The following is a 57,139-nucleotide window of genomic DNA, read 5'->3' as shown; positions in this document are numbered from 1 at the left end:
AAGGTCCTGTGCTTCGTGACGCCCGCCGCGAAGTTCAAGACGCGATACCTCACGCTCGGCTTCGAGCAGGTTGCCAACCTGGACGACGGCTCGATGTGGCCGACGTCGTACGCCATCACCGAGCTGACGCCCGCGATCGAGAAGCAGGTGGCCGAGCTGGTGCGCCGCGCCGTCTCCTGACCTCCCACCCCGCGGGGTGTCTCAGTGGCACACCTTCGCCTCGTGGTCCGCATGCCCGCCCGGCTCCAGCTGGAAGGTGCAGTGCTCCACGTCGAAGTGGTCACCGAGGCACCCCTGCAGATCGTGCAGCAGCTTCTCGTGGCCGATCGAGTCCAGCATCTCCGCGCTGACCACGACATGCGCCGAGAGCACCGGCATGCCCGAGGTGATCGTCCACGCGTGCAGATCGTGCACGTCCTCGACGCCCGGCAGCGCCAGTATGTGCGAGCGCACTTCTTCCATGTCGACGCCCTTGGGCGCCGACTCCAGGAGGACGTTCAGGGTCTCGCGAAGGAGTTTGACCGTGCGGGGCACGATCATCAGGCCGATCACGATCGACGCGATCGGGTCGGCGGCCGTCCAGCCGGTCAGCAGGATGATCAGCGCGGAGACGATCACCGTGGCCGAGCCGAGCGCGTCCGCGAGGACCTCCAGGAAGGCCCCGCGTACGTTCAGGCTCTCCTTCTGTCCCCGCATCAGCAGCGACATCGAGATCAGGTTCGCCACCAGGCCGATCACACCGAAGATGATCGCCAGACCGCCGTCGGTGTCGGCGGGGGTGAAGAAGCGCTCGACCGCTTCGTACAGCACGAAGCCGCCGACCCCGAGCAGCAGCAGACAGTTGGCGAGCGCCGCCAGGATCTCCGCGCGGGCGTAGCCGAAGGTGCGGTTCACGCTCGCCGGGCGGTTGGCGAAGTGGATCGCGAGCAGGGCCATCCCGAGCCCGAGGGCGTCGGTCGCCATATGGGCCGCGTCGGCGACCAGAGCGAGCGAGTTCGCGGCGATGCCACCGATGATCTGGACGACCATGATGCCGAGCGTGATGCACAGCGCGATGCGCAGCCGCCCCATATGCGCGGCGGATACCGTGCCACCCGAATTGGTGCCTGTGTGCCCGTGGTCGTGCCCGGCTCCCATCGGCCCTCCCTCGCAAAAGTCTTCGTCACACGCAGGTGCGGCGCAGCCCTCGCAGCGGGCCGGCGATCACAGTGAACTACGGGTGGGGGGTATCTGGCAACGCTGCACTGAACACCGTTGTCATGTGCCCTGACCTGCGCAAACGCTCCGCAGGTCAGAGGCTTGCGACGCCCGGGACCCGGCCCCGCCGCGGACGACGCGGTTTGTGAGTTGCGGGCCGGATAAAGGAAGATGAACGCGGTGGCGGTGCAGCTGCAGTCCACCATGATCACGTCGTGAACGGGCGGTGAACGCCCGCTTCCATTCATCCGATAACCTCAGCCGACGTGCCGCCCGGGCCGCCGGTCCGGTGGTCCCCACCTGCACGCCGTCCGGCGCCGAGCGCCGGCCCCCCAAGGAGTGAGTCCGTCTGTCGACCGCCATTCTCACCGGCTCGCCGGTACCCGGCTCGTCGCTCGAAGGCGATCTGCGGGCCCTGGGTTTCGACGTGCGGGTCGCGTCCACGCCGGCGGACACCGCCGCGCTGCTGGCCGCCGCACCGGCCGATGAGCGGGTCGCGCTCGTCGACGCGGGCTTCGTCGGCCATCGGCACGCGCTGCGCCTCGGCCTGACCGACCCCCGCTTCCGTGCCTCGGCCGTGCCCGGCGCGGTCGCCGCGCTCCCCGAAGCCCTGCCCGCCCTGGCTCGCGCGGTACAGCAGGCCGCGGCGGGAGCGGGCGGTGACACCGTCGTACGCGTGGACGCGCTCGCGGACCGGGTGGCCGCCGCCCTCGAAGCGGACGGCACCGAAGTGCACCGCCCCGAGCTCGGCACTCTCGTCGCCGCGGTCCCCGGTGACCCGCAGGCACGCAACGAGGCCCGGCAGGCCGTCGACGCCGTCGACGAGGAGGCCGTCCGCCTCCGTACCGCCGTGAAATCCCGCGACGGCTTCTTCACCACCCACTTCATCAGCCCGTACTCGCGCTACATCGCCCGCTGGTGCGCCCGCCGGGGACTCACCCCGAACCAGGTCACCACGGCCTCGCTGATCACCGCGCTGATCGCGGCCGGCTGCGCCGCGACGGGTGAGCGCTGGGGCTTCGTCGCGGCCGGTGTGCTGCTGATCTTCTCGTTCGTCCTGGACTGCACCGACGGGCAGCTCGCGCGCTACTCGCTGCAGTACTCGACGATGGGCGCCTGCCTCGACGCCACCTTCGACCGTGCCAAGGAGTCCGCCTACTCCGCGGGCCTCGCGCCCGGAGCCGCCCGGGGCGGCGACGACGTATGGGCCCTGGCGCTCGGCGCGATGATCCTGCAGATCTGCCGGCACGTCGTCGACTTCTCGTTCAACGAGGCCAACCACGACGCCACCGCCAACACCAGTCCCACCGCCGCGCTCTCCGACAAGCTCGACAGCGTCGGCTGGACGGTGTGGCTGCGGCGGATGATCGTGCTGCCGATCGGTGAGCGATGGGCGCTCATAGCGATCCTGACCGCGCTGGCCACTCCGCGGATCACGTTCGTGGTGCTGCTGATCGGCTGCGCCTTCGCGGCCCTCTATACGACGGCCGGCCGCGTGCTGCGGTCGCTCACGCGCAAGGCGCAGCGCACGGACCGGGCCGCCCGGGCGCTGGTGGACCTCGCGGACAACGGCCCCTTGGCCACGTACCTCGGTGGTGATCTGCCCGGCCGCGGTCGCAAGCTCGGCGGCTTCTTCGCCCCGGTGATCGCCGCGCTCGCTGTGACGCTGGTCCTCACCGCCGCCGCTTCCGGGTACGGCGACTGGGCTCTCATCAGCGCCGCCGCCATGTACGGAATCCTCAGCGGGCTCGCCGTCAGCAGCCCCCTCAAGGGCCCGCTCGACTGGCTGGTCCCCCCGCTGTTCCGCGTCGGCGAGTACGTGACCGTGCTCATCCTCGCGGCCCATGCGGACGTGAACGGAGCCCTTCCCGCGGCTTTCGGCCTGGTGGCCGCGGTCGCCTACCATCACTACGACACGGTGTACCGCATCCGCGGCGGCACCGGCGCGCCCCCGACCTGGCTCGTGCGGGCGATCGGCGGGCAAGAGGGAAGGACGCTCGTCGTCGCGGTCGCGGCGGCACTTCTGTCCGCACAAGACTTCTCGGTCGCGCTCACGGTTCTCGCCGTGGCCGTGGCCTTGGTGGTGCTCGTCGAGAGCATCCGCTTCTGGGTGATCGCCGCACGCCAGGGCGCACCCGCCGTACACGACGAAGGAGAACCCGCATGATCGGCCTCGTCCTTGCGGCAGGCGCCGGACGGCGTCTGCGTCCGTACACGGACACCCTGCCCAAGGCGCTGGTGCCCGTCGACGGTGACACCACCATCCTCGACCTGACCCTCGGGAACTTCGCCGAGATCGGTCTCACCGAGGTCGCGATCATCGTGGGCTACAAGAAGGAGGCCGTCTACGAGCGCAAGGCGGCGCTCGAGGCGAAGTACGGCCTGAAGCTCACCCTGATCGACAACGACAAGGCCGAGGAGTGGAACAACGCCTACTCCCTGTGGTGCGGCCGCGACGCGATCAAGCACGACGTGATCCTCGCCAACGGCGACACCGTGCACCCGGTCTCCGTCGAGCACACGCTGCTCGCCGCCCGCGGTGACGGCAAGAAGATCATCCTCGCCATCGACACGGTGAAGTCCCTCGCGGACGAGGAGATGAAGGTCGTCGTCGACGCCGAGAAGGGCATGACGAAGATCACCAAGCTGATGGACCCGGCGGAGGCCTCCGGCGAGTACATCGGCCTCACCCTCATCGAGGGCGAGGCGGCCGACGAGCTGGCCGACGCCCTCAAGACGGTCTTCGACGCCGACCCGCAGCAGTTCTACGAGCACGGCTACCAGGAGCTCGTGAACCGCGGTTTCAAGATCGACGTGGCCCCCATCGGTGACGTGAAGTGGGTCGAGATCGACAACCACGACGACCTCGCCAAGGGCCGGGAGATCGCGTGCCAGTACTGACCCGGCTGATGCCGAGCCCGGTTGTCGTCGACATCCGGGCGGGCGCGCTGGACGATCTGCCGACGATCCTGACCGACCAGCGCATCGCCCCCACCGGAAAGCTCGCGTTCGCCGTCAGCGGCGGCTCGGGCAAGGCGCTCCAGGAGCGCTTCGCCCCGCTGTTCCCGGGCGCGCAGTGGTTCAGCCAGGCCGACGGCACGCTCGACGGCGCGATCGCGCTGGCCGACGCGGTCAAGAAGGCCGGGCGCTACGACGCCCTGGTCTCGCTCGGCGGCGGCAAGGTCGTCGACTGCGCGAAGTACGCGGCGGCCCGTGTCGGTCTCCCGCTGGTCGCCGTGGCGACCAACCTCGCGCACGACGGACTGTGCTCCCCGGTCGCGACGCTCGACAACGACGCCGGCCGCGGTTCGTACGGGGTGCCGAGCCCGATCGGCGTGGTCATCGACCTCGACGTGATCCGGGACGCCCCCGTCCGCTTCGTGCGCGCCGGTGTCGGCGATGTGATCTGCAAGATCTCCTGCGTCGCCGACTGGGAGCTGTCCAACAAGGTCAACGGTGAACTCGTCGACGGTCTGGCCGCCTCCATGGCCCGGCAGTCCGCCCATGCGGTGCTGCGGCACCCGGGCGGTGTGGGCGACGACGCCTTCCTGACCGTCCTTGCCGAGTCCCTCGTGATGTGCGGGCTCTCCATGTCGGTCGCGGGCGACTCGCGGCCCGCGTCAGGGGCCTGTCACGAGATCAGCCACGCCTTCGACCTGCTCTTCCCCAAGCGCAATGCGCTCCACGGCGAGCAGTGCGGATTCGGCGGCGCGTTCGCCACGTTCCTGCGGGGAGATCTGGAGACCGCCGGCGAGATGGCCCAGACGCTGCGCCGCCACGGACTGCCCGTGCTCGCGGACGAGATGGGCTTCAGCCGGCAGGACCTGGTCGAGGCGGTGCTCTTCGCGCCGCAGACCCGCCCCGGCCGCTACACGATCCTCGAGCACCTCGACTACAACGCCGATCAGATCAAGGACGCCTACGCCGACTATGCAAAAGCCATCGGTAGCTGAACTGCGCCCGGTCGTTCACCCCGCCGGGGTGAAGGACCGCCGCAGCGGCGAGCACTGGGCCGGCCGGCTCTACATGCGCGAGATCTCGCTGCGGGTGGACCGGCACCTGGTGAACACGAAGGTCACCCCGAACCAGGTGACCTATGTGATGACCCTCGCCGGCGCCCTCGCCGCCCCCGCGCTGCTCGTCCCCGGTATCTGGGGCGCGGTGCTCGGTGTGGTCATGGTGCAGCTCTACCTCCTCTTCGACTGCGTCGACGGCGAACTGGCCCGCTGGAAGAAGCAGTACTCGCTCGCCGGTGTCTACCTCGACCGCGTCGCCGCGTATCTCTGCGACGCCGCCGTCCTGGTCGGCTTCGGTCTGCGGGCCGCGGACATCTGGGGCGAGGGCCGGATCGACTGGCTGTGGGCGTTCCTCGGTACGCTCGCCGCGCTCGGCGCCGTACTGATCAAGGCCGAGACGGACTTGGTCGGCGTGGCCCGGCACCAGACCGGCAAGCCCGTGGTCCAGGAGGCGGCCAGCGAGATCCGCTCCTCCGGGATGGCCCTGGCCCGCAAGGCCGCGTCCGCCCTGAAGTTCCACCGCCTGGTGCTCGGCATCGAGGCCTCGCTCCTGATCCTGGTCCTCGCGATCGTGGATTCGGCGCGCGGCGACCTGTTCTTCTCGCGTCTCGGTGTCGCCGTACTCGCGGGCATCGCGCTGCTGCAGACGCTGCTGCACCTGGTGTCCATCCTGGCCTCGAGCAGGTTGAAGTGACCGTCGAGGCCGAGCGGCTGAAGGTCGGTGCCGTCATCATCACGATGGGCAACCGGCCCGACGAGCTGCGCGCGCTGCTCGATTCGGTCGCCAAGCAGGACGGCGACCGGATCGAGGTGGTCGTCGTCGGCAACGGCTCGCCCGTGCCCGAGGTCCCTGCGGGCGTCCGCACCGTCGAGCTGCCCGAGAACCTCGGCATCCCCGGCGGCCGCAACGTCGGTATCGAGGCCTTCGGCAAGAACGGCAAGGACATCGACATCCTGCTGTTCCTCGACGACGACGGTCTGCTGGCCCGGCAGGACACGGCCCAGCTGTGCCGCCGTGCCTTCGCCGCGGACCCGGAGCTCGGCATCATCAGCTTCCGGATCGCCGACCCCGACACCGGCGAGACCCAGCGCCGCCACGTCCCGCGCCTGAGGGCGTCCGACCCGATGCGCAGCTCGCGGGTCACCACGTTCCTCGGCGGTGCCAATGCCGTACGCACAAAGGTGTTCGCCGAGGTCGGCGGCCTGCCCGACGCGTTCTTCTACGCGCACGAGGAGACCGATCTGGCCTGGCGGGCCCTCGACGCCGGCTGGATGATCGACTACCGCGCGGACATGGTCCTGTACCACCCGACCACGGCGCCCTCGCGGCACGCGGTCTATCACCGGATGGTCGCCCGCAACCGCGTCTGGCTGGCCCGGCGCAATCTGCCGGCGCCTCTGGTCCCCGTCTACCTGGGTCTGTGGCTGCTGCTCACGTTGCTGCGCAGGCCCTCCCGGCCCGCGCTCAGGGCGTGGTTCGGCGGCTTCAAGGAGGGCTTGCGGACCTCCTGCGGTCCGCGGCGCCCCATGAAGTGGCGGACGGTATGGCGGCTGACCCGACTGGGCCGACCTCCTGTCATCTGACAAGCTCGTGTCTGAGACCATTCGGGCCGACCGCATTTTCCGGGGACACCCCGGACCCCGGCCGGCCCAGGTACTCGCCTGTGCGCGAAAACCCCGGCGCATTCAAGAAGACGAAAGTTTCCACTTGTGAGTGAGACGACGCATGACGGCGGTGTCACCGTGACAGCGTCTTTGGGGCAAGAGTCCCCGGACGATCGGCTCTCGCGTGCCGAACTGGCCGCGAAGTACGGCCTGAGCCAGAGCGGCGCCCGGCCCGGGCTGTTGGAGTACGTGCGCCAGCTGTGGACCCGGCGCCACTTCATCCTCGCGTTCTCGCAGGCCAAGCTGACCGCGCAGTACAGCCAGGCCAAGCTGGGCCAGGTGTGGCAGGTGGCGACGCCGCTGCTCAATGCCGCGGTCTACTTCTTCATCTTCGGCCTGCTGCTCGGCGGCCGGGGCGGCATGGGCAACGACATGTACGTGCCGTTCCTCGTGACCGGCGTCTTCGTCTTCACCTTCACGCAGAGCTCGGTGATGGCGGGCGTACGGTCCATCTCGGGGAACCTCGGTCTGGTGCGCGCGCTGCACTTCCCGCGCGCCTCGCTCCCGATCTCGTTCTCGCTCCAGCAGCTCCAGCAGCTGATGTTCTCGATGCTCGTGCTGTTCGCGATCCTCATCGGTTTCGGGCACTACCCGGACCTGTCGTGGCTGCTGATCATCCCGGCCCTGGTGCTGCAGTTCGCGTTCAACGTCGGCCTCTCGATGATCATGGCGCGGATGGGCAGCAAGACGCCCGACCTCGCGCAGCTGATGCCGTTCGTGCTGCGCACCTGGATGTACGCGTCCGGCGTGATGTTCCCGCTGGCCCCCATGCTGGCCAAGGCGCACGCCCCGTCCTGGGTCGCCGACGTGCTGCTCGCCAACCCGGCAGCGGTCTACATGGACCTCATGCGGTACGCGCTGATCGACGGGATCACCGCCTACAACCCGCTGCCGCCGCACGTCTGGGCCCTCGCGCTCGGCTGGGCGGTCGTCACCGGCGTCATCGGCTTCGTGTACTTCTGGAAGGCAGAGGAGCGCTACGGCCGTGGCTGAGCAGCGGAACGACACCCACATCCCCACCGTCATCGCGGACGAGCTGCACATCGTCTACCGCGTCAACGGCGCCAGGAGCGGCAAGGGCAGCGCCACCGCGGCCCTGAGCCGCATCATCAAGCGCGGCGAGGACCGCGGTGTGCGCAAGGTGCACGCCGTACGGGGCGTCTCCTTCACCGCGTACCGGGGCGAAGCCATCGGCCTGATCGGCTCCAACGGCTCCGGCAAGTCCACGCTCCTGCGGGCCATCGCCGGCCTGCTGCCCGCCGAGAAGGGCAAGGTCTACACCGACGGCCAGCCCTCGCTGCTCGGTGTGAACGCGGCGCTGATGAACGACCTCACCGGCGAGCGCAACGTCATACTCGGCGGGCTCGCGATGGGCATGACCCGCGAGCAGATCAGGGAGCGCTACCAGGGGATCGTCGACTTCTCGGGCATCAACGAGAAGGGCGACTTCATCACCCTGCCGATGCGCACCTACTCCTCCGGCATGGCGGCGCGGCTGCGCTTCTCCATCGCAGCCGCCAAGGACCACGACGTCCTCATGATCGACGAGGCCCTCGCCACCGGTGACCGCGCCTTCCAGAAGCGCTCCGAAGCGCGGATCCGTGAGCTGCGCAAGGAGGCCGGCACGGTCTTCCTGGTCAGCCACAACAACAAGTCCATCCGCGACACCTGCGACCGGGTCCTGTGGCTCGAACGCGGAGAGCTGCGGATGGACGGGCCGACCGCCGAGGTCCTCAAGGAATACGAGAAGTTCACCGGCAAGTAGCCGTTCGAACGCTAGGGAGCCCGGCCCGGCGCCCGCGGGGGGCCGCCGCGGCGCCCCGGGTGGGCTCCCTAGCGTCACGGGTTGCGTAGTCCCGTGAGACCGGGTGACGAGGTCAATTCCTGGTCAACTTCCTTACCTGTGAGGAAGGTTGACACGAATAGGTGCGTTGTTGTGATGTGCAGAACACCCCGGCATTCCGCCCGGCGCTGTACAACGTAAGCTGGATCAGTCGGGCGGCGTGTCCGAAATAGAGTGAATTGGGTCGGCAGTGTAGAACGGGAGAGTGACGGCCATGGCTACGGAAAACTCCCAGCTCCGACAGCGTTTCGCCGTCCCTGCGCCCCTTCCCCGGGCGGGCGGCGGCCGATGAGGCGCTCTGCGGACGTCCAGGAGCGGGCGACGCTGGACAAGGCCGCCGACGAGAACTTTCCGGTGGCCCCGTTCTTTCTGCCCAGGGCCTGGCGCGAGGACCTGATGGCGGTCTACGGCTTCGCCCGCCTCGTCGACGACATCGGCGACGGAGACCTGGCCCCCGGCGGCGCCGACGCCCTGGCCCTCGGCCTCGACCCCGGGCGGAGCGACGACCGCGTCGCCATGCTGGACGCCTTCGAGACGGACCTGCGCAAGGTCTTCGACGGCCGCCCCGGCCATCCGCTGCTCCAGCGCCTGCAGCCCACCGTGCGCCGCCGCGCGCTGACCCCGGAGCCGTTCCTCGGCCTGATCGCCGCGAACCGCCAGGACCAGCTCGTCAGCCGCTACGAGACGTACGACGATCTCCTCGCGTACTGCGAACTCTCCGCCAATCCGGTCGGCCGCCTCGTCCTCGCCGTCACCGGCACCGAGACCCCCGAGCGCGTCCGGCGCTCGGACGCCGTATGCACCGCGCTCCAGATCGTCGAACATCTCCAGGATGTTTCCGAGGATCTCGCCCGTGACCGGATCTATCTGCCGGCCGAGGACATGAAGCGCTGCTCGGTACAGGAGTCCGACCTGGCACGCCCGCACGCGGGCGCCGCGGTGCGCTCGCTGATCGCATACGAAGCAGAACGCGCCCGGGACCTCCTGAATGAAGGCACCCCGCTCGTGGGTAGCGTCCACGGCAGGCTCAAGCTCCTGCTCGCCGGCTTCGTCGCCGGGGGACGGGCGGCCCTGCGCGCCATCGCCGCCGCCGAGTACGACGTGCTCCCCGGACCGCCCAAGCCCACCAAGCCCCAGCTCCTTCGTGAGGTGGGCGCAGTCCTGCGACCCGACCGTGGAGAGGGGTGAGCGAGGCCGTGGAAGGGAACAACGCCGCGGGCGCCCCGGTGCTCGCCGCGTACAGCTACTGCGAGGCCGTCACCGGGCAGCAGGCGCGCAATTTCGCCTACGGGATCCGGCTGCTGCCCACGCCCAAGAGACGCGCGATGTCCGCGCTCTACGCGTTCTCGCGCCGCGTCGACGACATCGGTGACGGTGCGCTGCCGCCCGAGGTCAAGCAGCTCCGTCTCGAAGAGACCCGCGAACTCCTCGACCGTATCCGCGAAGGCCGCGTCGACGAGGACGACACCGACCCGGTGGGCGTCGCGCTCGCCCATGCCGCACGCGCCTTCCCGATCCCGCTCGACGGGCTCGACGAGCTGATCGACGGCGTCCTGATGGACGTCCGCGGCGAGACCTACGAGACCTGGGACGACCTCAAGGTCTACTGCCGCTGTGTCGCGGGCGCGATCGGCCGCCTGTCACTCGGCGTGTTCGGCACCGCGCCCGGCGCGCGGCACACCGAACGCGCCTCGGAGTACGCCGATACGCTGGGCCTGGCCCTCCAACTCACCAACATCCTCAGGGATGTTCGCGAGGATGCCGAAGGTGGCCGCACCTACCTTCCCGCCGACGATCTGGCCAAGTTCGGCTGCTCGGCCGGGTTCGCCTCCGCCGAGCCGCCGGCCGGCTCGGACTTCGCGGGGCTCGTCCACTTCGAAGTGCGCCGCGCCCGCGCCCTGTTCGCCGAGGGCTACCGGCTTCTGCCGATGCTCGACCGCCGCAGCGGCGCCTGCGTGGCCGCGATGGCCGGCATCTACCGCCGTCTGCTCGACCGCATCGAGCGCGACCCCGAAGCCGTTCTGCGCGGGCGGGTCTCGCTGCCCGGACGCGAAAAGGCCTACGTCGCGGTCCGCGGCCTCTCCGGTTTCGACGCCCGCAGCATCGCCCGGCACACATCCGCCGGCAGGCGGGCGTGACCATGAGGGCTCCTCGCTGTTTGTACGGGGTGTGCCTCAGCATCCCGACCGATGCCCGCATCCCTTACGATGCCCGGGCAAATCCCCCCAAGCGGCAAGCAACCCTCCACCGGCGATCGGCGTCCCTGACTGAGATGACCCACCAGGAGTTCATCCCGGGCATGGCCGCGGGGGAGGGCGTATGACCGCGCAGGAAGAGCAGGCCGACGGCGCAGCGCGCCGCTGTGCCGTGGTGGTCGGCGGCGGACTCGCCGGCATCACCGCGGCACTCGGACTCGCCGACGCCGGCCTGAACGTCACCCTGCTCGAAGGTCGGCCCCGCCTCGGCGGCCTCGCCTTCTCGTTCCAGCGCGGCGACCTCACCGTGGACAACGGCCAGCACGTCTACTTGCGCTGCTGTACGGCGTACCGCTGGTTCCTCGACCGCGTCGACGGCGCCGCGCTCGCCCCGCTGCAGGACCGGCTCGACGTACCGGTGCTCGATGTCGCGACCCCCAGCCCCCGGCTCGGCCGGCTCCGGCGCGCAGGGCTGCCCGTACCGCTGCATCTGGCCCGCAGCCTCGCCACGTATCCGCATCTCTCGCTCGCCGAGCGCGCCAAGGTCGGTCGCGCCGCCCTCGCGCTCAAGGCGCTCGACCTCGCCGACCCCGCCCTCGACGACGAGGACTTCGGCAGCTGGCTGGCCCGCCACGGACAGTCCGCGCGCGCCATCGAGGCGCTGTGGGACCTGGTCGGCATCGCCACGCTGAACGCGGTCGCCGGGGACTCCTCACTCGGCCTCGCCGCCATGGTGTTCAAGACCGGGCTGCTCTCCGAACCGGGCGCCGCGGACATCGGCTGGGCCCACGTCCCGCTCGGCGACCTGCACGACCGGCTCGCCCGTGAGGCGCTCGACAAGTCCGGCGTACGCACGGAGCTGCGCGCCAAGGTCGCGGGCATCTCCCGTACGGACGAGGGAAGTTGGCGCGTGCGCACCGACAGCGAGGAGATCGACGCGGAAACGATCGTCCTCGCCGTACCGCAGCGCGAGGCCCATGAACTGCTGCCCGACGGCGCGCTCGACGCCAAGGACCAGCTCCTCGAGATCGGCACCGCGCCGATCCTCAACCTGCATGTGATCTACGACCGCAAGGTGCTCAAGCAGCCCTTCTTCGCCGCGCTCGGCACCCCCGTGCAGTGGGTGTTCGACCGCACGGAGGCCTCCGGGCTCGACGGCGGCGGCCAGTACCTCGCCGTCTCGCAGTCCATCGCGCAGAACGAGATCGACGCACCCGTGGCCGAGCTGCGCGAAAGGTATCTGCCGGAGCTGGAGCGGCTGTTGCCGGCCGCCCGCGGCGCCCAGGTGCGCGACTTCTTCGTGACGCGCGAGCGCACCGCCACCTTCGCCCCCACACCGGGCGTGGGCCGGCTGCGGCCAGGACCGCGCACCAGAGCTCCGGGCCTGTATCTGGCCGGCGCGTGGACCGCCACAGGGTGGCCCGCGACCATGGAGAGCGCCGTCCGCAGCGGCGCAGCGGCCGCACGCGCCGCACTCGGCACTCTCGGCCGCCCCCAGGACCATCTGTTCGAGGAGGCGGCATGAGTACCAGCACCACCACCGGAACAAGAGGAGAGACAGTGCCGACTGAGCCTTCGGCCGCAACGGCCGCCGACCACGGGCAGGGGGACGCCGCCGATGTGACGGCGCTGCTCGAGCGTGGCCGGACGTTGGCCACGCCGGTGCTGCGCGCCGCCGTCGACCGGCTCGCGCCGCCGATGGACACGGTCGCCGCGTACCACTTCGGCTGGATCGACGCCGAGGGCCGGCCCTCCGACGGCGACGGCGGCAAGGCGGTACGTCCCGCGCTCGCGCTGCTGTCCGCCGAGGCGGCGGGCGCGGCGCCCGAGGTGGGCGTCCCCGGCGCGGTGGCCGTCGAGCTGGTGCACAACTTCTCGCTCCTGCACGACGACCTGATGGACGGCGACGAACAGCGCCGCCACCGCGACACCGTGTGGAAGGTGCACGGCCCTGCGCAGGCCATCCTCGTCGGGGACGCGCTGTTCGCGCTGGCCAACGAGGTGCTGCTCGAACTCGACACCGTCGAGGCCGGCCGCGCCACGCGCCGTCTGACGGCCGCGACCCGGGCGCTGATCGACGGTCAGGCCCAGGACATCTCGTACGAGCACCGTGAGCGGGTCACCGTCGAGGAGTGCCTGGAGATGGAGGGCAACAAGACGGGCGCGCTGCTCGCCTGCGCCGTCTCCATCGGCGCGGTGCTCGGCGGCGCGGACGACAAGACCGCCGACACCCTGGAGAAGTACGGCTACCACCTCGGTCTCGCCTTCCAGGCCGTCGACGACCTGCTCGGCATCTGGGGCGACCCCGAGTCCACCGGCAAGCAGACCTGGAGCGATCTGCGCCAGCGCAAGAAGTCCCTGCCGGTGGTGGCCGCGCTCGCCGCCGGCGGGCCCGCGTCCGAGGAGCTCGGGCGGCTGCTCGCCGCAGACGCCAAGGCGAACGACTTCGAGAACTTCTCCGAGGCGGAGTTCGCGCACCGGGCCGCGCTCATCGAGAAGGCGGGCGGACGCGAGTGGACCGCCGGGGGGCCCCGCGGGCACCACCCGCCCGCCCCCGAGGGGATCGAGAGTGCCGCCAGGCGGGAGGGGGCCAGGGCCCAGCCCGCGGCGCCCGCCGACTTCGTCGTCGTACGGAAGAGATGATCGCCATCGACAAGCGCAGCGCAGATCCTCGAGGGCTCATATGACTCGCAGTCGCCGGCCGGTGCACTGACCCAGCGGTCAAGGCATCGGCCGACGGCGAACCCCAGCACAGCAGAAGTCGAAACTGCACGTAAGGGGAAGCCATGACAGCGACGACCGACGGAAGCGCCGGGGCGATCCCGCCCGACGCTCCCGCGGCCAGCGAATCCGTCCGCACGCCCGCCGCGCTCGACGGGGCGCGGCAGGCCAATCAGCGCGCGATCGAGTATCTGCTCGACCACCAGGACGACGAGGGGTGGTGGAAGGGCGATCTCGAGACCAATGTGACGATGGACGCCGAGGACCTGCTGCTTCGTCAGTTCCTGGGCATCCGGGACGAGAAGACCACACAGGCCTCCGCGTTGTTCATCCGGGGCGAGCAGCGTGCGGACGGCACATGGGCCACGTTCTACGGCGGACCCGGTGAGCTGTCCACCACGGTCGAGGCCTATGTCGCGCTGCGGCTCGCCGGTGACGATCCCGAGGCCGAGCACATGGCGAAGGCCTCCGCGTGGATCCGTGCCCAGGGCGGGATCGCCTCCGCGCGCGTGTTCACACGGATCTGGCTGGCGCTGTTCGGCTGGTGGAAGTGGGATGATCTGCCCCAACTCCCGCCGGAGCTCATCTACTTCCCGAAGTGGTTCCCGCTCAACATCTACGACTTCGGCTGCTGGGCGCGGCAGACCATCGTGCCGCTCACCATCGTCTCGGCCAAGCGCCCCGTGCGTCCCGCGCCGTTCGCGCTCGACGAGCTGCACACCGACGCCCGCGATCCCAACCCGCACAAGCCTCTTGCCCCTGTGGCCAGTTGGGACGGGGCATTCCAGCGGCTCGACAAGGTGCTGCACACGTACCACAAGGTGGCCGTGCCGGGGCTGCGGCGGATGGCGATGCGCTCGGCTGGGCGGTGGATCGTCGAGCGGCAGGAGAACGACGGCTGCTGGGGCGGGATCCAGCCGCCCGCGGTGTACTCCGTGATCGCCCTGCATCTGCTCGGCTACGACCTCGACCACCCCGTCCTGCGCGAGGGCTTGGCGTCCCTCGACCGGTTCGCGGTGTGGCGCGAGGACGGCGCGCGGATGATCGAGGCCTGCCAGTCGCCCGTATGGGACACGTGCCTGGCCGTCATCGCCCTGGCCGACGCGGGGCTGCCCGCCGACCATCCGGCCCTGGTGAAGGCCGCCGACTGGATGCTGGCCGAGGAGATCGCGCGGCCTGGTGACTGGTCGGTGCGCAGGCCCCAACTGGCGCCCGGCGGCTGGGCGTTCGAGTTCCACAACGACAACTACCCGGACATCGACGACACCGCCGAGGTCGCCCTCGCGCTGCGCCGTGTCCGGCACCCCGACCCCGCGCGAGTGGACGCCGCGGTGAAGCGGGCCACTACTTGGACGTACGGGATGCAGTCCAAGAACGGCGCCTGGGCAGCGTTCGACGTGGACAACACCAGCCCGTTCCCGAACCGGCTTCCGTTCTGCGATTTCGGCGAGGTCATCGACCCGCCGTCCGCCGATGTCACCGCCCATGTCGTCGAGTTCCTCGCCGGCGAGGGCAAGGCCCACGATCCGCGCACCCGGCGCGGCATCACCTGGCTGCTTGCCGAACAGGAGGCCAACGGGGCCTGGTTCGGACGCTGGGGCGTCAACTACCTCTACGGCACAGGGTCCGTGGTGCCCGCCTTGGTGGCCGCCGGACTGCCCGCCGCGCATCCGGCGATCCGCAGGGCCGTGGACTGGCTCGAGTCGGTGCAGAACGACGACGGTGGCTGGGGCGAGGATCTGCGCAGTTACGTGGATGAGTCCTGGGTCGCGCGGGGCGAGTCCACCGCGTCGCAGACCGCCTGGGCCCTGCTCGCCCTGCTCGCGGCGGGGGAGCGGGAGTCCAAGGCCGTGGAGCGCGGGGTCGCGTGGCTGGCCGAGACGCAACAGGCGGACGGGGGCTGGGACGAGCCGTACTTCACCGGCACCGGCTTCCCCTGGGACTTCTCGATCAACTACCACCTGTACCGGCAGGTGTTCCCGCTCACCGCACTCGGTCGTTACCTCAACGGCCCAGGGCACGAGGGGGGTTGATGAGCACCACGCACGAACCGGTGGCCCCGCTGCTCATCGCCTGCGCGCTGGGCATCGAGAAGCTGGCCCTGCGCAGCGGCGACCGCAGCGGAGCCGCGGGACCGGTCACCGTGCTGCGCACCGGTATGGGACCGAAGGCCGCCGAGCGCGCGGTCGGCCGCACGCTCGCCGACCGTGGTCTGCGAGGCGCCGCCGTGATCGCCACCGGCTTCTGCGCCGGGCTCGCGCCCGGAATGCACCCGGGCGATCTGGTCGTCGCCGAGCACACGGTCGACGACCGCGGCACCACCCCCTGCGAAGGGACAGAGCTGCTGGTCAAGGAGTTGGTCAAGGCGGTACCCGGGCGGACCGTGCACACCGGTCCGCTCACCGGCTCCGCCCATGTCGTGCGCGGACACGAACGCGCCGAGCTGCTCGCCAAGGGCTCGATCGCGGTGGACATGGAGTCCGCCGCGACCCTGCACACCGCCCGCGCCGGGGGCTCGCACCCCGTTGCGGCCGTCCGGGTGGTCGTGGACGCCCCGGAACATGAACTGGTCCGTATCAGCACGGTGCGCGGTGGAATATCAGCCTTCCGCGTTCTTCGTTCTGTACTTCCTGCTTTCTACGAATGGCACCGTTCTTTGCTGCTCCCCCGGAGGTGAGCCAGATGGCCATGCCCCTTCGACAGTCCATCAAGGTCGCGACATATCTTGCCGAGCAGAAAATCCGTAAGCGGGAGAAGTTTCCGCTGATCGTGGAGCTCGAGCCGTTGTACGCGTGCAATCTCGCCTGTGAGGGCTGCGGCAAGATCCAGCACCCCGCGGGCGTGCTCAAGCAGCGGATGCCCGTGGCCCAGGCCGTTGGCGCGGTGCTCGAATCCGGTGCGCCGATGGTGTCGATCGCCGGCGGCGAACCGCTGATGCACCCGCAGATCGACGAGATCGTGCGGCAGTTGGTGGCGAAGAAGAAGTACGTCTTCCTCTGCACCAACGCGATGCTGCTCCGTAAGAAGATGGACAAATTCAAGCCCTCTCCCTATTTCGCTTTCGCCGTGCACATCGACGGAATGCGGGAGCGGCACGATGAATCCGTCGCGAAGGAGGGTGTGTTCGACGAGGCGGTGGCGGCCATCAAGGAGGCCAAGAAGCGCGGCTTCCGTGTGACTACCAACTCGACCTTCTTCAACACGGACACCCCGCAGACCATCATCGAGGTGCTCAACTTCCTCAACGACGACCTCGAGGTCGACGAGATGATGCTCTCGCCCGCGTACGCCTACGAGAAGGCGCCCGACCAGGAGCACTTCCTCGGGGTGGAGCAGACCCGGGAGCTGTTCAAGAAGGCCTTCGCGGGCGGCAACCGGCGGCGCTGGCGGCTCAACCACTCGCCGCTGTTCCTCGACTTCCTCGAGGGCAAGGTCGACTTCCCGTGCACGGCCTGGGCCATCCCGAACTACTCGCTGTTCGGCTGGCAGCGGCCCTGCTACCTGATGAGCGACGGGTACGTCCCGACGTACCGGCAGCTGATCGAGGAGACCGACTGGGACAAGTACGGCCGCGGCAAGGACCCGCGCTGCGCCAACTGCATGGCGCACTGCGGCTACGAGCCGACCGCGGTCCTCGCCACCATGGGCTCCCTCAAGGAGTCGCTGCGGGCGATGCGCGAGACCGTCTCCGGGAACCGCGGGTGACGTGATGGACCCCGTGGCGCTCGGGATGCCGTCCGTGCCGGCGCAGCTCGTCGAGCGGCGCCGGTCGCGGCAGATCCAGGTCGGTCCGGTGGCCGTCGGCGGGGACGCGCCGGTGTCCGTGCAGTCGATGACGACCACACGGACCTCGGACATCGGCGCGACGCTGCAGCAGATCGCCGAACTGACCGCGTCCGGCTGTGAGATCGTCCGCGTCGCCTGTCCCACACAGGACGACGCGGACGCGCTCGCGACCATCGCGCGCAAATCGCAGATCCCGGTGATCGCGGACATCCACTTCCAGCCGAAGTACGTGTTCGCGGCGATCGACGCGGGCTGTGCGGCGGTCCGTGTGAACCCCGGGAACATCAAGCAGTTCGACGACAAGGTGCGCGAGATCGCGCGGGCCGCCTCCGTGGCTGGCACGCCGATCCGTATCGGCGTCAACGCGGGCTCCCTTGACCGCAGACTCCTGGAGAAGTACGGCAAGGCGACGCCCGCGGCGCTGGTGGAATCGGCGCTGTGGGAGGCGTCGCTCTTCGAGGAGCACGGGTTTCGCGACATCAAGATCTCGGTCAAGCACAACGACCCGGTCGTGATGATCCAGGCGTACCGGCAGCTCGCCGCCGCGTGCGACTACCCGCTGCACCTCGGGGTCACGGAGGCCGGTCCGGCCTTCCAGGGGACGATCAAGTCGGCTGTCGCGTTCGGTGCGTTGCTGTCCGAAGGCATCGGTGACACCATCCGGGTCTCGCTGTCGGCGCCCCCTGCCGAGGAGGTCAAGGTGGGCCTGCAGATCCTTCAGTCCCTCGGGCTGAAGCAGCGCCGCCTCGAGATCGTCTCCTGTCCGTCCTGCGGCCGCGCCCAGGTCGACGTCTACAAGCTCGCGGACGAGGTGACCGCCGGCCTCGAGGGCATGGAGGTACCGCTGCGCGTCGCGGTCATGGGCTGCGTCGTCAACGGTCCGGGCGAGGCACGGGAGGCGGACCTCGGAGTCGCGTCCGGCAACGGCAAGGGGCAGATCTTCGTCAAGGGCGAGGTCGTCAGGACCGTACCCGAGTCGAAGATCGTCGAGACGTTGATCGACGAGGCCATGAAGATCGCCGAACAGATGGAGAAGGACGGCGTGGAGTCCGGGGAACCCGCCGTGACCGTCTCCTGACAGTCCGTCCTTGAAAGGCAAGCAGTCGAGCGCGAGTTGAGGCACCGACCGAGAGGGGGCCCGGCGTGACGATCCTGGAGACGATTCGGGGGCCGCGCGATGTCAAGGCGCTGGCCGAGGAGGAACTGGCCGAACTGGCCGAGGAGATCAGGGAGTTCCTGGTCCACGCGGTGGCCCGCACCGGGGGTCATCTGGGCCCCAACCTGGGTGTGGTGGAGCTGTCGATCGCGCTCCACCGGGTCTTCGACTCGCCCGTGGACCGGCTGGTCTGGGACACCGGCCATCAGAGTTATGTGCACAAGCTGCTCACCGGCCGGCAGGACTTCTCCAAGCTGCGCGGCAAGGGTGGTCTGTCCGGCTATCCGTCGCGGGACGAGTCCGAGCACGACATCGTGGAGAACAGCCATGCCTCCACCGCGCTCGGCTGGGCGGACGGCCTCGCCAAGGCCGCTCAGGTACGGGGCGACGGCGGCCATGTCGTCGCGGTCATCGGCGACGGGGCGTTGACCGGGGGGATGGCCTGGGAGGCGCTGAACAACATCGCCGCCGCCAAGGACCGGCCGCTGATCATCGTCGTCAACGACAACGAACGCTCCTACGCGCCCACCATCGGCGGCCTCGCCAACCATCTCGCGACCCTGCGGACGACGGACGGCTACGAGCGCTTCCTGGCCTGGGGCAAGGAAGTCCTTCAGCACACCCCGGTGATCGGGCAGCCGCTGTACGAGTCGCTGCACGGGGCGAAGAAGGGCTTCAAGGACGCCTTCGCGCCGCAGGGCATGTTCGAGGATCTGGGCCTGAAATACGTGGGTCCGATCGACGGGCACGACATCGCGGCCGTCGAGTCGGCGCTGAGCCGGGCCAAGCGGTTCCACGGTCCGGTCCTCGTGCACTGCCTCACCGAGAAGGGCCGCGGCTACGAGCCGGCGCTCGCGCACGAGGAGGACCACTTCCATACGGTCGGGGTGATGGACCCGCTGACCTGCGAGCCGCTCGCACCGTCCAACGGGCCTTCCTGGACCTCGGTCTTCGGCGACGAGATCGTCCGGATCGGCGAGGAGCGGCCCGACGTCGTGGCGATCACGGCGGCCATGCTGCACCCGGTCGGCCTCGGCGCCTTCGCGGAGCGCTTCCCGGACCGGGCGTGGGACGTGGGAATCGCCGAACAGCACGCCGCGGTGTCGGCGGCCGGTCTCGCCACCGGCGGGCTGCACCCGGTCGTCGCCATCTACGCCACGTTCCTCAACCGGGCCTTCGACCAGCTCTTGATGGACGTGGCGCTGCACAAGTGCCCCGTCACCTTCGTGCTCGACCGGGCGGGCGTCACGGGCGCCGACGGCGCCTCCCACAACGGCATGTGGGACATGTCGGTCCTCCAGGTCGTTCCGGGCCTCAGGATCGCCGCACCGCGCGACGCACAGCAGCTGCGGGCCCAGCTCAGGGAAGCGGTCGACGTGGACGACGCACCGACCCTGGTGCGCTTCCCCAAGGAGTCGGTCGGCCCCGAGATCCCGGCGCTGGACCGGGTGGGCGGCATGGACGTACTGCACCGCGGGCCGTCGCAGGACGTACTGCTCGTCGCGGTCGGAGTGATGGCGCCGGTCTGCCTCAAGGCCGCGGAACTTCTCGAAGGCCGCGGCATCGGCTGCACCGTCGTCGATCCGCGGTGGATCAAGCCGGTCGACCTGGCGCTGCCCGAACTGGCCTCCACGCACCGGATGCTGGCCGTCGTCGAGGACAACAGCCGTGCCTCCGGAGTGGGTTCGGCCGTCACCCAGGCGCTGCAGGACGCCGAGGTGGATCTTCCGGTACGGAGCTTCGGCATCCCGGACCAGTTCCTCGCGCACGCCAAGCGGGGCGAGGTCCTCGCCGACCTGGGGCTCACCGCCGTCGACATCGCCGGGCGGATCGGGGCCACGTGGGACCGTAAGCAGAAAGAAGGAAGCCAAGGATGACGGACGAGGTCACGGGCGAGGTCGCCGGCGACGCCACGGTCGAGGCCGGCAAGGGCTTCGACCTGGGCAGGCTGCTGGCCGAGCGCGGCGCCGAACGGTACGAGCTGCACAGCCGCCACCTCAACCACCAGCTGCCGCGGATGCTGCACACCATCGGCTTCGACAAGGTGTACGAGCGGGCCGAGGGCGCGTACTTCTGGGACGCCGAGGGCCAGGACTACCTGGACATGCTCGCCGGCTTCGGGGTGATGGGGCTCGGCCGCCACCACCCCGTCGTCCGCAAGGCGCTGCACGACGTACTCGACGCCTCGCTCGCCGACCTCACCCGCTTCGACTGCCAGCCGCTGCCCGGTCTGCTCGCGGAGAAGCTGCTCACACACTCGCCGCATCTGGACCGGGTGTTCTTCGGCAACAGCGGTACGGAGGCGGTCGAGACCGCGCTGAAGTTCGCCCGTTACGCGACCGGGAAGCCCCGGATCCTCTACTGCCCGCACGCCTTCCACGGCCTGACCACCGGCTCGCTCTCCGTCAACGGCGAGTCGGGTTTCCGGGACGGCTTCGCGCCGCTGCTCGAGGACACCGCCGTCGCACTCGGTGATCTCGACGCGCTGGCAAGGGAGCTGAAGAAGGGCGACGTCGCCGGTCTGATCGTGGAGCCGATCCAGGGCAAGGGCGTCCTCGCGGCGCCGCCCGGATATCTGCGCGCCGCCCAGGAGCTGCTGCACAAGCACAAGGCGCTGCTCATCGCGGACGAGGTCCAGACGGGTCTCGGCAGGACCGGCGACTTCTACGCGTACCAGCACGAGGAGGGCGTCGAACCGGACCTGATCTGCGTGGCCAAGGCGCTGTCCGGCGGCTATGTGCCGGTCGGCGCCACGCTCGGCAAGGACTGGATCTTCAAGAAGGTCTACTCGTCGATGGACCGGGTCCTGGTGCACTCGGCGAGCTTCGGCTCCAACGCCCAGGCCATGGCGGCGGGTCTCGCGGTCCTGTCGGTCATGGAGGACGAGCGGATCGTGGCCAACGCGCGGGCCAGCGGCGAGCTCCTGAAGTCACGGCTCGCGGCGCTCGTGGACCGCTATGAGCTGCTGCATGACGTACGCGGCCGCGGGCTGATGATCGGCATCGAGTTCGGCCGCCCCAACTCGCTCAAGCTGCGCAGCCGTTGGGCTGCGCTGCAGGTCGCGCGCAAGGGTCTGTTCGCGCAGATGGTCGTGGTGCCGCTGCTGCAGAAGCACCGGATCCTCACCCAGGTCTCCGGGGATCATCTGGAGGTCATCAAGCTGATTCCGCCGCTCACCATCGGGGAGCGCGAGGTGGACCGCTTCGTCGAGGCGTTCACCGCCGTGATGGACGATGCGCACAGTGGCGGAGCGCTGATGTGGGACTTCGGGAAGACCTTGGTGAAGCAGGCGGTCGCCAACCGGTGAGCCCAGGCGTTTTGCCTCAGAGGCAAAAGATTTGCCGCTGAGGCAAGGTTCTGGCTGAATCGGCGGTATGAGTCCTGCCGACCCGGCGACACCGCAGCAGTCCACTGCCGACCCGGCGACACCGCAGCAGCCCACTGCCGGCCCCGCGCCGTCGCAGCAGTCCGACGCGCTGCTCGGTGTCGCGCCCCAGCTGCGGGCGCTGCGCCGCCGCGCGGCGCTCACGCTCGAAGCGGCCGCCGCGTCCGCCGGGCTTTCGCCCGCGCATCTGTCCCGGCTCGAGACCGGGCACCGCCAGCCGTCCCTGCCGATGCTGCTCACGCTGGCACGCGTCTACGGTACGACGGTCTCCGAGCTGCTCGGCGAGACCCCCGCCGAGCGCCAGTCCGTGCTCCGGGCCGCCGAAGCGGAGCCGAGCGTGGCCGGCGGCTGGACCTACCGCCAGGCCGGTGCGTCCGGGCGCGGAATGCAGGCGCTGCGCGTCCAGGTGCCTTACGGCGCGCAGGGCGACATCGTGCGCGTGCACCCCGGCGAGGAGTGGCTGTACGTCCTCACCGGCCGGCTGCGGCTACGGCTCGCCGACACCGCGTACGTCCTGGAGCCCGGAGACAGCGCCCACTTCGACTCGGCCACACCGCACCGCATCGCGGCCGACGGCCCGGAAGGGGCCGAACTCCTCTTCGTCCACACCCTGTTGCAGAGCCCGGTCGAGGCGCTCTGCCTCGGCGCGCACACGAAAGAGGTCCGGCGATGACATCCGAAACCGGTGAGGGGACGACCCACGAACTGGGTGGCGGGGCGGCACACGAATCCGGTGGCGGGCCTGCACACGAATTCGGCGGCGGGGCGACTCCCGAATCCCGGGGAGGCACGCGCCGGTTCATCGAGGACAAGTTTCCGCGCGGCCTGGTGATCAGGCTGTTCGTGTATCTGATCGCCGGGCACTTCTTCGCGTTCTTCGTGTATCTGCTGTTCGTGCTCGGAGGCCGGAACCAGTAGTCGGAGCGGGAACCACCAGTCGGAGGCCGGAACCCGTAGGTCCGGCCTCCGAGACTGCGTGGACGTACCGCAGATCAGTCGAGCAGCTTCGACCGCAGCTTCTCGCGGACCTCGGCCGTGGCACCCAGGCCCTCCTCCAGATAGCGCTCGACGGAGCCCCAGAGCTTCTCCATCTCGTCGAACGCCGCCTCCAGATATTCGGCGCGCGCGTCGAAGAGCGGGCTGAGCAGCTCCATCACCTCGGCCGACCAGGCCTCGGGGGCGTCGCTGGAGCGGCGCACCTTGTAGCGGCGGTGCTTGGCGTTGGACTCCAGGTAGTCCGTGATGATCGCCTCGCGCTCGACGCCGATCGCGAGCAGCGTCACCGCGATCGACAGGCCCGCGCGGTCCTTGCCCGCGGCGCAGTGCATCAGCGCCGGCACGCTGTCCTCGGCGAGCTCGGCGAGGACTCGCGCGTGATCGGCGGTGCGCTCACGGACGATGACGCGGTACGTGGTGGACATCCGCGCCGCGGCCTTGCCGTCGCCGAGGATCTTGCGGAGCTCGTCGACATGGCCGTCGCGGACCATCTGCCAGAACTCGGCGCCGTCCGCCGGGTCCGTCAGCGGCAGGTTCAGATTGCGCACCCCGGGCACCTCGACATCGGCGCCCTCGAGCCTCTGGTCGGCCGCGTTGCGGAAGTCGAAGATCGTGTGCAGACCGAGCGAGGCGAGGAACTGGGCGTCCGACTCGGTGGCATGGGCGAGATGACCGCTGCGGAACAGCACACCGTGGCGTACCCGCCTGCCGTCCGTGGTCGGCAGTCCGCCCACGTCGCGGAAGTTGCGTACCCCGGCGAGTTCGGGCTCTGTCGACGGGATCTGCTGCGTCACGGGGGCTCCTCCCACGGTGGTCGCCGGCAGGACTGCCGACGGCTGCGCACAGGTGCACGCGCATTCGACGATACGACATGGATTCCTGGGGCAATCATCTGCGCCCGCCCGCACATTCTGGCCAGTCGGTACGGGCGAACTCCATGCGAACGACGGGTGCCGGGCCATTGCGGCGGAGCGCGACGAGCGCGGATGATGTGCGCACCTGCGCGTACCTGTCGGAATGTGGTGACGAATGGTGGGGGCCCGATGATCGAGGTCGGCGGAGACGGACGGATCTGGCTGCTCTCGGGCCCTACGAGCAGCTATGCGCTGATGCTCAGTGAGCGCGACGAACTGCTCCATCTGCACTGGGGGCCACGCATCGCCCTCGCCGACGCCGAGGCGCTCGCGGTCCAACCCGAGCCTGCCGCAAGCGGGTTCGAGTCCCCGCTCGACGGACGCGAGGAGTACCCGGTCGAGGGCGGGGCGCGGTTCGTGCGACCCGCCCTGGCGGTGCGTACTCCTCAAGTACGCGGCACCGAATGGCGGTTCGCGCAGGCCGCGCAGGACGACGGGGTGCTGAAGCTCGGCTTCACGGATGACGTGCACGGGCTGCGCATCACCCTGCGATACGCGATGCGGGGCGATGTCGTCGAGCGCGACGCCGAACTCGTTCATGAAGGCAAGGGGCCGGCGGTCGAGATTCTGCGGGCCGACTCGGCGGCCTGGACGCTGCCCGAGCGCGACGCCTGGCGGCTCACCCAGCTGCACGGCCGCTGGGCGGCCGAGTCGCGGGTCGAGCGGGTGCCGCTCGCGTACGGGGAGCATGTGATCGGCAGCCGGCGCGGGCATACCGGGCATCAGTACCTGCCGTGGGTGGCGCTGGACGCCGACGGGGCGGGGGAGGAGCACGGCGAGGTCTACAGCTGCGCGCTCGGCTGGTCGGGCGCCTGGCGGATCGCCGTGCAGAAGCTGCCCGGCGGCCTGGTGCAGCTCACCGGCGGCACCGGACACGACGACTCGGGCCAGGTGCTCCTCGAACCCGGGCACACCTGGCGTACGCCGGTGTTCGCCGGGCTCTGGAGCGACGGCGGCTTCGGCGGGGTGAGCCGGGCCTGGCACGCGTATCAGCTGGAGCATGTGATCCCTGACGCGGACCGGGTGCGGCCCGTGCTGTTCAACTCCTGGGAAGCGACCGGTTTCGACATCTCCGCGCCGCAGCAGCTCGAACTCGCCCGCCACGCGGCCGAGATGGGCGTGGAGCTGTTCGTCGTGGACGACGCCTGGTTCGGGGCGCGGGTCAGCGACCGGGCCGGGCTGGGCGACTGGACCCCCAACCCGGATCGCTTCCCCGGCGGTCTGAAGCCCCTGGCCGATGAAGTGCACGCACTCGGTATGCAGTTCGGCATCTGGGTCGAGCCGGAAATGGTGAACGCCGACAGCGATCTGTACCGGTCGCATCCCGACTGGGTGCAGCACCATCCCGGTCGTACACGCACCGAATTCCGTAACCAGCTGGTGCTCAATCTGGCGCGCGAAGACGTCCAGGAGTATCTGTGGGAGCAGCTGCACACGCTGCTTTCCTCGGCGCCGATCGACTATGTGAAGTGGGACTTCAACCGGTGTTTCACCGATGCCGGCTGGCCGGGCGAGGCCTATCCGCAGAAGCTCTGGAATGAGCATGTGCATGCCTTTTACCGACTGCTCGACCGACTGCGCGCGACCCATCCCGGGGTGGCCTTCGAATCCTGCTCGGGCGGTGGCGGGCGTATCGATCTGGGCGTGCTGAGCCGCACCGACCAGGTGTGGACCTCGGACAACACCGACCCCCTCGACCGGCTCGACATCCAGCACGGATTCACCCACGTCCACCCGGCGCGGGTCATGGCCGCCTGGGTCACCGACAGCCCGAACGTGCAGTTGAATGGACGGGTCAGCTCGCTGCGCTTCCGCTTCGTGAGCGCGATGGCGGGGGTGCTCGGAGTCGGCGGTGACCTCGCCGAGTGGACACGGCAGGAACGCGACGAGGCGCGCTCGTGGGTCTCGCTCTACAAGGAGATCCGGGACACCGTCCAGCTCGGCGAACTGCACCGGCTGCGCGCCCCGCGGGGCGGACTGAGCGCGGTGCAGTACGTACGCGGGGACGAGCTCGTCGTCCTGGCGTGGCTGCAGGCCCAGCGGTACGGAGAGCCCGTGGCGCGGGTGCGCCTGCACGGGATCGCCGCCGACGCCTCGTACGAACTCCTCGGGACGGACGAGGTGTACCGGGGCTCGGTCCTGCTGCACCACGGACTGCGCACGGGCCTCAAAGGGGACTTCGATGCCGGTGTCTACCGGTTCCGTCGGGTGCGCCCCTAATGCCCGATTCGGGACCTAAGGGGTAACTGGCCCTGAAGTAAAGGGTGGTGGCGTTTCGGGCGTGAGCGGGATCATATACGTGACGGTGTGTGGCGATCTCCGTCGGTGAATTCCGCTGGGTATGCGGATGGTAAAGATCGTTTATCCACGCAGGGTGACGGTAATTCCCGGAATGGATCAGCTCCTGTGTGGTCCAAGGGAATTGAGATGTTTGTTTTCCGCCTCACCGCTCCCTTACGGTCACCGACAACCCGGTGGACGCCCAATCCTGCCGCCACCGGAATTCGCCCCACACCCGTGCACGGCAGGAGCGGGGGACCCAACGGTAAGACGCCGTTTCCGGTCCCACCGGAGCGGCTTGGGGTGAAGTCGCCTGGTGCGACGGGACATCTCCAGTCCTAACCCGACAGCTCACCTCGCAGGCGACGGAGAAGGAATGCGCCATGCCCGCGAAGGGTAAGCACCGCCGTCCCAAGTCCGCCCGCCTCACCCGCTCGTTCGCCGTCGCCGGCACGGGTGGCGCCGCCCTCGCCCTTCCGCTGCTCGGTGCGACCGGCGCCCAGGCCGCCACGCCGCAGGCCGCGGCGGTGGCCAGTGCCCCGGTGCAGAGCGTGCCGGTCAAGAAGGCCGAGTCGGCCGACAAGACCTACACCGTCGTCACCGGCGACTCGCTCTCCGCGATAGCCGACGACCTCGGCATCGAGGGCGGCTGGAAGCCGCTGTACGCCGCGAACAAGAAGGTCATCGGCGACGACCCGCGCCTGATCGTGCCCGGCGCGAAGCTCAAGATCGGAGCCGCGGTACAGGCCGCCGCCGGAGCCACCGGCACGGCGAAGGAGGCGCCGGCGGACGCCTCGAAGTCCTCCGTGCGGAGCGACGCCGGCACTGCCGGGACGGCCGAAGCACCGGCCGCCGAGGCTCCCGCGCCCAAGGCCGAGCAGGCCGCCGCCACCACCTCCGGCTTCACCGCCCCGGTCGCCGCCGGTGTCTCCACCCAGTACCGCACCGCGGGCTCCATGTGGTCCAGCGGCTACCACACCGGCACCGACTTCGCGGCCGCCTCGGGCACCCCGGTCAAGGCCATCGGCGAGGGCACCGTCGTCTCCGCGGGCTGGAGCGGCTCGTACGGCAACGAGGTCGTCATCCAGCACGCCGACGGCCGCTACTCGCAGTACGCCCATATGTCGCAGCTGTCGGTGTCCACCGGCCAGAGCGTCGCGGGCGGTACGCAGATCGGCCTCGTCGGCTCGACCGGCAACTCCAGCGGACCGCACCTGCACTTCGAGGTCCGCACCGGCCCGGGCTACGGCTCGGACATGGACCCCGTCGCGTACCTGCGCTCGTACGGCGTATCGCTCTCCCCCCGGCCCCCGGAGGCCCCGCCCGGTGCCGGGGCCCCATGGGCCCCGGACTACCTGGCATTTGGGATTTTGAGGCGTATTCCAGGTTGGACGAGACTTTACGAGTGTCCTATCTCACCAGCCGTCAAGAGGCACCTACGGTGGCGTAGGTCACGTACCGGGGTGAAAAATATGCCGACGTGGCAGACGATTCGACGACACCCGCAGCCCTCACCGCCGTGACCCCGGCGGTTTTCGCCTCCTATGTGGCCATCGGCGACAGCTTCACCGAAGGCGTCGGAGACCCTGGCCCCGATGGCGCCTTCGTCGGCTGGGCGGACCGGCTCGCCGTGCTGCTCGCCGACCGCCACCCCGAGCACAGCTTCCGCTACGCCAACCTGGCGGTCCGCGGAAAGCTGCTCGACCAGATCGTCGAGGACCAGGTTCCGCGCGCCAAGGAGCTCGCGCCGGAACTGGTCTCCTTCTGCGCCGGCGGCAACGACATCATCCGCCCGGGCACCGACCCCGACGATGTCGCCGAACGCTTCGAGCGGGCCGTCGCCGATCTGACGGCGGCCGTCGGCACGGTCGTCGTGACCACCGGCTTCGACACCCGCGACGTGCCGGTTCTCCGGCATCTGCGCGGAAAGATCGCCACGTACACCGCGCATGTACGGGCCATCGCCGACCGCTACGGGTGCCCGGTGCTCGATCTGTGGTCGCTGCGCTCGGTGCAGGACCGGCGCGCCTGGGACGGCGACCGGCTGCATCTGTCGCCCGAGGGCCACACCCGTGTCGCGCTGCGGGCCGCCCAGGTGCTCGGCCTGGAGATCCCCGCCGACCCCGACCAGGCCTGGCCCGAGCTGCCGCCGCGCACCGCGCTCGCGGTGCGCCGGGACGACATCCAGTGGGCGCGGGAGTACCTGGTGCCGTGGATCGGGCGCCGGCTGAGGGGGGAGTCCTCGGGTGACCATGTGTCGGCGAAGCGGCCGGATCTGCTGCCCTTGAAGGCGCCTGTCGGCTGATCCCTTCGCGGTCAGCTGCTCCCTTTGCGGTCCCCTGCGGGCCGACCCCCCTGTGCTCCCCTGATCCCTCCGCGGCCCCCGGCCGGCCGCCCCCCCCGCGGCCCCCCGTCGGCCGACGGGTGCGCCCGGTAAGCGTCGTACGGAGGGCTGGCGAGGACCGGGACGGAGTCGGGTACGCCCAGGTACGTGAGGATGCGCAGCACGAACGGGTCCGTGCAGATCAGGACCATACGGCCGTCGGTCAGGCCGAGGCGCGCCCGGAGCCGTTCGATCAGGGCGATCCCGCTGCAGTCGACGAAGGTCAACAGGCGGATGTCGAGGACGAGTTCGGCCGTCGGCAGGCGAAGCTCCTGGAGCAGCGGGTCCTCGATGTCCAGGACCATGGCCACGTCCAGCTCGCCGTGCAGCTCCACGGTGAGCCGCTCGCCATCGCGTCGCATCAGGGGCGTGGACTGTTGAGCGTCGGGAAACACCTTTCCCCCAGGTCGTCTGCTGTCGCAGCTCGGGCGACACCGGGGGCCGGGGTGTCCGGCGCCGAATCTAAGCGCCGTGCATGAAGTCGGGGTCGTGCGCCGGAGTGCTGTCACTCGATGGCGTGAATTTGAGGGGCCCCGCTTGACGTTCGCGGGTGCGGGGCGGGTGTTTGCCGGCTGGACCGGTGAGGTGACAGGGCGGTTCCGCCGGGAGTGGCGTACCGGCACGGCGGGCTGTCGGTGCTGGGATGTCCGCGCGCCCGGGCCGCCCCGCCCGGGCGCACCGCACCCCCGATCCGGAGGACCTCACCCCATGGCCGTACGCACTCCGTCCCCGCTCGTCGCCCGCGCCGCGGCGGCAGCCGCCCTCGCGGGCGGCATGCTCACGGCGGGCGCGGTCCCCGCACTCGCCGCGGAGCCGGCCGCCCCCGCACCGCACAGCGCTCCCGCCCCCGCGCCCGCCCTCGTGACCGTGACCGGTGACGGGCAGGCCACGGCGGCGCCCGACATCGCCATCCTGCACATCGGCGTCGAGACCACCGCGAAGACCGCACAGCAGGCGCTCGCCGCGCAGAACAAGGCGGCCGACGCGATGCTCGCCGCCGTGCGCGAGGCGGGCATCGCGGAGAAGGACGTCCGCACCGAGAGCCTCAACGTCTCGGCCGTCACCCAGCACGAGCCGAACGGTGCCAGCAAGGTCACCGGCTACCAGGCCGGACAGGTCTTCTCGGTGCGCGTCCGCGACATCGACAAGGCCGGCTCGGTTCTGCAGAAGGTCATGGACGCCGCCGGCGACGCGGGGCGGATCCACTCGGTGGCCTTCGACGTCGCCGACACCCGCAAGCTGCGCGAGCGGGCCCGTACGGCGGCGCACAGGGACGCACACGCCAAGGCCGCCCAGTACGCCGAGCTCAGCGGCATGAAGCTGGGGCGTCTCGTGTCCGTGAACGAGGGCGACAGCGGGATGCCGCGGCCGGTGGCGCTTCCGGCGGTGCAGTTCGACAAGGAAGGCGTGCCGGTCGCGCCCGGCGAGATCGAGGACCGGGTCACGGTGACCGAGGTGTACGAACTGCGCTGAGCCAACGGATCGGCATCGCAACGGACGGTACGGCCCGGTGGACTCGCATGTCCCCCGGGCCGTCGCGCTCAGCGCGCGTGTGTCCCCGGGCCGTCGCGCTCAGCGCGCGTTCCGTGTCAACGCCTCCCGGGCCAGGCCCAGTTCACGCGCCAGTGCCTCGTCCACCCAGGTCAGAATGGTCGTGCGGGAGGGGCCGGCGGCGTATGCGGTGTTCTGCACGGCGAGGCCGTCGAGCAGCGCGGTCAGACGCAGCGCGGCCGCGGCCGGATCCGGGCAGCGGAACTCGCCCGCCTCGACCCCCTCGCCGATGACCTCGGCGAGCGCGCACTTCCACTGCTGGTCGACGTCCCGTGTCACCTGGCGCAGCACCGGCTCGCGCAGACCCGCGGCCCAGCCCTCGATCCACAGCCGCCAGCCCTTGGCGCTGCCGGTCGGCGCGTACCACCGGATCGCGGCGCGCAGCCGGCGCAGCGCCGTGGTGCGACGGCCCAGGAGCTTGTGCAGATGGGCGAGATCGCCCTCGGCGGCGTACGCGAACGCCGCGGCGACCAGCTTCTCCTTGGTCGAGAAGTGGTACAGGACAAGGGCGTTGCTGACCCCGAGCGAGGCGGCCACGTCGGCGATCCGGACAGCGGCGACACCGCGCTGCTCGATCTGCTCGACGGCGGCGCGCAACAGTTCCTCGCGCCGCTCCTCCACACTCAACCGGACCCTTGCCACGCGCTCACCCTAGTTGGCGATCCCGGCCCGGGCGGGCCCGGGGTCAGCGGTGGTGGCCGTAGCGCCGCGCGATCTCGGCCAGCCGCTCCCCGGCGAGCGCATGCGCGGCCGAGCGGGGGGAGACGCCGTCCGCCGCGGCCCGTTCGAGGATCGCGTCCACCAGATCGCGCAGCGCTCGGCCGGTGTACGCGAACGCCTCGTCGGCGTCGGCGCCGATGTCCCCGAAGAGCGTCCACCACCACCAGGCGTTGGTACCGGAGTTGACCACGACATCGGGCAGCACGGTGATCCCGCGCTCGGCGAGCAGCCGCTCGGCCTCGGGCAGGACCGGCATATTGGCCGCCTCGACGATCCAGCGGGCCGTGATCCGTCCCTGATTGCGCTCGTCGATCGCATACGACACGGCGGCGGGGACGAGGATGTCCGCGTCCACCGACAGCCAGGCGTCGCCGGGCAGTTGACGGTCGGCCGGGCGCAGGGCGGCGCGGTCGACGGCGCCGTACGCGTCGCGCGCGGCGAGCAGCGCTTCGACGTCGAGACCGTCCGGGTTGGTGAGGGTCCCCCGGACGTCGGCCACCGCGACCACCTTCAGGCCGGCCCGGTCGAGGAAGCGGGCCGTCGCGCCGCCCATGGTGCCGAGTCCCTGCACGGCGACCCGGGTCCCCGCGTACGGGCTGCCCGCGCGGTCCAGGGCGGCGAGGGCGGACTCGGCGACGCCGCAGCCGCCGACGAGCTCGTCGAGACCGATGCCGTCCACCCGCAGCGCGAAGGCGTCCGCGAGCCGCTGCCGCGCCGCGGTCTCGTCGTCGAGCAGCGGGTACACGGCCTGGATCGACGAGACCAGACCGGCCTCCGCCATCGCCTTGTCGACCACGTCCTGGGTGAGGCCGAGGTCCTCGCCCGTGGTCCAGAAGCTCTCCACGTACGGGCGCATCGCCTGCAGATAGCGGACGAGCACGCCATGCGCCTCGGGGGAGCGCGGGTCGCAGTCGATGCCGCCCTTGGCGCCGCCGAGCGGGATGTACCGGGCGCCGGGCCGGTAGTGCAGGGCTTCCTTCATGGACATCCCGCGTGCCAGACCGGCCACTTCCTCGAGGGTGCAGCCCGCGCGCATTCTCAGGCCCCCGCTGCTGACCCCGCGCACCAACCGGTCCACGACGAGGTGTCCTCGGTGACCGGTGACGTGGTCGGTCCAGGTGAGGGTGAGCAGCGGCGTGTCGGGCATCGTGCCTCCGTGGGGGGAGCGGCTACTGATCGGCCGTTCAGTATCGGGAGGCGTCCGCGGACATGTCAACGCTGGCCGGGCGCCCAGTGCGACGGGCGGTGCAGCCCGTCGGGCAGCTGGGTCCGGGCGTCGCCCTTGGCCGCGTCCAGCTGGGACTGGGTGAGGTAGACCGTGTCGCGCAGGTCCGCGCCCGAGAGGTCCGCATCGCGCAGATCCGCGCCGATCAGGTCCGCCCGGCGCAGGTCGGCGCCCCTGAGGTCGGCGGCGACGAGCATCGCGCCGCGCAGGCTGGCGCCGCGCAGATCGGCCTTGGCGAAGCGTGCGGCGAACAGGTCGGCGCCGCGGTGGTTGCGGGGCCTGCCGGGTGCCTTTGCGCGGTGGAGGTCGCCGGCGCGCAGGAGCAGGGCGTTGACCTCGTGCCGTACGGCCGGGACATCGGCGGCGAGCAGCGTGTCGGCGTCCTTGCGGGTGAGGGCGTCGACCCCCTCGTACGAGGCGAGCAGCTCTCGGCGCATGGGGAGGGCGGCTTCGAGTGTGAGGGCCTCGGCGAGATGGCGGAGCAGTTCCTGCAGCTGCCGGACGACCGGGAAGACCGCGAACATCTGCCGGGCGGCCTGCTTCGAGGTGCGCCAGTCCTCGCCGACGAAGGTCACCTGGCTGACCTTCTGCCCGGCGCCGAAGCAGTCGAAGACGGTGCAGCCGGTGAAGCCCTTGGCGCGCAGGTCGGTGTGGATGCCGCAGCGGTAGTCCTGCTCGAGGTTCTTGCAGGGGGTACCGGCCGCCTTGTTCAGGGCGAAGTCGCTGGACTTGGCGAAGGGGAGGGCCACGCAGCACAGCGCGAAGCAGTTGGCGCAGTCGGCCCTGAGATCGGGGGAGTGAGGGGAGTGGCCGGTCGGGTCGGGTGCGGGGTGCCGGGCCGGGGCGGTGGGGCGGCGGGGTTCGGTGCCGCCCGGCGGCTGCTCGGGGCCCGAGCGGCCTTGCGTACGACGGTCCGAACCGCGCTCACCGGCGGTGGACCGGCCCCTGTGCGCCGCCGACCCGCCCTCGGCCTGGGCGGGCCTGCCGCCCGGCTCGCGATCCTGACGCGTGGGCTTCCTGCGCTGCCGTGACACCGTGCGGGTTCTCCTGTCGTGGGGCGGGCACCAGGGGCTGTCTCCCCGAGTCCTGCGTGCTCGCCGGGATCGGAGGGCCGGCCCCCGGGCGCGCCGCGATCCCCTCATTGTGCGAGGTGCCGGGCGCCCGTGTTGACCTGCCCCGCTCTCGGCGGATCCGGCCGCACTGCGTGATGATCCCGGCCGTGAACACACCGATACCGACGGCGGCCCAGATCACGAAGGCCACCTGCGCGACCTCCCCGTCCGCCCAGGTGTCCAGCCAGACGGCCGTGCCCAGGCCGAGTACGCCGAGCAGACCGGCGATGCGGGCCTCGGTCCGCGTCCGGTCGGGGCGTGGGGCGGGGCCGACGGTCATGGGGAGACATTCTAGGGCGCCTCGGTCATACGTTCGGCCGGTGGCCGGTCTGGTCGGTGGTCCACGGCTCGGTTGGTGGTCGGTCCGGTCGGTGGTCCACGGCTCGGTCGGTGGTCGGTCCGGTCGGTGGTCCACGGCTCGGTCGGTGGTCGGTCCGGTCGGTGGTCCACCGCCCGGTCGGTGGCCGCCGGCGGGTCCGGTCCGTGGTTCAGCCGGTGGGTATGCCGGGCCGTGGCCCACGGGTTCCGCCCAGCCGCCCCGCGGCCCCCGTATTCCGGGCCCGTCACCCCTGTGGCGTACCGCACGGGCCGCAGTCCCCGGAATCTTGCGCCCCCCTTCCACGTTGAGCAGGGCATGACGCCGACCAGCGCTGCGCCCTTCGTGCACGAGGGGCCGGTGCGCCCGCGCGCCCATACTGAAGCCCCCGCGACCCCCACCCTGGAGCTGCCGTGACCGCGCCGCGTTCCCTGAGTTCGTCTCTCCGCTCGCTCCGGCCTCTCGGGTTCGGCGCGGACCCGGCCGGTGAGCGCATGGAGCGCATCCGACGCTCGCCCAACTTCGCGAACGGCACCTTCCGGAACCCGGTCGACGCCAAGGTCGGGCCCCAGGGCTCGAAGGCCGCGTTCGCCAAGACGTACTTCGACAGGGAACAGCGCGCACGGCGCGCCCCCGCCGGCACGATTCCCGTGCACCCGACCACGCTGGCCGACCTGGCGAAGCCGCCGGCCAGCGGGCTGCGGATCACCTGGATGGGGCATTCGAGCGTGCTCGCCGAGATCGACGGCCGCCGCGTGCTCTTCGACCCGGTGTGGGGCGAGCGCTGCTCGCCGTTCTCGTTCGCCGGACCCAAGCGGCTGCACCCGGTGCCGCTGCCGCTCGCCGCGCTCGGCCCGGTCGACGTCGTGGTGATCTCGCACGATCACTACGACCATCTCGATCTGCCCACCATCCAGGCGCTGGCCGGTACGGACACGGTGTTCGCGGTACCGCTGGGCGTCGGTGCGCACCTGGAGCGCTGGGGCGTTCCCGCGGACCGGCTGCGCGAGCTGGACTGGAACGAGTCGGCGCAGGTTGGCGGCCTCACCCTGACCGCCACCCCGGCCCGGCACTTCTGCGGCCGCGGGCTGCGCAACACCCAGCACACCCTGTGGGCCTCGTGGGTCGTGGCCTCGGACCGGCACCGTGTCTTCCACAGCGGCGACACCGGCTACTTCCCGGGCTTCGCCGACATCGGCCGCGCGCACGGCCCCTTCGACGTGACGATGATCCAGATCGGCGCGTACTCGGAGTGGTGGCCGGACATCCACATGACGCCCGAGGAGGGCGTGCAGGCGCATCTCGACCTGCAGGGCGGCGCGCACGGGGTGCTGCTGCCGATCCACTGGGCCACGTTCAACCTCGCCCCGCACCCGTGGGAGGAGCCCGGCGAGGGCACCCTCTCCGGGGCGCACAAGGCCGGCGTCGAGCTCGCGCTGCCCTATCCCGGTCTGCCCTTCGAGCCTGCCGGACCGGTGCCGTCCGCGCCTTGGTGGCGCACAGTGGCGGCGCCTGCCGCGGGTATGGCCGATGCCGTCGTACCGCTGGAGAAGCAGTCACGGAAGCAGTCCGACACGGTGGTCACGCCGGCGAGCTAGCAGCCGGCCGTACGAGAAGAGGGCGGGGGCCCAGGACCCCCGCCCTCTTCTCATGCCGCCCCGCGATCCTCATGTCGCCCCGCGATGGCTCATGCCGCCCCGCGATGGCTCAAGTAGAGCGGCGCTCGATCAGCTCCGTCGGCAGTATCACCGCCGACGGATCCTCGCCCCCGATCTGGGCGAGCAGCACCCGCACCATCTCGTTGGCGATCCGGTCCCACGGCTGGCGGATCGTGGTCAGCTCGGGGGAGGAGGCGAGGGCCGCGGGCGAGTCGTCGAAGCCGCCGATCGCCACGTCCTCGGGCACCCTGCGGCCGGCCTTGTGCAGCGCGCTCAGTACGCCCTGCGCCATCAGGTCCGAGGCCACGAACACCGCGTCCAGATCCGGCGCCGCCGCGAGCAGCCGCTCGGCGGCCGCCTCGCCGCCGGCGCGGCTGTAGTCGCCGTGCTCGATCAGCCGGTCGTCGGGGGCGATCCCCAGCTCGGCCAGGACCTCCCGGTAGCCGGCGAGCCGGTCCACCCCGCCCGGGGTGTCCAGCGGACCGGTGACGGTGGCGATGCGCCGGCGCCCCGACTGGTGCAGAAAGCGCACCATGTCGCGCGCACCGTCGCGGTCGTCGGCGGCCACGTAACTCACCTTGGACGCCTGCCCGATGGGCTTTCCGCAGGCCACCAGCGGCACCCCGGCCGCGCGCAGCTCCTCGGCCACCGGGTCGCCGGAGTGGCTGGAGACCAGGAGCACCCCGTCGACATGACCGGCCGTGATGTACCGCGTGATGCGGCGGCGCTCGTCCTGCGTGCCCGCCAGCATCAGGAGCAGCGGAATGTCGTACGCGGCGAGCGCCTGCGTACAACCGCGAAGCAGGACATTGAAGTTGGGGTCCTCGAAGAAGCGCTCCTGCGGTTCGGTGAGCAGAAAGCCCACCGAGTCCGAACGGCCGGTGATCAGCGACCGGGCGTGCCGGTTGACCACATAGCCGGTCGACTTGATCGCCGCCTCGACCGCCTCGCGCGCCGCCGGTGACGCATAGTGCCCGCCGTTGAGCACCCGCGAGACGGTGCCCCGGGAGACACCGGCCTCGCGCGCGACGTCATGAATGGTCGGCGCCTTGCGCCTGGCCCCCGCGTTGCTCATGGTCACGACTTTACGGCTCCGGACAGCAGATCGAGGCTCCAGAAGCGCTGGATGACCAGGAAGAGGGCGATCAGGGGAAGTACCGCGAGCAGCGCGCCCGTGATGACGAGGGTGTACAGGGCGGGGGTGTTGGCGCCCTGTTCGAGCAGCGTGTAGAGACCGAGCGTGATCGGGAACTTCTCGTCGTCGCTCAGCATGATGTACGGCAGCATGAAGTTGTTCCAGACGGCGACGAACTGGAACAGGAACACGGTCACCAGACCCGGCACCATCATCGGCAGCGCGATCCGCGTGAAGATCCGCAGTTCGCCCGCCCCGTCCATCCGGCCCGCCTCCACCACATCGGAGGGCACGGCGGCGGCCGCGTAGATCCGCGCGAGGTACACGCCGTACGGGGAGAGGATCAGCGGCAGCAGCACCGAGGCGTACGAATCGGTCAAGTCGGCCTCGGCGAGCAGCAGATACTGCGGTACGGCCAGGATCACCGGCGGCATCAGGACGCCGGCCATCAGCACGCCGAACACCGTCTCGCGGCCGCGGAAGCGGTAGATCGCGAGCGCGTAGCCGCTGACCGCGGAGACCGCGGTGGACAGCAGGGCGCCGAGGCCCGCGTAGAGCGCGGAGTTGCCCATCCAGGTCCAGTACACGCCGTCGCGGTACGCGCTCAACTCGGCGACGTTGTCGGCGAATCCGGTGCCCGGCAGGAAGGTGAACGTGGAGAACAGTTCGGTGCCCGACTTGGTCGCCGCGATCGCCACCCACGCCACCGGCAGCAGGCAGTACAGCGCCCCGACGACCAGCGTGAGCGTCGGGATCAGGGCGATACGGGGGCGCGGCGGCGGCCCTTGGGCCGTGCCGGGCGTGGTGCCCGCGGCGGGCACCGTCTTGCGTACGGCGAGGGAGCTCATCGGGCTTCCTCCTGCTTGGTGCGGGAGTTCGCGAGGCGCAGGAAACCGAAGGACAGGACCAGGGTGACCAGGGCGATCACGACGGCGGTCGCGGCCGCCGCGTGGATGTCGCCCTTGCCGAAGGCGTCCTGGTAGACCTTCATCAGCGGACTCCAGGTGGTGGACAGGGAGTTGGTGAGGGGGCGCAGCGTGGTGGGTTCGCTGAACACCTGGAGCGTCGCGATGATCGAGAAGAAGAAGGTGAGCACCAGCGAGGGCGCCACCATCGGGATCTTGATCTTCAGGGCGATCTGCAGAGGGCTGCAGCCGTCCAGCTTGGCCGCCTCGTACACCTCGACGGGGATCGCCTTGAGCGAGGTGTAGATCACGATCATGTTGAAGCCGGTGCCGCCCCAGACCGCGATGTTCGACAGCGCGATGTACAGCGGACCGCCGTCCAGGAGATCCGGCTGCGGCAGACCCGCCCTGTCGAGGAGGTAGTGGAGCGGGCTGACGTCCGGGAGATAGAGGAAGCCCCACAGGAGCGCGGCCACCACCCCCGGGATCGCATACGGCAGGAAGATCGCGAGCCGGGTGACCGGGGTGAACCGGACCCGTTCGCTGTCCAGCATCAGCGCGAAGAGCAGCGCGAGGCCGAGCATCACGGGAATGACGATCAGGCCGTAGCCGAGCACGCGCAGGGCGCCGTCGAGGAGTTCGGAGTCGGTGAGGGTGTCGGCGTAGTGGGACAGGCCCGCCCACACCTCCTCGCGGGCACCGCTGCCGAGGCCGAGGCCCTTGACCTCGATCCTGTGCAGCGACAGCCAGACCGCGTACCCGATGGGGAGCGCGAAGAACAGGGCGAAGAGGACGACGGCCGGCAGGAGGAAGGCGTACGGGGCGCCCTTCACCCCGTACGGCCTCCGGCGTGCGCGTGTCACTCGGCGACCTCGAAGCCCTGCTTCTCGAGGTCGGTGACCGTGGCGTCCTGCATCGTGCTCAGCGCGGCGGCGAAGTCCGACCTGTCCTTGGCGGCCTTGGCGAAGGCGTCCTTGAAGGAGGTGTACGCGACGTTGACGTTCGGACCCCAGGCGGAGGGCGCGGTGGTCTTCGCGATGTCGGCGGCGCGGGTGTAGAAGTCGGGCTGGTTGGCGAAGAACGCCGGCGGCTGGGCGAACGCGTCCGAGGTCTGCGCGGTGGTGGCGGCCGGGTAGATGCCGCCCTCCTTGGCGAGTGCGGCCAGGGCCTTCGGGTCGGTGTTCAGCCACGCGGCGAACTTCGCCGCGGACGCCTGATGCTTGGAGTCGGTGGTCACCGCGGTGGACGAGCCGCCCCAGCTGCCGGTGGACTGCTCACCCTTGTTCCACTGGGGGAGCGGGGCCATCGCCCACTTCTCCTTGGTGTCGGGCGCGGCGGTGGTCAGGGTGCCCGGCGCCCATACGGCGCTGACCCAGGCGATCTGCTTGCCGGTGTTGAGCGCCTTGTTCCAGGCCGGGGTGTACATCGGCTGGTTGTCGATCGCGCCTTCCTCGACGAGACCGCCCCAGAAGTCGGCGACCTTACGGGTCGCCGCGTCGTCGATACCGACCTTCCACTTCTCGCCCTCGGTGGTCCACCACTTGGCGCCGGCCTGCTGGGCGAGGCCCGCGAAGAGGCCCGAGTCATTGGCGGAGAACGTGGTGAGTGCCTTGTCCGGCGCCTTCTTCTTCAGGGCGCGGGCGGTCTCGGCGAACTCGTCCCAGGTGGCCGGGACCTCGAGGCCGTACTGCTTGAAGAGGTCCTCGCGGTAGTAGAACATCATCGGCCCGGAGTCCTGCGGCACCGCGTACACCGCGTCCGAGCCGAGCGTGGTCTGCTGCCAGACGCCGTCCGCGAACTTGCCCTTGATACCGTCGACTTCGCCGGATATGTCCGCGAGCGCGTCATTGCTGCCGAGAGTGGGCAGCGCCTGGTACTCGGCCTGCACCAGGTCCGGTGCCTTGCCCGCCTTGTGCGCCGTGAGGATCTTGGTGACCAGCGTGTCGCCGGACGCCTGCTTCTTCACCGTGACCTTGATCTGCTGCTTCTTGCCCGGCCCCTCGTTCCAGAGGTCCACGACCTTGTCCATGCCGGGCGTCCACGTCCAGTACGTGAGCGAGGCGGGGCCCGAGGCGGTCCCGCTGTCGTCGCCGTCGGACGAGCCGCAGGCGGTGAGGGCGGTCGCGCCGAGGGCGACCGAAACGGCGGTGGCGCTCCAGCGGAGCAGACGCCCGTGAGGGGTGTTCGGCATGGATCTCTTCTCCCTGACCTGAATGACGGCCTGAATCCGGCCCGTTCTGTCGGCTTCCGGCCACGCGTTGGCGTGGGCGGAACGTGCCGATCGGCAGTGCGGACGGAGGGTGGCCTCGAGCCACCGGTCGTGCTTCCGGGGCTCACCATGTCTCTGTGAGCGTTCACAGTAGAGAAACACCTAGGACACTTGTCAATGGTCTGCGAGGCTGCAATTGTGTGCGGGCACGCTGGCTGAGCCAATGTGTGCACGTTCCCAGTAGATCGAAGCCCGGGAGAAGATTCATGGCGGACACCACCCGCGCAGGCGAGCCGGATGCGGCTCCCGTAGACCTGACGCGCCTGGCCTTCGGCGGTGACTACAACCCCGAGCAGTGGCCGGAAAGCGTCTGGGCCGAGGACGTCGGTCTGATGCGCGAGGCCGGCGTCACGATGGTGAGCGTCGGGATCTTCTCGTGGGCGCTGCTCGAACCCGCCGAAGGCGCCTATGAGTTCGGCTGGCTCGACCGCGTCCTGGATCTGCTGCACGACAGCGGCATCCGCGTGGACCTGGGCACGCCCACCATGGCGCCGCCCGCCTGGTTCTACCGCGCCCACCCCGAAGCGCTGCCGGTCACGGCCGACGGAGTGCGCTACGCGTTCGGCTCACGCGGCGCGATCTGCCACAGCAGTCCGGCGTACCGCGAGGCCATCTCCCGTATCGCGACCGCGCTCGCCACCCGCTACGCCGACCACCCCGCGCTCGCCCTTTGGCACGTCCACAACGAGTACGGCGTCCCGGTCTCCGCCTGCTACTGCGACACCTGCGCGGCCGCCTTCCGGCTGTGGCTGCGCGAGCGGCATGGCTCGCTCGAAGCCGTCAACGAGGCCTGGGGGACGGCCTTTTGGAGTCAGCGTTACGGGAGCTTCGACGAGATCAACCCGCCGCGCACCACACCCACCGTGGGCAACCCCGCCCAGGCGCTCGACTACCGGCGCTTCGCCGACGCGATGATGCGCGAGAACTTCCGTACCGAGCGGGACATCCTGCACCGGCTGTCCCCGGGTGTGCCCGTGACCACCAACTTCATGACCGCGCTCAGTCAGTGCGACTCCCTCGACTACTGGGCCTGGGGCCGCGAGGTCGACCTGGTCACCAACGACCATTACCTGATCACCGACGGCCGGCGCACCCACGTCAACCTCGCCATGGCCGCCGACCTCACCCGTTCCGTCGCGGGCGGTGCGCCCTGGCTGCTTCTGGAGCACGCCACCAGCGGCGTCAACTGGCAGCCCCGTAACCCCGCGAAGGCCCCGGGTGAGATGGCGCGCAACTCGCTCTCGCATGTGGCGCGCGGCTCCGAGGGCGCGATGTTCTTCCAGTGGCGCCAGTCGCGGCGCGGCGCCGAGAAGTTCCATTCGGCGATGCTGACGCACGCCGGCACCGATTCGCGGGTCTGGCGCGAGGTCGTCGAACTGGGCGCGGACGTCGGTGCGTTGGCGGAGATCCGCGGCACCCGTACCGTCGCCGACGTGGCGGTCCTGTGGGACTGGCACTCCTGGTGGGCGCAGTCCCTGGAGTGGCGCCCCAGCGAGGACCACGACGCACGCGAACGCGCCGACACCTTCTACGAGGCGCTCTACGACCAGCACCTGACGGTCGACTTCGCCCACCCGGAAGCCGACTTGTCGGCCTATCCCCTTGTCGTCGTGCCCGCGCTCTATCTCGCCACCGAGGCGGCCGGGCGCAACCTCCGCGCGTACGTGGAGGGTGGCGGCACGCTGGTCGTCTCGTACTTCTCCGGCATCGTCGACGAGTCCGACGGCGTCCACCCCGGTCCCTACCCGGGTGTTCTGCGCGATGTACTCGGCCTCACGGTCGAGGAGCATTCGCCGCTCCTGAAGGGGCAGCAGGTCACGCTCGCCGGACCGGACGGCGCCGCACTCACCGGTGACGTGTGGACCGAGTTCGTGGTCGAGCGCGGCGCCGAGACCGTCTGGTCGTATACGGACGGACTCGCCGCGGGCCGCCCGGCCGTCACCCGCCACCGCCTCGGCGAAGGCACCGCCTGGTACGTGTCCACCCGTCTGGATGCCGAAGCCCTGGCCGCGATCCTCGCCCCCGCCTGCGCGGACGCCGGGATCGAGCCGCGCGACGAACTCCCGCGCGACGTCGAGGTGGTACGCCGCAGCGGGGCCGCCGGAGAGTACCTGTTCGCGATCAACCACACCGGTGCGGACGTCAAGATCCCGCTGCCGGACGCGGGCACGGAACTGCTCACGGTCGACCGCGCCTCGGGACGGCTCACCGTGCCCGCGGGTGCGGTGCGGGTCGTACGCCTCGACGGCTAACGCCTGTCTTGTGGATGGGTGGATGGGCCCCAGCCGCCCTGCGCCCTCGTCGCCCCGCTGCCGGATGCGTCTGATCGCCGGTGCGTACCCCCGGTACGGGCCGCTGCCGGATGCGCCTGATCGCCGGCGCCGAGCCCCGGCACGGGCCCCCCCCCCCGGCCCCCCCACCCCCGGCCGGGATCGCGTTGGGGCGTGCCGCGGGGGCTGGTTCTTCCACCCCCCCCATGTCGAAGGGACGACGATGAAGTTCCCCCTCAGACGCACCACTTGGACCCTCGCTGCCGCTCTCGCCCTGGCTGCCCTGTCCACCCTGCCCGCCTCACCCGCCCAGGCCGCGAGCACCCTCGCCAACACCGGCTTCGAAGCCGACGGTGCCGGCAGCGCGGCACCGAGCGGCTGGTCCGAGTACGGCACGACCGCCGCCTCGTTCTCCGAGGCCGGCGGACACGGCGGCAGCCACCGCCTCAGCCACTACTCCGCCTCCGCGTACAAGGTCGAGACGTACCAGTACCTCACCGGCCTCGCCGACGGGAACCACACGCTCAGCGGCTGGGTCCGCTCCAGCGGCGGGCAGAACTCCGCGTACATCTCCCTGAAGAACTGCGGGAGTTCCGAGCAGCGCACCGATCTGCCGCCGACGCCGAACGGCGCGTGGATACGCCTGGTCACCTCGGTCAAGGTCACCGGCGGCGCCTGCACCGTCAGCCTCACCTCGGACGCTGCCGCGGGCCAGTGGGCGAACTTCGACGACTTCGCCTTGACGCCCGGCTCCACCGCCGTGCCGGTGAAGGGCGCCGACATCTCCTCCCTCAAGAAGAACGAGGACTATGCGGGCGTCTACCGCAACGGCGCGGGCACGGCGACCGACGCGCTCGCCACCCTGAAGTCCGCAGGCATGAACTACGCGCGCCTGCGCGTCTGGCTGAACCCGGCGGACGGCTACAACAACAAGGCCCGTGTCCTCACCCAGGCCAAGCGCGTCAAGGCCCAGGGCATGAAGCTCCTTGTCGACTTCCATTACTCCGACACCTGGGCCGACCCCGGGGTGCAGTCCCCGCCGGCCGCCTGGGCCGGCCACTCGTACAGCCGGCTCCGCGACGACGTGTACCAGCACACGTACGACGTCCTCAACGCCCTCAAGGCGCAGGGCACCACCGCCGACATGGTGCAGATCGGCAACGAGATCAACACCGGGCTGCTCTGGCCGGAGGGCAACACGTCCAACTGGTCCCAGACGGCAGGCCTTTTGACGTCAGGTGCGCAGGCCGCGAAAGCCGTCTCGCCGACCACGCTCGTCGCGCTGCACCTCGCGCACGGCGGCGACAACGCGCTCTACCGCTGGTGGTTCGACAACGCCGTCGCCCAGGGCGTGCCCTTCGACGTCATCGGCCTGTCCTTCTACGGCTACTGGCACGGCGACCTGTCCGATCTGCAGGCCAACCTCGACGACCTGGCGTCCCGGTACAAGAAGCCGCTGTACGTCGCCGAGACCGCGTACCCCTTCCGGCTCGACAGCGATGACGGCTGGGAGAACGTGATCGACCGGAGCGACGAACTGGTCCCCGGGTATCCGGCGACCGAGGCGGGGCAGTCCGCCTGGTTCCGTGATGTGCTCAATGTCGTCGAGGCCGTACCCGGAGGCCGCGGACTCGGCGTCTTCTGGTGGGACGCCACCTGGACGGCGGTCGCGGGCAACGGCTGGGATCCGGCCGATCCGTCCACCGGGAACGCCTGGGAGAACCAGGCGCTGTTCGGATACGGGGACCGCCCGCTGCCGGCCATGCAGTGGTTCAAGCACCGCTAGGGCACGGTCACATCCACTTGACGCCGTCCACCTCGTGCTCACGCACCCGGTACGCCATCATCCGGCCCAGCAACTCGGCCGGCACCGGCTCCCCGTACGCGAGCTTGACCGAGCCCTTGCCCGTCTCGAACGGGGTGAGCTCCGCGTCGAAGGCTTCCCGGGTGCTGGGCGTGAAGACCACGTTCGCATGCTGCTTGTGGCCGCTCAGCATGAACAGGATCGTCCCCGAGGGGTGGACCCAGGCGGGATGGCCCCACTTGATCGCCCCGGTCGCGTCCGGCACGGCCGCACGGGCCAACGCGCACACCTGATCGAGGAGCTCACGGCCAGGACCTGCGAAGTCTTCCAGGTACTCGTCCACGGTCGTCGGCTTGCTCATGCGATCAGTGTGGCACGATGCGCCCGACGGACCGATCGGGCGGCGAAGGGATGCCATGAGCGGATACGGACGCTGGATCGACGACTCGGGACTGCCCGCGTTCGCCCTGCGCACCGGACCGCCACCACCCGCCTGGAACCGCGTCATCGACCCGCCGACCCGCCGCCGCTGGGTGCACCTCGGCAACCGCAGGCTCACCCTCGTGGCCGATACGGACGGCCGGTGCGGCCTCTGGGACGAGCACAAGGATCTGCGCTGGCTCACCGAACCCGAACCGCAGGGCACGGGAGTGAGCCAGGTGTACGACGGGGAGGCGGTGCTCCTGACGTCGGCGCGCACGGAGGGGTGTGATCCGCGGATCGTGTTCGGACCCACGTATCTGCGCGTCGGCACCGAGTCCGGGGACCTGGCCCTGCGACGGACCGTGACGGTGCCCGAGGGCGAGGAGCCGTTCGTCCAGATCCAGGTCGTTGTCATCAACCGCCGTGCCGAGAGCGTGCGTTGGACGCTGAGCGAGGAGTGGGACGTACGGCAGCGGGTCCTCGAGTACCTGGAGATCGGTGCGCGTACCCAGAGGCCCGTGTACGAAGGCGGCGAGCCGCTGAGGCTCGAAGGGCCCGGCGTCGTGGCCGAGGGGTCGCAGGGGCTGCTCCGGGTGGAGGTGCCGCTCGAACTCGGGGCGGGGCAGCGGGAGTCGGTGCACTTCCGGTTCGGGCTCGCCGTCGCGTCCGGTGACCGAAGTGCCGCGTCCAGCGATCGCGGAGCCGCGTCCCGTGCCCACAGCGCGCCGTTACTGTCCCAGTCCCAGTCCCAGTCCCAGTCCCAGTCCCAGTCCCAGCCCCCGTCCGCCGACCTCGGCCTCCTGCGCCGCCGCCTCCCCGAAGCCGCCGCGGTCCAGGCCCCGCAGGCCGCCCGTGAGATCCCCTGGCATGCGGCCCTGCTGACGGGCGGAGCCTGTGCGGACGGCGTTCTCGGCGGGCACACCCTCGACCAGGGCTCGGCCTACTCGTACCGTCACGGTTTCAACGGCGCCGCACGCGACCCGCTCCAGCACGCGCTCCCGCTCGTCCACACCGAGCCCGATCTCGCCCTGTCGGTCCTGCGGAACACCTGCGCCTGGGCGAGCCCCGAAGGCGAACTCCCGTACGCGCTCGACAACGTGAAGCAGCCCCGCACCGATCTCTTCCAGCCCTCCGACCAGAACCTGTGGACGCTGTGGCTGGCCGCCGAATACGCGGCGGCGACCGGGGACCTGGCCGCGTTCGCGCAACCCGCGCCGTTCCACCCCGTGCACAAGGCGGAGCAGGTGCCGCTGCGGGAGCATCTGCGGCGGCAGTTCCGCTGGTTCAAGGACATCGTCGGGACCGGCGAACACGGCCATGTGCGCATCCTCAACGCCGACTGGAACGACCTCGCGCTCGACGAGGCCGGCATCGACCGGCAGACGATGATCGACCACGGTGAATCCGTACTCAACTCGGCCATGGCCGCATGGGTGCTGCCCGTCTACGCCGGACTCGCGCAGCGGCTCGGGGACCAGGCGACCGCGGCCGAGGCGCGGGCCTACGGCGAAGAGTTGCGCGTGCGCGTGGCGGGGGAGTGGAACGGGCGCTGGTTCCGGCGCGCGCTCGGACCCGGCGGCGCACAGGTGGGCGAGGACTCCTTGTGGCTCGAAGGGCAGCCCTGGGCGATCCTGTGCGGCGCCGCGACCGACGAGCAGGCGCGTCAACTCCTTTTCACCATCGACGAGTTGCTGCGGAAGGACGCACCGCTCGGGGCGCGCCTCCACTGGCCGCCGAAGGCCGACGGCATGGGCGGCCACTGGTACGCGATCAACGCCACGCTCATCTGGGCCGCGGCACGGATCGACCCCGGGCTCGCCTGGGACGAATGGCGGCGGATGTCCCTCTCCGCGCACACCGAGGCGTACCCCGGCCTGTGGGAGGGCACGCTGTCCGGCCCCGACGCCTATCTGCCGCCCGAGTCCGAACGCCCGGGCCAGACCTGGGTGCTGCCCGGTCTCGGCGTCGCGATGCAGGCGTGGCCGGTGGCCAACCAGCACAGCCACGCCCAGCCGCTCCTCGCCTATCTCCGCCTGCTCGGCGTCGAACCCACCCGGGACGGACGGCTCGCGGTGGGCGGCGGCGCGCACTTCTCCAGCCGCTTCCTCACCGTGCGGCCGGACGGTTCCGGACGGCTGCGCGGGAGCGGCGCCCTGGCGGTCACCGCACGCGACGGACGCCGCTACGACGGTCAAGGGGAGGTCGCCTGGGGGGAGTTCACCGGGGGATGAGAGGGTGTGGCGCGTGAGGTTCCGGATACGTGGGCGAAGACCCTGGTTGCACCTTCGTTCACCAGTCCGAACGCATATAGCAGAGCTCGGCGAGCTTCGCTCGACTTTGCCAACTGGCCCGCGCACAGGATGCGTTCACGACTACCGTGTGTGTCCGCCGATCTACGCACCGGACGCAAGCCAGCGTCCGGACGGACCGGTGTGCGGTGCTGCCACATCGCACAGGTCCGCCGGCCGGACACGGCTGCGGACCCCACGCCATTCGTACGACCCTCCGCTCCACACCTCGCACCGAACCCGAGCGAATTCCACCCGAGGACGCTGATGTCGAATCTCCGCGAACCGGCCGCACGCGCAGATCGCCGTGAGGGCGGGCGACACGGCAGGCAGCCGAGCCGCGCCGACCGGACCGCGCGATCCGGTATGCCCGAGACGCATATACGCCGACAGATGCTGCGCATCGCGGTGCTGCCCGCCGTCGCGGTGTCCCTGTGCGGCGCGGCCGCCGTCCTGTTCACCCTGCGCTCGACCGAGGCCAGCCCCGACATGGAGCTCTGGGTCGTGCTCGCCGGTGCCGGCTTAGTCGCCCTGGCCGGCATCGCCGCGGCGGCCATCGCCGCCGAGCGTTCGGCCAGGACCGCACGGGACCGGCTGATCTCCCTGCGCAAGACCAGCGCACGCGGCCAGGCCGATCTCCGTCAGCTGGTGGAGCGACTGCGGCGCGGCGAAGGGCCGCCGCCGCGCAAGGCGCCCGGACGCCCCAGCCAGGACCCCGACGAATTCGAGCAGCTGGCCGAGGAGTTGGGCCGCGCCCACGACATGGCCATCGCCTCCGTCGTCCAGGCCTCCCAGCTCTCCAGCCACGCAGGCAGCGAACAGAAGGTCGAGGTCTTCGTCAACCTCGCCAGGCGTCTGCAGTCCCTGGTGCACCGCGAGATCCAGCTCCTCGACGAGCTGGAGAACGAGGTCGAGGACCCCGAGCTGCTCAAGGGCCTCTTCCACGTCGACCACCTCGCCACCCGTATCCGCCGGCACGCGGAGAACCTCGCGGTGCTCGGCGGCGCCATCTCCCGGCGCCAGTGGTCCAACCCGGTCACCATGACCGAGGTGCTGCGCTCCGCTATCGCGGAAGTCGAGCAGTACTCGCGCGTCAAGCTGGTGCCCCCGATCGACGGCACCCTGCGCGGTCACGCCGTCGCCGACGTCATCCACCTGCTCGCCGAACTCGTCGAGAACGCCACGGTGTTCTCCGCCCCGCACACCCAGGTGCTGCTGCGCGCCAGCCATGTCACCGCCGGCCTCGCGGTCGAGGTGGAGGACCGCGGCCTCGGCATGCCGGTCACCGAGCAGAACAAGATGAACACCCTGCTCTCCGACCCCGACCAGGTCAACGTCGCCAGTCTGCTCTCCGACGGCCGGATCGGCCTGTTCGTGGTCTCCGCCCTCGCCCGGCGGCACGGTGTCGCCGTACGGCTGCAGTCGAACATCTACGGCGGCATCCAGGCCGTCATCGTGCTGCCGCAGGGTCTGCTCGGCTCCGAACAGTCACCGCAGCAGTCAGGGCAGACCGCCGAGCAGCCGCGCGTGCAGAGCACCGGAGCCGGCGAGCCCGCCCAGCTCACCAGCGCGCAGCACACGGGATCCACCGCACAGCACACCGGATCCACCGCACGGCCCGCACCGCAGCCGCTGCCCCAGCCGGTTCCTCAGCCCATGAGCCGGACCGGCGAAACTCCCGCGCTCGCCTCGCACACCGCACCGGCCCCGTCGCTGGGCCACGTACCCGAACAGCCGCAGCGCGACGACACCCCGTACCAGCCCGCCACCGCCGGACTCCCCGTGACGGGCAACGGCAGCCGCCTGAACGGTGGTTCGCCGCTCCCCGTGCGTGCCACCCACGAGGAGCGGGCCACCCCGTCCGAAGCCGTCCCCGGCATCCGGCCCGAGGACCGCGCCGCCGCCACCGAGCACCACAGTTCACCCGCGCCCGTGCACAGCGCGGTGCGCGGCACCATGGGCCGCCCGCAGCTGCCCAAGCGCCGCGCCCAGGAGCACATCGCCCCCCAGCTGCGCGAAGAGCCGCCCGCCCGCCCCGACAACGGGCATGTGGTCGGCCATGACCCGGGTCTGATGGCCGCGTTCCAGCGGGGCATCGGGCTCGCCGAGGCGGCGGATCCTTCGCAGGACCCCACCCAGGACCGCGAACAGTCCCTCCGCAGCCGGGGGAGTGACCCGACCGGATGACCCGATTACCCGCGCCCCCCAGGATCCCCGCGTACCCCGCGACCCCCTCGAATCCGCCGCAGGACCCTCGTACCCCAAGGAGTCGATCCACCATGGCGAGCGATGTGCCGAACGGCCATGTCTCCGATCTCGACTGGCTGTTGAGCGGCCTGGTGCAGCGGGTGCCGCACACCCGCAGCGCCGTGCTCCTCTCCTCCGACGGACTGGTCAAGTCCGTCCACGGACTCGACACCGACAGCGCCGACCACATGGCCGCGCTGGCCTCCGGCCTCTACTCCCTGGGCCGCAGCGCCGGCGCGCGCTTCGGTGACGGAGGTGAGGTGCGCCAGGTCGTCGTCGAGCTGGACTCCACCCTGCTGTTCGTCTCCACCGCAGGCTCCGGTACCTGTCTGGCGGTGCTCGCCGGGCGGGACGCCGACGCCGCGGTTCTCGGTTACGAGATGGCGATGCTGGTGAAGAGTGTGCGGCCCTACTTGGTGACACCTGCGCGGCAGGCCGCCGAGTCCGGTCCGAGGCTCTGAACATGGCGGCCCCGCAGGACGGGCCGTGGCTCGACGACGCGGCCGGCCGACTGGTGCGCCCCTACACGGTGAGCAATGGGCGCACCCGGCCGACCGCTGCCCTGGATCTTCTCTCGATGGTGATGACCACCGGCGCCCTGCCGGCCGGTCAGATGGGACCCGAACACACCGACGCGCTCGGTCTGATCGGGTCCCGCCCCACCTCGGTGGCGGAGGTGGCCGCGCACTTACGGCTCCCCGCAGTGGTCACCAAGGTGGTGCTGTCGGATCTCGTCGACTGCGGGGCGCTCACCGCGAAGGCCCCGTCGTTCCGCACGCACAACCCCACCGACCGGTCGCTATTGGAGGCAGTGCTCGATGGCCTACGACGACGGCTCTGATGCCTTCGCCCAGGACCCCTTCCCCACCGCGCTCAAAATCCTTGTCGCGGGAGGCTTCGGGGTCGGCAAGACGACGTTCGTGGGCGCGGTCAGCGAGATCGAACCGCTGAGCACCGAGGAGCTGCTCACCACGGTGAGCGTCGGTACCGACCGGCTCGACGGCGTCGAGCACAAGACCACCACGACGGTCGCCATGGACTTCGGCCGGATCACGCTCGATTCCCGCAATGTGCTCTATCTCTTCGGCACCCCGGGCCAGGAGCGGTTCTGGTTCATGTGGGACGAGTTGTCCGAGGGCGCGCTCGGGGCGGTCGTCCTGGCCGACACCCGGCGCCTCGAGGACTGCTTCGCCGCCGTCGACTTCTTCGAACGCCGCGGGATCGGCTTCGTCGTCGCGGTCAACGAGTTCGACGGCGCCTTCCGTTACGAGCCCGAAGAAGTGCGCTCCGCCATAGATCTGCGGCCCGAGGTCCCGGTGGTCCTGTGCGACGCCAGAATCTCCTCCTCCGGCATCCAGACCCTGGTGACCCTCGTCCAGCATCTGCTCACCAAGAGCACTCCGGCCCCGAGCTTTGGAGCAACGACATGACGTACGACCCGACCGGGCATCTCCTGCTCACGCCCATCGACAAGGAGGCGCCGAGCCGGGTGCAGCGCCTGCGCCAGCTCGGCCTCGGCGAACACGCGGACCCGGCCTTCGACGCCTTCGCGGACCGTCTCGCCGAGGTCACCGGGGCGCCGTTCTCGATGGTCAACTTCATCGACGAGAACCGGCAGTTCTTCGCCGGTCTGCACACCCCGACCGGCACGCACTCCGGTTCCGAACTCGGCGCCGCCGCCGCCAGCGCGGGGGTCAGCCGCTATATGGCCCGCGACCACGGCTACTGCCCGCATGTGGTGGTCCGCCGCAAGGCCCTGGTCCTGGAGGACGTCTGCGACTACCCGCGCTTCGCGGGCAATCCGGTGGTCGACGAGATCGGCATCCGCTCCTACCTGGGCGCGCCGCTGATCGACCGTACGGGCATGGCGCTCGGCACCATCTGCGTGGTCGACACCGAGCCGCGCCCCTGGGGGAGGGCGGGGCTCGAGACGATCAAGTCCCTGGCCGCCGAGCTGATCGAGCAGATCCACCGCCGGGAGGAGGGGCGCATCTGATCACGGTGCGGTCAGACGAACCGCCCGGGGGCGCAGGTTCCGTTCACGGCAAGGGAGTTCATACCTTGCCGGCACAGTGCGTGCGCTGGGGCGGGACCTGACCCCAGTTCCCGTCCGCCCAGTCCAGGTCCTGATCCGGGCTCGGCGGCTGATTGCGTACGAGCTCACTGAGCCGCTCCGACCAGCTGCCCTTCGCCGTGCCCAGCGCCACCTCGGCCAGCCTGAGCAGCTGGACGTCCGAGGTGCCCGCAGGCGCGAAGATGTGGTGCGCGTCCCGCAGGAAGCGCTCGATGGGCCGGTTGGTGAAGAGGCCGGCGGCGGCATGGATCTCCATCGCGTTGCGCGCCGAGTCCAGGGCCGATTCGACATTGACGACCTTGGCGTTCATCAACTCCGCATCGCAGTCCGCGCCTTGGTCGAGCAGATGCACCGCGTGATAGGCGGCGAGCCGTGCGGTCATCAGCCGGGACTGCATCTGACCCAGCTTGATCTTGACGTTGGAGAGCGCGTGCAGCGGCTTGCCGTAGCGCTCGCGCTCCGCGCAGAAGCGGGTCGTCTCCTCCACCAGCGCCTGATGGATCCCGAGCGACACGGCCGTGAGGTTCGCCCGGCCGTACAGGACGCTCGAGGAGTACGCGACGGAAAGGCCCTCGCCCTCGGCGCCGAGCCGATTGGCGGCCGGGACACGGCAGTTGTCGAAGATCAGCTCGCCGAAGCTGAAACCGTGCAGCCCCATCGCCGGCTGCTGCTCGCCCAGGGAGAAGCCCGGACGGTCCGACTCCACCAGGAACGCGGTGAGCCCCTTGGAGCCCGGCCCGGTGCGGACGATGACGCCGTGCAGATCGCCGACGTGGCTGTTGCCCACGTACACCTTGCGGCCGTTGAGCACATAGTCCTCGCCGTCCCGTACGGCGCTCGCGGCCATTCCGAGGACGTGGCCGCCCGATTCGTGCTCGGTGACCGCGATCGTGGGCAGGCAGTGGCCGGCGGCCACTGCCGGGAGCCAGGTCTTCTTCTGGTCGTCGTTGCCGAAGTGCACGATCTTGGCGACGCCCAGCTGGGAGGCCTGCACCATCGCGCCCATCGCTCCGCTGACCCGTGACAGCTCCTCGATGATGAGGGTCTTGGCGAGGTGCCCCGCGCCCATCCCGCCGTACTCCTCGGGGATGGTCGCCCCCAGCCAGCCCTGCCGTGCGATCAGCCGCGATATGCCATGGGCGGTGGAACGCGACTCCTCCATCGCCGGGACCCGCGGAAGGACCTCCCGTTCGGCGAAACTCCTGACCTCTTCGCGGAGTTGATGGTGCCGTCGGCTGGTGAAGTAGCTGTCCATGGTTCCCATGGTGTCCATCGCGAGCCTTCCTCCGTGAAAAGCCTGCTCGCAGGGTTGTTCGAGCAGGAGTTTTCTTCGAAGTGGTCCCGTCCCGAACAGGCCACCACACCATCTTGTTGAAGCTTGAGGCAACCACAAGATCGTCTCGCAACTTTGGCGCAAAAGCGGACAGTTGACATACGCCGGGTCGGCGTCGGGTGCGGTGAGTCCATCCGGTCCACGCCCGAGGCATTCCCCTCGGCCATCCGGCTGCCACATGCCTCGGGCAACAGTTTCTGCGGCATATGGCAGACCGGGTCGTCGGATCGGCCTGGAACGCTCAGAGTGTCCATCGTGGGCGACAGAATTCGGACACAGTCGCCCTTGTCCGGTCCGGAATTGGACTCACGGAATGAGCCATCCCCGTTCCGCATCCTGAGACGGGGATACGGGAGTGCCGGGGTAGGTCCGGAGTGCCGGGGTTTCGGGTCGGAGGCACACCCGTTGCGCGGATCTTTTCCGGACTCGCCCGCCCCAGGTGCCCCGCCGAGCGCGAACAGGTGTTCGCTGTCCGGAAGGGGTGTGGTGCAGGAACGGTTCGGCTACACGTGGGTACGGAGGCGGCGGGCTGGGCGTGTGGATGCGCGAGGGGGCGTGAAGGGGGCGCGCTTTGTGTGTGTCCTGGCGGGCGAGGTGGTCGGTCGGGGCGTGGCGCCCAGTTCAGGCGCCCAACCAGACGAGATAGGCGGCGCCGGCCCAGCGCAAGGACCGGCCTGCCGGCCTGTCGGCCTGTCGGCCCGCCGCGCATGCCGGGCCGTCCTGCCTGCCGGCCCCGGCCGGCAGGACGGCCTCCACGTCTGGGGTTCGCCCCCTGTGAGTCAGGCGCTAGGCCAGCACATCCACCGCCAACTCCCGCACCACGTCCTCGTCCACCTCCACCCCGAGCCCCGGACCCGTGGGTACATGGGCCACGCCCTTCTCGACCGTCACGGTCGGTCCCGCGTACGGGGAGCCGATGAACTGGCGGCCGTTGAGGTCCACGGGTGTGTCGATCCCATGGGCCGCGAACAGGTGGATCGAGGCGGCGAGCCCGAGGTCGGAGTCGGTGAGGCCCGAGCCCATCAGCCGCACCCCGCTGTCCTCGGCCAGCTGGCACAACCGCCGCGACAGGGTGAGTCCGCCGCTGCGCTGCACCTTGGCGATGGCCACGTCCACGGCCTCGAGACGTACGAAGGTCGCCAGGTCCGAGGGGTGGCGCAGGGACTCGTCCAGGGCGACCGGCAGCGGAGAGCTGTCGCGCAGCCGGCGCAGTCCGGCCACATCGTTGGCAGGCAGCGGCTGTTCGAAGGCGGTGACGCCCAACTCGTCCAGGCGGCGGGCGACTCGCAGGGCGCTGTGCACGGAGTACGCCTGGTTGGCGTCCACCCACAGGGGCGCCGCCGGCGCGTGCTCGCGTACGGCGGCGACCACCGCGAGGTCGGTCTCCTCGTCGTGCAGCCCGATCTTGACCTTGAAGGCCTGGTAGCCGAGCGCGAGCCCCTCGGCGACGCTCTCGCCCACCTGCGACGGCGTCTGGCCCGACACGATCCAGCCCAACCGCAGTGATTCCACCCGCCGTTGACCCCACAGCACACCCAACGGCACCCCGGCCGCACGGCCGAGCAGATCGTGCAGGGCCACGTCCACCGCCGACTTGGCGAGCGGGGCGCCGATGCTGAAACCTCGGTTCACCGCGCGGTCGAAGGCGCGGTCGACTCCGTCGAGGTCCCAGGCGGGGCGGCCGGTGATGGCGGGGGCGAGATAGCGGTCGATGGTCGTCACGATGGACTCGGACGTCTCGTACGTCCAGGCGGGGATCGGGGTCGCCTCGCCCCAGCCGTGCACCCCGTCGGCGCTCACCTTCACCAGGACGCGGATGCTCGGCAGGCCGGCGACGGCCACCGCGCCGCCCGAGACACCGAACGAGCGGTGCGTGGGCAGCGCCACCGCGAAGGTCTCCACACGGTCGATGACCAGCGAAGCGAGTGCGGCCGGCTGAGAGCTTGCTCCGGTCGGTTCCATGTCCAACACAGGCCTCTCGATAGGGGAGTTGCGGACGTAGGGCCCCTCGGCCCCGCGGTGGGCGGGGCCGGCGGCGCGGAAACCTGTGCACGACCTATTGACCGTGCACTCGGGCGGTCATTAGCGTGACCGGGAGCGTACCAGAAAGCGCTTTCTGAAAGCGTTTCCGATCAGAGCCCGAGCGCGGCCCAACCGAAGAAGGGGCGCAGGGACCGACGAAAGGTCGGACGAAAGTCCGAGCACCATCCCGAGCAACCAGCTCTCCGTCAACTGCAGTCACCCTCAGGGGAGTTCCTCGTGAGTCAGAGCGCACTGTCCTCGGCACCCGTGAAGACGGCGGGTGTCGCGCTACGTGAAAGCCCGAGCGCGCGTGAGCGGTTCGCCGACGCCGCGGAGAAGAGCTGGCGTCCCGTGGCCCTGCTGCTCGCCTGCTTCGTGGCCTGGTGGGCGATCGCCGCCCTGGAGCTGGTCGAGCCGTATCTGGTGCCCTCGCCCGGCAATACCTTCGAGGTGATCGTCGAGAAGCCGGACTACCTCTGGCAGCACAGCTGGGTGACCACGTACGAGACGCTGATCGGCTTCGTCGTGGCGGTGGCCATCGGGGTGTTCGCCGCCGTGATCATGGTCTACTCCTCGACCGTCGAGAAAACGCTCTACCCGATCCTGCTCTTCGCGCAGGTCGTACCGAAGATCGCCATCGCGCCGCTGTTCGTGGTGTGGCTGGGCTTCGGCATGGCGCCGAAGATCGTGATCGCGGTCCTCATCGCGTTCTTCCCCGTGGTGATCTCGATGGTGACCGGACTCAAGGCCGTCGACCCGGAGATGCTCCAGCTCTCCTCGACGATGGGCGCGAGCCCCTGGCAGACCTTTGTGAAGATCCGCTTCCCCGCCTCCCTGCCGCACCTGTTCTCCGGCCTCAAGGTCGCCGTCACGCTGGCGGTGACCGGAGCCGTGGTCGGGGAGTTCGTCGGGGCCAACGAGGGTCTCGGCTATGTGATCCTCCAGGCCAACGGCAACCTCGACACCCCGATGCTGTTCGCGGGCCTCCTGGTGATGTCCCTGATCGGCGTCGTGCTCTTCGTCATCGTCGAGATCGCCGAGAAGCTGCTGCTCCCCTGGCACGCGAGCCGCCGGGAGTCCGGCGTCACGACCGCGTTCTGACCGGCGTGCGACCCCCGAACCCGCACCGCAAGGATCCGGCCCCCGCACCGCAAAGATCCGGACCTCCCCACCGCAAGGATCCGGCCCCCGCACCACAAGGATCCGGACCCCCGCCACGTATGACCGGCACAACCAGCAAGCCCCGTCCCGCACTTCAGGCAAGTGACCCCGACATCCGCTCGTGAAAGGGCAGGCCACCATGCACCCGCGCAGAACCTTGATAGGCCTCGTCCCGCTGCTCCTGGTCGCCGCCACGGCCTGCGGCGGGGACGACTCCTCCACCACGACCAGCAAGGACGGCAAGAAGCTGGACAAGGTGACGCTGACGCTCAATTGGTACCCGTACGGGGAGCACGCGCCGTTCTACTACGGCAAGGCGCAGAAGATCTTCGAGGACAACGGGATCGACCTGACCATCCAGGCCGGCCAGGGCTCCCAGAAGACCGTGCAGGCCACCGCCGCCGGGCAGACCGACTTCGGCTGGGCCGACACCCCCGCGGTGCTCGCCGGTGTCGAGCAGGGCGTGAACGTCAAGAGTCTCGGTGTCTTCCTGCAGACCACACCGGCCTCCGTGCAGTTCTTCGCCGACCAGAACATCAAGTCGCCCGCCGACCTCAAGGGCAAGGTCATCGCCGGTACGACGGGTGACGCGCTGTCGAAGACCTTCCCGGCCTTCCTCGCGGCCAACGACCTGAAGGAATCGGACGTCACCGTCCAGAACACCGACCCGGCGGGCAAGATCGCCGCGGTGATCTCCGGGAAGACGGACGCCCTGCTCGGCTACGCGAGCGACCAGGGTCCGACCATGGCCAACAAGGCGAAGAAGGACGTCGAGTACCTCCGCTTCTCGGAGCACGGCCTGAACTTCTACTCCAACGGTCTGATCGCCGGTCAGAAGACCCTCGCCAAGACCGACCTGGCCAAGCGTATGGCGAAGGCCGTCAGCGAGTCCTGGGCCGCCGCCGAGAAGGCGCCCGCCGACGCGGTGAAGTCGATGGACGGCGCCTCCGAGCAGCTGCCGCCCGAGGAGGTCCTGACCGAGCAGTTCAAGACCACGCTCACGCTGCTCCACACGGACGCCACCGAAGGCCAGGCTCCCGGCGCGAACACCGAGGAGGACTGGCAGACGACCATCGACGTCTTCAAGGACGCGGGTCTGGTCCAGAACGCCAAGCCGGTGGCCGATTACTGGGCCCAGGACCTGGCGCCGAAGAGCTGATCATGCCGGGAGCTCAGATGTCGGAAACCGACCAGCCCGACGGGGCGGACATGACCCAACTCGTCAAGGACAAGACGGCGGACAGCGGACCGGAACCCGCCGTACGGATCGAGGACGTGGCCGTCCGCTTCCGCAGCAAGAAGCGGGATGTCACCGCGCTCACCGATGTGTCGCTCGACGTCACACCGGGCGAGTTCGTGGCCATCGTCGGCCCGTCGGGGTGCGGCAAGTCCACGCTGCTCAAACTGGTCGCGGGTCTGCTCAAGTCCTCGTCCGGCCAGGTGCGGCTGCAGGGCGAGCGGGTCGCCGGACCCCGCCATGACATCGGATACGTCTTCCAGCGGGCCGCTCTGCTCGAGTGGCGCTCGGCGCTGAAGAACATCCTGTTGCAGGCGGAGATCCGTAAGCTGCCGGCCGCGCAGGCGCGGGCCCGCGCGGACGAACTCATCCGGATGACCGGCCTCGAAGGCTTCGAGGACGCACTGCCGCATGAGCTCTCCGGAGGCATGCAGCAGCGTGTGGCCCTGTGCCGTGCGCTGCTTCACCGGCCGCCGGTGCTCCTGATGGACGAGCCGTTCGGTGCCCTCGACGCGCTCACCCGTGAGCAGATGAACGTCGAACTCCACCGGATCTGGCGGGAGACGGGCACCACGGTGCTCCTCGTCACGCACTCCATCGCGGAGGCCGTGTACCTGGCGGACCGGGTGGTGGTGATGAGCCCGCGCCCCGGCACCATCCAGGAGATCATCCAGGTGGACCTGCCGGCCGAGCGGGATTACGCGGAGACGATGGGGCGCGCGGAGTTCCGCGACGCGACCACGCATATCCGCGGACTGCTCGGGACGGCGGCGGAGGGCGACTGACGCCCGCCGAGGTCCCGTACGAAAAGCGGCCCGCCCCCTCCCCACGAGGGGGCGGGGCGCGTTCCCC

49 protein-coding genes, 1 pseudogene and 1 riboswitch (1 of these 51 running past the window's edge) are annotated in these 57,139 nt (G+C 70.3%); of the genes and pseudogenes, 36 read left to right on the top strand and 14 right to left on the bottom strand.

From position 1 onward, the window contains the following. On the top strand, nt 1-180 hold the 3' end of the coding sequence (locus JAO81_RS02725; RefSeq protein ID WP_199546086.1) for a DUF1801 domain-containing protein. The gene continues 324 nt to the left of window position 1, outside the view; the window shows 180 of its 504 coding nt (coding positions 325-504); its start codon lies beyond the left edge, outside the window; it ends in the stop codon at nt 178-180. Nucleotides 181-201: 21 nt separating this feature from the next. On the opposite strand, the gene JAO81_RS02720 is transcribed toward JAO81_RS02725, so the two are convergent. Next, complete coding sequence (locus JAO81_RS02720; RefSeq protein WP_199546085.1) at nt 202-1,137, bottom strand: cation diffusion facilitator family transporter; 936 nt, start codon at nt 1,135-1,137, stop codon at nt 202-204. 409 nt (nt 1,138-1,546) lie between these two features. On the opposite strand from JAO81_RS02720, the gene JAO81_RS02715 reads away from it, so the two are divergent. The 19 genes from JAO81_RS02715 to JAO81_RS43900 all read left to right on the top strand — a co-directional run bounded on the left by JAO81_RS02715 (nt 1,547) and on the right by JAO81_RS43900 (nt 22,882). Next, nucleotides 1,547-3,364, top strand: a complete 1,818-nt coding sequence (locus JAO81_RS02715) for a DUF5941 domain-containing protein (RefSeq protein WP_199546107.1) — start codon at nt 1,547-1,549, stop codon at nt 3,362-3,364. Beyond that, on the top strand, nt 3,361-4,098 hold the full coding sequence (locus JAO81_RS02710; protein ID WP_165330379.1) for a sugar phosphate nucleotidyltransferase: 738 nt from the start codon (nt 3,361-3,363) through the stop codon (nt 4,096-4,098). Before JAO81_RS02715 ends, JAO81_RS02710 begins: the two co-directional genes overlap by 4 nt. Then, the gene (locus tag JAO81_RS02705; RefSeq protein WP_199546084.1) at nt 4,086-5,150 is read left to right on the top strand and encodes an iron-containing alcohol dehydrogenase family protein; all 1,065 of its coding nucleotides are present in this window, start codon (nt 4,086-4,088) and stop codon (nt 5,148-5,150) included. The genes JAO81_RS02710 and JAO81_RS02705 overlap by 13 nt, the downstream gene beginning before the upstream one ends. Then, nucleotides 5,128-5,907, top strand: a complete 780-nt coding sequence (locus JAO81_RS02700) for a CDP-alcohol phosphatidyltransferase family protein (RefSeq protein WP_199546083.1) — start codon at nt 5,128-5,130, stop codon at nt 5,905-5,907. Before JAO81_RS02705 ends, JAO81_RS02700 begins: the two co-directional genes overlap by 23 nt. A 44-nt stretch (nt 5,908-5,951) precedes the next feature. After that, nucleotides 5,952-6,797, top strand: coding sequence for a glycosyltransferase family 2 protein (locus JAO81_RS02695; protein WP_199546106.1), 846 nt, complete (start codon nt 5,952-5,954; stop codon nt 6,795-6,797). Nucleotides 6,798-6,923: 126 nt separating this feature from the next. Then, entirely contained in the window at nt 6,924-7,871 is a 948-nt protein-coding gene (locus JAO81_RS02690) for an ABC transporter permease (protein WP_165330382.1), read from the top strand. Beyond that, nucleotides 7,864-8,643 carry an ABC transporter ATP-binding protein gene (locus tag JAO81_RS02685; protein ID WP_165330383.1) on the top strand — a complete coding sequence of 260 codons (780 nt, stop codon included), beginning with the start codon at nt 7,864-7,866 and terminating at the stop codon, nt 8,641-8,643. Before JAO81_RS02690 ends, JAO81_RS02685 begins: the two co-directional genes overlap by 8 nt. Before the next feature lie 366 nt (nt 8,644-9,009). After that, a complete protein-coding gene (gene hpnC / locus JAO81_RS02680; RefSeq protein WP_199546082.1) occupies nt 9,010-9,909 on the top strand; it encodes a squalene synthase HpnC in 900 nt (299 codons plus the stop codon). Beyond that, nucleotides 9,906-10,859 (top strand): presqualene diphosphate synthase HpnD, encoded by a 954-nt coding sequence (hpnD, locus tag JAO81_RS02675; protein WP_165330385.1) that lies wholly within the window; start codon nt 9,906-9,908, stop codon nt 10,857-10,859. Before hpnC ends, hpnD begins: the two co-directional genes overlap by 4 nt. Before the next feature lie 181 nt (nt 10,860-11,040). Further along, on the top strand, nt 11,041-12,441 hold the full coding sequence (hpnE, locus tag JAO81_RS02670) for a hydroxysqualene dehydroxylase HpnE (RefSeq protein ID WP_199546081.1): 1,401 nt from the start codon (nt 11,041-11,043) through the stop codon (nt 12,439-12,441). Then, the gene (locus tag JAO81_RS02665; protein WP_199546080.1) at nt 12,438-13,559 is read left to right on the top strand and encodes a polyprenyl synthetase family protein; all 1,122 of its coding nucleotides are present in this window, start codon (nt 12,438-12,440) and stop codon (nt 13,557-13,559) included. The genes hpnE and JAO81_RS02665 overlap by 4 nt, the downstream gene beginning before the upstream one ends. Nucleotides 13,560-13,702: 143 nt before the next feature. Then, nucleotides 13,703-15,670 (top strand): squalene--hopene cyclase, encoded by a 1,968-nt coding sequence (gene shc, locus JAO81_RS02660; protein WP_199546079.1) that lies wholly within the window; start codon nt 13,703-13,705, stop codon nt 15,668-15,670. Next, a complete protein-coding gene (locus JAO81_RS02655; RefSeq protein WP_199546078.1) occupies nt 15,670-16,314 on the top strand; it encodes a 1-hydroxy-2-methyl-2-butenyl 4-diphosphate reductase in 645 nt (214 codons plus the stop codon). The genes shc and JAO81_RS02655 overlap by 1 nt, the downstream gene beginning before the upstream one ends. Nucleotides 16,315-16,319: 5 nt before the next feature. Then, complete coding sequence (gene hpnH, locus JAO81_RS02650) at nt 16,320-17,342, top strand: adenosyl-hopene transferase HpnH (protein ID WP_199546077.1); 1,023 nt, start codon at nt 16,320-16,322, stop codon at nt 17,340-17,342. Between the two features lie 4 nt (nt 17,343-17,346). Beyond that, nucleotides 17,347-18,501: a flavodoxin-dependent (E)-4-hydroxy-3-methylbut-2-enyl-diphosphate synthase gene (gene ispG / locus JAO81_RS02645; protein WP_199546076.1), complete on the top strand. Its 1,155-nt coding sequence runs from the start codon at nt 17,347-17,349 to the stop codon at nt 18,499-18,501. Nucleotides 18,502-18,566: 65 nt separating this feature from the next. Continuing rightward, nucleotides 18,567-20,456, top strand: coding sequence for a 1-deoxy-D-xylulose-5-phosphate synthase (gene dxs / locus JAO81_RS02640; protein ID WP_199546075.1), 1,890 nt, complete (start codon nt 18,567-18,569; stop codon nt 20,454-20,456). Further along, nucleotides 20,453-21,886 carry an aspartate aminotransferase family protein gene (locus tag JAO81_RS02635; protein ID WP_199546074.1) on the top strand — a complete coding sequence of 478 codons (1,434 nt, stop codon included), beginning with the start codon at nt 20,453-20,455 and terminating at the stop codon, nt 21,884-21,886. Before dxs ends, JAO81_RS02635 begins: the two co-directional genes overlap by 4 nt. A gap of 67 nt (nt 21,887-21,953) precedes the next feature. After that, nucleotides 21,954-22,637, top strand: coding sequence for a helix-turn-helix domain-containing protein (locus JAO81_RS02630; protein WP_199546073.1), 684 nt, complete (start codon nt 21,954-21,956; stop codon nt 22,635-22,637). Then, nucleotides 22,634-22,882 carry a DUF6126 family protein gene (locus JAO81_RS43900; protein ID WP_233414827.1) on the top strand — a complete coding sequence of 83 codons (249 nt, stop codon included), beginning with the start codon at nt 22,634-22,636 and terminating at the stop codon, nt 22,880-22,882. The genes JAO81_RS02630 and JAO81_RS43900 overlap by 4 nt, the downstream gene beginning before the upstream one ends. 74 nt (nt 22,883-22,956) lie before the next feature. Here JAO81_RS43900 and JAO81_RS02620 read toward each other — a convergent pair whose 3' ends face one another. After that, nucleotides 22,957-23,754 carry a tyrosine-protein phosphatase gene (locus JAO81_RS02620; RefSeq protein WP_199546072.1) on the bottom strand — a complete coding sequence of 266 codons (798 nt, stop codon included), beginning with the start codon at nt 23,752-23,754 and terminating at the stop codon, nt 22,957-22,959. A 249-nt stretch (nt 23,755-24,003) separates the two neighbouring features. On the opposite strand from JAO81_RS02620, the gene JAO81_RS02615 reads away from it, so the two are divergent. The 3 genes and pseudogenes from JAO81_RS02615 (at nt 24,004) to JAO81_RS02605 (ending at nt 28,459) form a co-directional block, all read left to right on the top strand. Then, a complete protein-coding gene (locus JAO81_RS02615; protein WP_199546071.1) occupies nt 24,004-26,094 on the top strand; it encodes an alpha-galactosidase in 2,091 nt (696 codons plus the stop codon). A gap of 275 nt (nt 26,095-26,369) precedes the next feature. Beyond that, nucleotides 26,370-26,534: riboswitch (cyclic di-AMP (ydaO/yuaA leader) on the top strand. Nucleotides 26,535-26,537: 3 nt separating this feature from the next. Next, nucleotides 26,538-27,452, top strand: a pseudogene (locus tag JAO81_RS02610) (peptidoglycan DD-metalloendopeptidase family protein); the annotation flags it as partial. Nucleotides 27,453-27,634: 182 nt separating this feature from the next. Continuing rightward, entirely contained in the window at nt 27,635-28,459 is an 825-nt protein-coding gene (locus JAO81_RS02605; RefSeq protein WP_199546069.1) for an SGNH/GDSL hydrolase family protein, read from the top strand. A gap of 11 nt (nt 28,460-28,470) precedes the next feature. Here JAO81_RS02605 and JAO81_RS02600 read toward each other — a convergent pair whose 3' ends face one another. After that, nucleotides 28,471-28,899: an STAS domain-containing protein gene (locus JAO81_RS02600; protein WP_199546068.1), complete on the bottom strand. Its 429-nt coding sequence runs from the start codon at nt 28,897-28,899 to the stop codon at nt 28,471-28,473. Between the two features lie 346 nt (nt 28,900-29,245). On the opposite strand from JAO81_RS02600, the gene JAO81_RS02595 reads away from it, so the two are divergent. Further along, nucleotides 29,246-30,010, top strand: a complete 765-nt coding sequence (locus JAO81_RS02595) for an SIMPL domain-containing protein (RefSeq protein WP_199546067.1) — start codon at nt 29,246-29,248, stop codon at nt 30,008-30,010. Between the two features lie 99 nt (nt 30,011-30,109). Here JAO81_RS02595 and JAO81_RS02590 read toward each other — a convergent pair whose 3' ends face one another. From JAO81_RS02590 to JAO81_RS42150, 4 genes are all read right to left on the bottom strand, one after another. After that, on the bottom strand, nt 30,110-30,730 hold the full coding sequence (locus JAO81_RS02590) for a TetR/AcrR family transcriptional regulator (protein ID WP_307813114.1): 621 nt from the start codon (nt 30,728-30,730) through the stop codon (nt 30,110-30,112). Nucleotides 30,731-30,773: 43 nt separating this feature from the next. Beyond that, nucleotides 30,774-31,955 (bottom strand): glutamate dehydrogenase, encoded by a 1,182-nt coding sequence (locus JAO81_RS02585; RefSeq protein WP_199546066.1) that lies wholly within the window; start codon nt 31,953-31,955, stop codon nt 30,774-30,776. Nucleotides 31,956-32,020: 65 nt separating this feature from the next. Then, nucleotides 32,021-32,791: a pentapeptide repeat-containing protein gene (locus JAO81_RS02580; RefSeq protein WP_233414848.1), complete on the bottom strand. Its 771-nt coding sequence runs from the start codon at nt 32,789-32,791 to the stop codon at nt 32,021-32,023. Between the two features lie 166 nt (nt 32,792-32,957). After that, nucleotides 32,958-33,425, bottom strand: coding sequence for a hypothetical protein (locus JAO81_RS42150; RefSeq protein WP_233414826.1), 468 nt, complete (start codon nt 33,423-33,425; stop codon nt 32,958-32,960). A gap of 449 nt (nt 33,426-33,874) precedes the next feature. Here JAO81_RS42150 and JAO81_RS02575 point away from each other — a divergent pair, with 449 nt between their 5' ends. Beyond that, nucleotides 33,875-35,059: an MBL fold metallo-hydrolase gene (locus JAO81_RS02575; protein WP_307813113.1), complete on the top strand. Its 1,185-nt coding sequence runs from the start codon at nt 33,875-33,877 to the stop codon at nt 35,057-35,059. A gap of 109 nt (nt 35,060-35,168) precedes the next feature. Here JAO81_RS02575 and JAO81_RS02570 read toward each other — a convergent pair whose 3' ends face one another. From JAO81_RS02570 to JAO81_RS02555, 4 genes are read right to left on the bottom strand one after another with little or no spacing between them, the layout of a single operon-like run. Next, nucleotides 35,169-36,200, bottom strand: a complete 1,032-nt coding sequence (locus JAO81_RS02570) for a LacI family DNA-binding transcriptional regulator (protein ID WP_199546063.1) — start codon at nt 36,198-36,200, stop codon at nt 35,169-35,171. Beyond that, complete coding sequence (locus tag JAO81_RS02565; RefSeq protein ID WP_199546062.1) at nt 36,197-37,102, bottom strand: carbohydrate ABC transporter permease; 906 nt, start codon at nt 37,100-37,102, stop codon at nt 36,197-36,199. The genes JAO81_RS02570 and JAO81_RS02565 overlap by 4 nt, the downstream gene beginning before the upstream one ends. Next, nucleotides 37,099-38,022, bottom strand: a complete 924-nt coding sequence (locus JAO81_RS02560) for a carbohydrate ABC transporter permease (RefSeq protein WP_199546061.1) — start codon at nt 38,020-38,022, stop codon at nt 37,099-37,101. The genes JAO81_RS02565 and JAO81_RS02560 overlap by 4 nt, the downstream gene beginning before the upstream one ends. Continuing rightward, the gene (locus JAO81_RS02555) at nt 38,019-39,350 is read right to left on the bottom strand and encodes an ABC transporter substrate-binding protein (RefSeq protein WP_199546060.1); all 1,332 of its coding nucleotides are present in this window, start codon (nt 39,348-39,350) and stop codon (nt 38,019-38,021) included. Before JAO81_RS02555 ends, JAO81_RS02560 begins: the two co-directional genes overlap by 4 nt. Nucleotides 39,351-39,634: 284 nt before the next feature. On the opposite strand from JAO81_RS02555, the gene JAO81_RS02550 reads away from it, so the two are divergent. Both JAO81_RS02550 and JAO81_RS02545 read left to right on the top strand, forming a co-directional pair. Continuing rightward, nucleotides 39,635-41,680, top strand: a complete 2,046-nt coding sequence (locus tag JAO81_RS02550) for a beta-galactosidase (RefSeq protein ID WP_199546059.1) — start codon at nt 39,635-39,637, stop codon at nt 41,678-41,680. 241 nt (nt 41,681-41,921) lie between these two features. Further along, nucleotides 41,922-43,484 (top strand): arabinogalactan endo-1,4-beta-galactosidase, encoded by a 1,563-nt coding sequence (locus JAO81_RS02545; protein WP_199546058.1) that lies wholly within the window; start codon nt 41,922-41,924, stop codon nt 43,482-43,484. A gap of 7 nt (nt 43,485-43,491) precedes the next feature. On the opposite strand, the gene JAO81_RS02540 is transcribed toward JAO81_RS02545, so the two are convergent. After that, complete coding sequence (locus JAO81_RS02540) at nt 43,492-43,863, bottom strand: iron chaperone (protein ID WP_199546057.1); 372 nt, start codon at nt 43,861-43,863, stop codon at nt 43,492-43,494. A 55-nt stretch (nt 43,864-43,918) separates the two neighbouring features. On the opposite strand from JAO81_RS02540, the gene JAO81_RS02535 reads away from it, so the two are divergent. The 6 genes from JAO81_RS02535 (at nt 43,919) to JAO81_RS02510 (ending at nt 50,456) form a co-directional block, all read left to right on the top strand. Continuing rightward, a complete protein-coding gene (locus tag JAO81_RS02535) occupies nt 43,919-46,156 on the top strand; it encodes a GH36-type glycosyl hydrolase domain-containing protein (protein WP_199546056.1) in 2,238 nt (745 codons plus the stop codon). 324 nt (nt 46,157-46,480) lie between these two features. Continuing rightward, nucleotides 46,481-48,400 carry a sensor histidine kinase KdpD gene (locus JAO81_RS02530; protein ID WP_199546055.1) on the top strand — a complete coding sequence of 640 codons (1,920 nt, stop codon included), beginning with the start codon at nt 46,481-46,483 and terminating at the stop codon, nt 48,398-48,400. A 92-nt stretch (nt 48,401-48,492) separates the two neighbouring features. Continuing rightward, nucleotides 48,493-48,921 (top strand): roadblock/LC7 domain-containing protein, encoded by a 429-nt coding sequence (locus tag JAO81_RS02525; protein WP_165334173.1) that lies wholly within the window; start codon nt 48,493-48,495, stop codon nt 48,919-48,921. 2 nt (nt 48,922-48,923) lie between these two features. After that, on the top strand, nt 48,924-49,301 hold the full coding sequence (locus tag JAO81_RS02520; protein WP_199546054.1) for a DUF742 domain-containing protein: 378 nt from the start codon (nt 48,924-48,926) through the stop codon (nt 49,299-49,301). Next, complete coding sequence (locus JAO81_RS02515) at nt 49,279-49,890, top strand: ATP/GTP-binding protein (RefSeq protein ID WP_199546053.1); 612 nt, start codon at nt 49,279-49,281, stop codon at nt 49,888-49,890. The genes JAO81_RS02520 and JAO81_RS02515 overlap by 23 nt, the downstream gene beginning before the upstream one ends. Beyond that, nucleotides 49,887-50,456, top strand: coding sequence for a GAF domain-containing protein (locus tag JAO81_RS02510; RefSeq protein ID WP_199546052.1), 570 nt, complete (start codon nt 49,887-49,889; stop codon nt 50,454-50,456). Before JAO81_RS02515 ends, JAO81_RS02510 begins: the two co-directional genes overlap by 4 nt. A 58-nt stretch (nt 50,457-50,514) precedes the next feature. On the opposite strand, the gene JAO81_RS02505 is transcribed toward JAO81_RS02510, so the two are convergent. After that, nucleotides 50,515-51,789 (bottom strand): acyl-CoA dehydrogenase family protein, encoded by a 1,275-nt coding sequence (locus JAO81_RS02505; protein ID WP_199546104.1) that lies wholly within the window; start codon nt 51,787-51,789, stop codon nt 50,515-50,517. Between the two features lie 864 nt (nt 51,790-52,653). After that, the gene (locus tag JAO81_RS02500) at nt 52,654-53,829 is read right to left on the bottom strand and encodes a mandelate racemase/muconate lactonizing enzyme family protein (RefSeq protein ID WP_199546051.1); all 1,176 of its coding nucleotides are present in this window, start codon (nt 53,827-53,829) and stop codon (nt 52,654-52,656) included. Nucleotides 53,830-54,126: 297 nt separating this feature from the next. Here JAO81_RS02500 and JAO81_RS02495 point away from each other — a divergent pair, with 297 nt between their 5' ends. The 3 genes from JAO81_RS02495 to JAO81_RS02485 all read left to right on the top strand — a co-directional run bounded on the left by JAO81_RS02495 (nt 54,127) and on the right by JAO81_RS02485 (nt 57,072). Beyond that, nucleotides 54,127-54,990 (top strand): ABC transporter permease, encoded by an 864-nt coding sequence (locus tag JAO81_RS02495; RefSeq protein WP_199546050.1) that lies wholly within the window; start codon nt 54,127-54,129, stop codon nt 54,988-54,990. Nucleotides 54,991-55,189: 199 nt separating this feature from the next. Then, entirely contained in the window at nt 55,190-56,209 is a 1,020-nt protein-coding gene (locus JAO81_RS02490) for an ABC transporter substrate-binding protein (RefSeq protein ID WP_199546049.1), read from the top strand. 50 nt (nt 56,210-56,259) lie between these two features. Then, nucleotides 56,260-57,072 carry an ABC transporter ATP-binding protein gene (locus tag JAO81_RS02485; RefSeq protein WP_199546103.1) on the top strand — a complete coding sequence of 271 codons (813 nt, stop codon included), beginning with the start codon at nt 56,260-56,262 and terminating at the stop codon, nt 57,070-57,072. Nucleotides 57,073-57,139: the final 67 nt, after the last annotated feature.

Source organism: Streptomyces sp. N35 (genome assembly GCF_016464295.1).
GTDB lineage: Bacteria > Actinomycetota > Actinomycetes > Streptomycetales > Streptomycetaceae > Streptomyces.
The sequence above is the reverse complement of the archived record's forward strand: the minus strand, read 5'-3'. Positions and strand labels throughout refer to the sequence as shown.

Bases quoted from the DNA above. Each gene is read 5' to 3' on its own strand.
- JAO81_RS02720 (WP_199546085.1), bottom strand. From the start codon at position 1,137: ATGGGAGCCGGGCACGACCACGGGCACACAGGCACCAATTCGGGTGGC.
- JAO81_RS02710 (WP_165330379.1), top strand. From the start codon at position 3,361: ATGATCGGCCTCGTCCTTGCGGCAGGCGCCGGACGGCGTCTGCGTCCG.
- JAO81_RS02700 (WP_199546083.1), top strand. From the start codon at position 5,128: ATGCAAAAGCCATCGGTAGCTGAACTGCGCCCGGTCGTTCACCCCGCC.
- JAO81_RS02695 (WP_199546106.1), top strand. From the start codon at position 5,952: ATGGGCAACCGGCCCGACGAGCTGCGCGCGCTGCTCGATTCGGTCGCC.
- hpnC (WP_199546082.1), top strand. From the start codon at position 9,010: ATGAGGCGCTCTGCGGACGTCCAGGAGCGGGCGACGCTGGACAAGGCC.
- hpnE (WP_199546081.1), top strand. From the start codon at position 11,041: ATGACCGCGCAGGAAGAGCAGGCCGACGGCGCAGCGCGCCGCTGTGCC.
- JAO81_RS02665 (WP_199546080.1), top strand. From the start codon at position 12,438: ATGAGTACCAGCACCACCACCGGAACAAGAGGAGAGACAGTGCCGACT.
- shc (WP_199546079.1), top strand. From the start codon at position 13,703: ATGACAGCGACGACCGACGGAAGCGCCGGGGCGATCCCGCCCGACGCT.
- JAO81_RS02655 (WP_199546078.1), top strand. From the start codon at position 15,670: ATGAGCACCACGCACGAACCGGTGGCCCCGCTGCTCATCGCCTGCGCG.
- hpnH (WP_199546077.1), top strand. From the start codon at position 16,320: ATGGCCATGCCCCTTCGACAGTCCATCAAGGTCGCGACATATCTTGCC.
- ispG (WP_199546076.1), top strand. From the start codon at position 17,347: ATGGACCCCGTGGCGCTCGGGATGCCGTCCGTGCCGGCGCAGCTCGTC.
- JAO81_RS02635 (WP_199546074.1), top strand. From the start codon at position 20,453: ATGACGGACGAGGTCACGGGCGAGGTCGCCGGCGACGCCACGGTCGAG.
- JAO81_RS02630 (WP_199546073.1), top strand. From the start codon at position 21,954: ATGAGTCCTGCCGACCCGGCGACACCGCAGCAGTCCACTGCCGACCCG.
- JAO81_RS43900 (WP_233414827.1), top strand. From the start codon at position 22,634: ATGACATCCGAAACCGGTGAGGGGACGACCCACGAACTGGGTGGCGGG.
- JAO81_RS02615 (WP_199546071.1), top strand. From the start codon at position 24,004: ATGATCGAGGTCGGCGGAGACGGACGGATCTGGCTGCTCTCGGGCCCT.
- JAO81_RS02600 (WP_199546068.1), bottom strand. From the start codon at position 28,899: ATGCGACGCGATGGCGAGCGGCTCACCGTGGAGCTGCACGGCGAGCTG.
- JAO81_RS02595 (WP_199546067.1), top strand. From the start codon at position 29,246: ATGGCCGTACGCACTCCGTCCCCGCTCGTCGCCCGCGCCGCGGCGGCA.
- JAO81_RS02585 (WP_199546066.1), bottom strand. From the start codon at position 31,955: ATGCCCGACACGCCGCTGCTCACCCTCACCTGGACCGACCACGTCACC.
- JAO81_RS42150 (WP_233414826.1), bottom strand. From the start codon at position 33,425: ATGACCGTCGGCCCCGCCCCACGCCCCGACCGGACGCGGACCGAGGCC.
- JAO81_RS02565 (WP_199546062.1), bottom strand. From the start codon at position 37,102: ATGAGCTCCCTCGCCGTACGCAAGACGGTGCCCGCCGCGGGCACCACG.
- JAO81_RS02555 (WP_199546060.1), bottom strand. From the start codon at position 39,350: ATGCCGAACACCCCTCACGGGCGTCTGCTCCGCTGGAGCGCCACCGCC.
- JAO81_RS02550 (WP_199546059.1), top strand. From the start codon at position 39,635: ATGGCGGACACCACCCGCGCAGGCGAGCCGGATGCGGCTCCCGTAGAC.
- JAO81_RS02545 (WP_199546058.1), top strand. From the start codon at position 41,922: ATGAAGTTCCCCCTCAGACGCACCACTTGGACCCTCGCTGCCGCTCTC.
- JAO81_RS02540 (WP_199546057.1), bottom strand. From the start codon at position 43,863: ATGAGCAAGCCGACGACCGTGGACGAGTACCTGGAAGACTTCGCAGGT.
- JAO81_RS02535 (WP_199546056.1), top strand. From the start codon at position 43,919: ATGAGCGGATACGGACGCTGGATCGACGACTCGGGACTGCCCGCGTTC.
- JAO81_RS02530 (WP_199546055.1), top strand. From the start codon at position 46,481: ATGTCGAATCTCCGCGAACCGGCCGCACGCGCAGATCGCCGTGAGGGC.
- JAO81_RS02525 (WP_165334173.1), top strand. From the start codon at position 48,493: ATGGCGAGCGATGTGCCGAACGGCCATGTCTCCGATCTCGACTGGCTG.
- JAO81_RS02520 (WP_199546054.1), top strand. From the start codon at position 48,924: ATGGCGGCCCCGCAGGACGGGCCGTGGCTCGACGACGCGGCCGGCCGA.
- JAO81_RS02515 (WP_199546053.1), top strand. From the start codon at position 49,279: ATGGCCTACGACGACGGCTCTGATGCCTTCGCCCAGGACCCCTTCCCC.
- JAO81_RS02510 (WP_199546052.1), top strand. From the start codon at position 49,887: ATGACGTACGACCCGACCGGGCATCTCCTGCTCACGCCCATCGACAAG.
- JAO81_RS02505 (WP_199546104.1), bottom strand. From the start codon at position 51,789: ATGGACAGCTACTTCACCAGCCGACGGCACCATCAACTCCGCGAAGAG.
- JAO81_RS02500 (WP_199546051.1), bottom strand. From the start codon at position 53,829: ATGGAACCGACCGGAGCAAGCTCTCAGCCGGCCGCACTCGCTTCGCTG.
- JAO81_RS02490 (WP_199546049.1), top strand. From the start codon at position 55,190: ATGCACCCGCGCAGAACCTTGATAGGCCTCGTCCCGCTGCTCCTGGTC.
- JAO81_RS02485 (WP_199546103.1), top strand. From the start codon at position 56,260: ATGACCCAACTCGTCAAGGACAAGACGGCGGACAGCGGACCGGAACCC.